The 57,671-nt window shown below is 54.7% G+C and carries 49 protein-coding genes and 3 pseudogenes (2 of these 52 running past the window's edge); 31 read left to right on the top strand and 21 right to left on the bottom strand.

The genetic code is table 11. The features are described 5' to 3' along the window. On the bottom strand, positions 1–300 hold the 5' end (the start) of the coding sequence (locus GFER_RS01960) for a nickel-dependent lactate racemase family protein (protein WP_139172001.1). The gene continues 981 nt to the left of window position 1, outside the view; only the first 300 of its 1,281 coding nucleotides appear in the window; its start codon is at positions 298–300; its stop codon lies off the left edge, out of view. Between the two features lie 380 nt (positions 301–680). Between GFER_RS01960 and GFER_RS01955 the strand changes: the two genes are divergently transcribed. The 5 genes and pseudogenes from GFER_RS01955 to pseC form a co-directional block, all read left to right on the top strand. Continuing rightward, positions 681–977 (top strand): nucleotidyltransferase family protein, encoded by a 297-nt coding sequence (locus tag GFER_RS01955; RefSeq protein ID WP_040095561.1) that lies wholly within the window; start codon positions 681–683, stop codon positions 975–977. Positions 978–1,009: 32 nt separating this feature from the next. Continuing rightward, positions 1,010–1,312, top strand: a complete 303-nt coding sequence (locus GFER_RS01950) for a HepT-like ribonuclease domain-containing protein (protein WP_200889280.1) — start codon at positions 1,010–1,012, stop codon at positions 1,310–1,312. A 379-nt stretch (positions 1,313–1,691) separates the two neighbouring features. Next, positions 1,692–4,187 (top strand): 6-hydroxymethylpterin diphosphokinase MptE-like protein, encoded by a 2,496-nt coding sequence (locus tag GFER_RS01945; protein WP_040095560.1) that lies wholly within the window; start codon positions 1,692–1,694, stop codon positions 4,185–4,187. Beyond that, positions 4,181–5,209 (top strand): UDP-N-acetylglucosamine 4,6-dehydratase (inverting), encoded by a 1,029-nt coding sequence (gene pseB, locus GFER_RS01940; protein ID WP_040095558.1) that lies wholly within the window; start codon positions 4,181–4,183, stop codon positions 5,207–5,209. Before GFER_RS01945 ends, pseB begins: the two co-directional genes overlap by 7 nt. Continuing rightward, positions 5,206–6,045 (top strand): annotated as a pseudogene (pseC, locus tag GFER_RS01935) (UDP-4-amino-4,6-dideoxy-N-acetyl-beta-L-altrosamine transaminase); the annotation flags it as partial. The gene pseB and the pseudogene pseC, both read left to right, overlap by 4 nt. A 169-nt stretch (positions 6,046–6,214) precedes the next feature. Here pseC and GFER_RS01930 read toward each other — a convergent pair. From GFER_RS01930 to GFER_RS17395, 6 genes and pseudogenes are all read right to left on the bottom strand, one after another. Then, positions 6,215–6,406: pseudogene (locus GFER_RS01930) on the bottom strand (ATP-binding protein); the annotation flags it as partial. 19 nt (positions 6,407–6,425) lie between these two features. After that, positions 6,426–7,210 (bottom strand): annotated as a pseudogene (istB, locus tag GFER_RS01925) (IS21-like element helper ATPase IstB). Further along, on the bottom strand, positions 7,207–8,694 hold the full coding sequence (gene istA / locus GFER_RS01920; protein ID WP_200889279.1) for an IS21 family transposase: 1,488 nt from the start codon (positions 8,692–8,694) through the stop codon (positions 7,207–7,209). The pseudogene istB and the gene istA overlap by 4 nt, the downstream one beginning before the upstream one ends. 194 nt (positions 8,695–8,888) lie before the next feature. Continuing rightward, a complete protein-coding gene (locus GFER_RS01915) occupies positions 8,889–9,128 on the bottom strand; it encodes an Arm DNA-binding domain-containing protein (RefSeq protein WP_082047763.1) in 240 nt (79 codons plus the stop codon). Between the two features lie 67 nt (positions 9,129–9,195). Then, complete coding sequence (locus GFER_RS01910; protein ID WP_040095552.1) at positions 9,196–9,546, bottom strand: helix-turn-helix domain-containing protein; 351 nt, start codon at positions 9,544–9,546, stop codon at positions 9,196–9,198. A gap of 160 nt (positions 9,547–9,706) precedes the next feature. Continuing rightward, positions 9,707–10,630, bottom strand: a complete 924-nt coding sequence (locus GFER_RS17395; protein WP_074669539.1) for an HD domain-containing protein — start codon at positions 10,628–10,630, stop codon at positions 9,707–9,709. A gap of 281 nt (positions 10,631–10,911) precedes the next feature. On the opposite strand from GFER_RS17395, the gene GFER_RS01900 reads away from it, so the two are divergent. Further along, entirely contained in the window at positions 10,912–11,175 is a 264-nt protein-coding gene (locus GFER_RS01900; protein ID WP_052445862.1) for a helix-turn-helix domain-containing protein, read from the top strand. 128 nt (positions 11,176–11,303) lie between these two features. Here the strand turns inward: GFER_RS01900 and GFER_RS01895 are convergent, their stop codons facing one another. Beyond that, complete coding sequence (locus tag GFER_RS01895; RefSeq protein WP_040095550.1) at positions 11,304–12,137, bottom strand: site-specific integrase; 834 nt, start codon at positions 12,135–12,137, stop codon at positions 11,304–11,306. A 1,155-nt stretch (positions 12,138–13,292) separates the two neighbouring features. Here GFER_RS01895 and GFER_RS01885 point away from each other — a divergent pair. From GFER_RS01885 to GFER_RS01865, 6 genes are all read left to right on the top strand, one after another. Then, positions 13,293–14,945, top strand: coding sequence for a class I SAM-dependent DNA methyltransferase (locus GFER_RS01885; RefSeq protein WP_040095546.1), 1,653 nt, complete (start codon positions 13,293–13,295; stop codon positions 14,943–14,945). Then, complete coding sequence (locus tag GFER_RS01880) at positions 14,935–16,269, top strand: restriction endonuclease subunit S (RefSeq protein ID WP_052445861.1); 1,335 nt, start codon at positions 14,935–14,937, stop codon at positions 16,267–16,269. The genes GFER_RS01885 and GFER_RS01880 overlap by 11 nt, the downstream gene beginning before the upstream one ends. Before the next feature lie 52 nt (positions 16,270–16,321). Beyond that, positions 16,322–18,457 carry a GmrSD restriction endonuclease domain-containing protein gene (locus tag GFER_RS01875; protein ID WP_040095544.1) on the top strand — a complete coding sequence of 712 codons (2,136 nt, stop codon included), beginning with the start codon at positions 16,322–16,324 and terminating at the stop codon, positions 18,455–18,457. A gap of 7 nt (positions 18,458–18,464) precedes the next feature. Continuing rightward, on the top strand, positions 18,465–21,605 hold the full coding sequence (locus tag GFER_RS01870) for a type I restriction endonuclease subunit R (protein ID WP_040097205.1): 3,141 nt from the start codon (positions 18,465–18,467) through the stop codon (positions 21,603–21,605). 22 nt (positions 21,606–21,627) lie between these two features. Beyond that, positions 21,628–22,287, top strand: coding sequence for a hypothetical protein (locus GFER_RS18530; RefSeq protein WP_139172101.1), 660 nt, complete (start codon positions 21,628–21,630; stop codon positions 22,285–22,287). Between the two features lie 526 nt (positions 22,288–22,813). Continuing rightward, the gene (locus tag GFER_RS01865) at positions 22,814–23,785 is read left to right on the top strand and encodes a DUF3644 domain-containing protein (protein ID WP_200889278.1); all 972 of its coding nucleotides are present in this window, start codon (positions 22,814–22,816) and stop codon (positions 23,783–23,785) included. A 289-nt stretch (positions 23,786–24,074) separates the two neighbouring features. Here the strand turns inward: GFER_RS01865 and GFER_RS01860 are convergent, their stop codons facing one another. The 3 genes from GFER_RS01860 to GFER_RS01850 are packed head-to-tail and all read right to left on the bottom strand — an operon-like array spanning position 24,075 to position 25,323. Continuing rightward, positions 24,075–24,326 (bottom strand): CDGSH iron-sulfur domain-containing protein, encoded by a 252-nt coding sequence (locus tag GFER_RS01860; protein ID WP_040095540.1) that lies wholly within the window; start codon positions 24,324–24,326, stop codon positions 24,075–24,077. Between the two features lie 59 nt (positions 24,327–24,385). Then, complete coding sequence (locus GFER_RS01855) at positions 24,386–24,838, bottom strand: YaiI/YqxD family protein (RefSeq protein ID WP_040097202.1); 453 nt, start codon at positions 24,836–24,838, stop codon at positions 24,386–24,388. A 2-nt stretch (positions 24,839–24,840) separates the two neighbouring features. Then, positions 24,841–25,323 carry a YchJ family protein gene (locus GFER_RS01850; protein WP_040095538.1) on the bottom strand — a complete coding sequence of 161 codons (483 nt, stop codon included), beginning with the start codon at positions 25,321–25,323 and terminating at the stop codon, positions 24,841–24,843. A gap of 294 nt (positions 25,324–25,617) precedes the next feature. On the opposite strand from GFER_RS01850, the gene GFER_RS01845 reads away from it, so the two are divergent. Genes GFER_RS01845 through GFER_RS01835 form a run of 3 tightly spaced genes read left to right on the top strand, consistent with a single transcriptional unit; the run spans position 25,618 to position 27,438 of the window. After that, positions 25,618–26,166: a DUF3617 domain-containing protein gene (locus GFER_RS01845; RefSeq protein WP_052445860.1), complete on the top strand. Its 549-nt coding sequence runs from the start codon at positions 25,618–25,620 to the stop codon at positions 26,164–26,166. A gap of 11 nt (positions 26,167–26,177) precedes the next feature. Continuing rightward, positions 26,178–26,996 (top strand): exodeoxyribonuclease III, encoded by an 819-nt coding sequence (gene xthA, locus GFER_RS01840; RefSeq protein WP_040095535.1) that lies wholly within the window; start codon positions 26,178–26,180, stop codon positions 26,994–26,996. A 13-nt stretch (positions 26,997–27,009) separates the two neighbouring features. Beyond that, entirely contained in the window at positions 27,010–27,438 is a 429-nt protein-coding gene (locus GFER_RS01835) for a thiol-disulfide oxidoreductase DCC family protein (RefSeq protein WP_040095533.1), read from the top strand. A 98-nt stretch (positions 27,439–27,536) separates the two neighbouring features. Here GFER_RS01835 and GFER_RS01830 read toward each other — a convergent pair whose 3' ends face one another. The 6 genes from GFER_RS01830 to msrB form a co-directional block, all read right to left on the bottom strand. Beyond that, positions 27,537–29,666, bottom strand: a complete 2,130-nt coding sequence (locus GFER_RS01830) for a VTT domain-containing protein (RefSeq protein WP_139172103.1) — start codon at positions 29,664–29,666, stop codon at positions 27,537–27,539. A 56-nt stretch (positions 29,667–29,722) separates the two neighbouring features. Continuing rightward, positions 29,723–31,822, bottom strand: coding sequence for a glycogen debranching protein GlgX (glgX, locus tag GFER_RS01825; RefSeq protein ID WP_040095530.1), 2,100 nt, complete (start codon positions 31,820–31,822; stop codon positions 29,723–29,725). 36 nt (positions 31,823–31,858) lie between these two features. Next, entirely contained in the window at positions 31,859–32,731 is an 873-nt protein-coding gene (locus GFER_RS01820) for a ChaN family lipoprotein (RefSeq protein ID WP_052445858.1), read from the bottom strand. After that, positions 32,728–34,824 carry a M1 family metallopeptidase gene (locus GFER_RS01815; protein ID WP_139172105.1) on the bottom strand — a complete coding sequence of 699 codons (2,097 nt, stop codon included), beginning with the start codon at positions 34,822–34,824 and terminating at the stop codon, positions 32,728–32,730. Before GFER_RS01815 ends, GFER_RS01820 begins: the two co-directional genes overlap by 4 nt. A gap of 186 nt (positions 34,825–35,010) precedes the next feature. Continuing rightward, positions 35,011–35,556: a peptide-methionine (S)-S-oxide reductase MsrA gene (gene msrA, locus GFER_RS01810; RefSeq protein ID WP_040095528.1), complete on the bottom strand. Its 546-nt coding sequence runs from the start codon at positions 35,554–35,556 to the stop codon at positions 35,011–35,013. Positions 35,557–35,603: 47 nt separating this feature from the next. Then, positions 35,604–36,125, bottom strand: a complete 522-nt coding sequence (gene msrB, locus GFER_RS01805) for a peptide-methionine (R)-S-oxide reductase MsrB (RefSeq protein ID WP_052445857.1) — start codon at positions 36,123–36,125, stop codon at positions 35,604–35,606. On the opposite strand from msrB, the gene GFER_RS01800 reads away from it, so the two are divergent. After that, complete coding sequence (locus GFER_RS01800; protein ID WP_161807372.1) at positions 36,112–37,680, top strand: TolC family protein; 1,569 nt, start codon at positions 36,112–36,114, stop codon at positions 37,678–37,680. The two genes, msrB and GFER_RS01800, sit on opposite strands and share 14 nt — an antisense overlap. After that, positions 37,677–38,996 (top strand): multicopper oxidase family protein, encoded by a 1,320-nt coding sequence (locus GFER_RS01795; RefSeq protein WP_139172107.1) that lies wholly within the window; start codon positions 37,677–37,679, stop codon positions 38,994–38,996. The genes GFER_RS01800 and GFER_RS01795 overlap by 4 nt, the downstream gene beginning before the upstream one ends. A 27-nt stretch (positions 38,997–39,023) precedes the next feature. Here the strand turns inward: GFER_RS01795 and GFER_RS01790 are convergent, their stop codons facing one another. Then, entirely contained in the window at positions 39,024–39,464 is a 441-nt protein-coding gene (locus GFER_RS01790) for a tRNA sulfurtransferase (protein WP_268746195.1), read from the bottom strand. A 99-nt stretch (positions 39,465–39,563) separates the two neighbouring features. Next, positions 39,564–40,022 (bottom strand): hypothetical protein, encoded by a 459-nt coding sequence (locus GFER_RS01785; protein WP_040095524.1) that lies wholly within the window; start codon positions 40,020–40,022, stop codon positions 39,564–39,566. A 94-nt stretch (positions 40,023–40,116) separates the two neighbouring features. Between GFER_RS01785 and GFER_RS19865 the strand changes: the two genes are divergently transcribed. From GFER_RS19865 to GFER_RS18520, 6 genes are all read left to right on the top strand, one after another. Continuing rightward, on the top strand, positions 40,117–40,581 hold the full coding sequence (locus GFER_RS19865) for an AAA-type ATPase lid domain-containing protein (RefSeq protein WP_040095521.1): 465 nt from the start codon (positions 40,117–40,119) through the stop codon (positions 40,579–40,581). Further along, on the top strand, positions 40,532–40,888 hold the full coding sequence (locus GFER_RS18525; RefSeq protein ID WP_139172109.1) for a hypothetical protein: 357 nt from the start codon (positions 40,532–40,534) through the stop codon (positions 40,886–40,888). The genes GFER_RS19865 and GFER_RS18525 overlap by 50 nt, the downstream gene beginning before the upstream one ends. A gap of 73 nt (positions 40,889–40,961) precedes the next feature. Further along, the gene (locus GFER_RS01775) at positions 40,962–42,239 is read left to right on the top strand and encodes a TolC family protein (RefSeq protein ID WP_040095520.1); all 1,278 of its coding nucleotides are present in this window, start codon (positions 40,962–40,964) and stop codon (positions 42,237–42,239) included. Between the two features lie 120 nt (positions 42,240–42,359). Beyond that, entirely contained in the window at positions 42,360–43,799 is a 1,440-nt protein-coding gene (locus GFER_RS01770) for an efflux RND transporter periplasmic adaptor subunit (RefSeq protein WP_052445854.1), read from the top strand. 87 nt (positions 43,800–43,886) lie between these two features. Continuing rightward, positions 43,887–47,144, top strand: coding sequence for an efflux RND transporter permease subunit (locus GFER_RS01765; protein ID WP_040095518.1), 3,258 nt, complete (start codon positions 43,887–43,889; stop codon positions 47,142–47,144). 48 nt (positions 47,145–47,192) lie between these two features. Continuing rightward, entirely contained in the window at positions 47,193–47,741 is a 549-nt protein-coding gene (locus GFER_RS18520; RefSeq protein WP_139172111.1) for a hypothetical protein, read from the top strand. A gap of 81 nt (positions 47,742–47,822) precedes the next feature. Here the strand turns inward: GFER_RS18520 and GFER_RS01755 are convergent, their stop codons facing one another. After that, positions 47,823–48,311 carry an LEA/WHy family protein gene (locus GFER_RS01755; RefSeq protein ID WP_040095516.1) on the bottom strand — a complete coding sequence of 163 codons (489 nt, stop codon included), beginning with the start codon at positions 48,309–48,311 and terminating at the stop codon, positions 47,823–47,825. A gap of 198 nt (positions 48,312–48,509) precedes the next feature. On the opposite strand from GFER_RS01755, the gene GFER_RS01750 reads away from it, so the two are divergent. From GFER_RS01750 to GFER_RS01735, 4 genes are read left to right on the top strand one after another with little or no spacing between them, the layout of a single operon-like run. After that, positions 48,510–50,357 (top strand): TolC family protein, encoded by a 1,848-nt coding sequence (locus tag GFER_RS01750; RefSeq protein WP_052445851.1) that lies wholly within the window; start codon positions 48,510–48,512, stop codon positions 50,355–50,357. Beyond that, positions 50,344–51,900, top strand: a complete 1,557-nt coding sequence (locus GFER_RS01745; RefSeq protein WP_052445850.1) for an efflux RND transporter periplasmic adaptor subunit — start codon at positions 50,344–50,346, stop codon at positions 51,898–51,900. The genes GFER_RS01750 and GFER_RS01745 overlap by 14 nt, the downstream gene beginning before the upstream one ends. Beyond that, positions 51,897–52,598 (top strand): ABC transporter ATP-binding protein, encoded by a 702-nt coding sequence (locus GFER_RS01740; protein WP_040095513.1) that lies wholly within the window; start codon positions 51,897–51,899, stop codon positions 52,596–52,598. Before GFER_RS01745 ends, GFER_RS01740 begins: the two co-directional genes overlap by 4 nt. A 2-nt stretch (positions 52,599–52,600) precedes the next feature. Beyond that, the gene (locus tag GFER_RS01735) at positions 52,601–53,869 is read left to right on the top strand and encodes an ABC transporter permease (protein ID WP_040095511.1); all 1,269 of its coding nucleotides are present in this window, start codon (positions 52,601–52,603) and stop codon (positions 53,867–53,869) included. 329 nt (positions 53,870–54,198) lie between these two features. Here the strand turns inward: GFER_RS01735 and GFER_RS01730 are convergent, their stop codons facing one another. Then, positions 54,199–54,465: a CHC2 zinc finger domain-containing protein gene (locus tag GFER_RS01730; protein ID WP_040095509.1), complete on the bottom strand. Its 267-nt coding sequence runs from the start codon at positions 54,463–54,465 to the stop codon at positions 54,199–54,201. A 210-nt stretch (positions 54,466–54,675) separates the two neighbouring features. Between GFER_RS01730 and GFER_RS01725 the strand changes: the two genes are divergently transcribed. From GFER_RS01725 to GFER_RS01710, 4 genes are all read left to right on the top strand, one after another. Then, positions 54,676–55,374 carry an SDR family oxidoreductase gene (locus GFER_RS01725; RefSeq protein WP_040095506.1) on the top strand — a complete coding sequence of 233 codons (699 nt, stop codon included), beginning with the start codon at positions 54,676–54,678 and terminating at the stop codon, positions 55,372–55,374. Positions 55,375–55,433: 59 nt separating this feature from the next. After that, complete coding sequence (locus GFER_RS01720; RefSeq protein ID WP_040095504.1) at positions 55,434–56,852, top strand: aldehyde dehydrogenase family protein; 1,419 nt, start codon at positions 55,434–55,436, stop codon at positions 56,850–56,852. 112 nt (positions 56,853–56,964) lie between these two features. After that, entirely contained in the window at positions 56,965–57,366 is a 402-nt protein-coding gene (locus GFER_RS01715; protein WP_040095501.1) for a phage holin family protein, read from the top strand. A 92-nt stretch (positions 57,367–57,458) separates the two neighbouring features. Further along, positions 57,459–57,671, top strand: the beginning of a protein-coding gene (locus GFER_RS01710; RefSeq protein WP_040095498.1) for a M23 family metallopeptidase. It continues 1,116 nt past the right edge of the window; 213 of the gene's 1,329 nt are visible here — the first part of the coding sequence; its start codon is at positions 57,459–57,461; its stop codon lies off the right edge, out of view.

The following is a 57,671-nucleotide window of genomic DNA, read 5'->3' as shown; positions in this document are numbered from 1 at the left end:
AGCGATGACCACTGTGATGTCGTCGTCCTTGATACCGCAGGCGTTGAGATGATCGACCAGCACCGGTAGATAGTGCTCACTGCCGGTGTAGCGGGTAATGTCCGAGGTGACGATGACCACCTGTTCACCCGGCCTGACGATCTTGTTCAGCGTCGGGCTGCTGATGGGTTCAGCCAGCGCGGCGCGCACCAATTCATCCGGCGCAGCCTTGGGCGCAATCGCCTGCGGGCGCAGAACGCGGGCCTCGGGCAGATCGAGAGACAGAAGCTCATGACCGTATTTGAGTTGCACAGCGGACATTGGCTACCTCAGGGGTTAACTTTCCCATAATAGGGAAAAACCACGTGGAACATCAAGATAATATATCATTTTTTGGACTCTGTCAGTCCGGGGACGTTGTTTACCTGTCAATTAAAGCGTCGACCTGCGAACTGTTGTTTGTACCAGGCCGGGGACGTTGTTTACCTGTCAATTAAAGCGTCGATCTGCGAACCGTTGCTTGTATTGATGTTGTCAGGGATACGAACAAAAGGTAATATTCGAGAGTGTCGATGACAGTTACTCATCAATTTATGGCCGATTGGACGATTCGATGAATGCCGCCCGTGCTGAGATAATCACCAGGACAGAATTAAACTCATAGAGTCAGACAAACGAACGTAAATTTGAGAGGCAATCCCATGCCCACATGCAACGACATCACCTATAAACTACACAACCATCTCACTGAGTTGCGTCAACAATTCGGCGTTGAAAAAATCGGCATTTTTGGCTCCTATGCACGCAATGAGCAACGGCCCGAGAGCGATATAGATCTTCTCGTCGAGTTTGGCCAACCCGTCGGGTTTGTCCGGTTTATGCAACTGGAGGCCCATCTGCAGGATCTGCTCGGCAAAAAAGTCGACCTGGTGACCCCCAAAGCACTCAAGCCGCACATGGGTAAACGCATCCTCGACGAGGTGCGGTATGTCCAATAGGGGCGCCGAGGATTACCTCGCGGATATTCTGGATGCCGTGGGAGATATTGACTCATTCGTGCGGGGGAATGGACTTCTCGGCCTTTGCCGCCGACAAAAAGACCGTCAACGCGGTGATTCGCAGCCTTGAGGTGATTGGCGAGGCCGCCAAGAAAATCCCACCGGAGATACGTCAACACGACCCGCATCTGCCCTGGCGGGAAATTGCAGGCATGCGCGACAAGCTTATTCACGAGTATTTCGGTGTTGACCTGGAGATCGTCTGGAGCACAATTCAGACCGATTTGGATGGCTTAGCTGAGGCGGCAAGGAAAATTTTGGAAAAAGGGAGATAGCTCGCCGAAAAGAAATCAGAAAAGCCACTGCGACAGTAGCGGAGCGCAGGGAACCCGGCGACGCGACAGCGGCGGCGGGGGTGTCCTTTTTGTCCGGCTTTTTGGACACGCAAAAAGCCGGGCGCCGCGCGGGGCCGCAACCTCCGCGATTTTTTCTGTCATCAGCACTCAATAGACATTTTACCCCCCGCCAAAATGAAGTTTCCCGGCGGGGCTAAACCCGCCGCCTTTGACTTTTCCCTCCCCTGATCCCACCAAAATTTCTCCTCTATTGTTTTTTGGCTCTACGCTTGCAAAAACTCCATGAAAAGAAATTCACTGTGTCAAAAACTTGGCTCGTGGTTGGGTCTTTACGGTTTTCTTCTTGAAAGGGAACGGAATGTCGACATCTGGGACGCAGGGGTTGGGCCCTTTTCTCACCAACCGATTTGGTGATCGGTATCTGTATGAGGTCAACCGTAGTGTTTTCGATCAGGTTGGGTCGGCTGCGGTCTACCAGAAATACTTTGGCGAGGACTTTTTCAAACCCAATCATCTCTACATCGTGGTGGGTACGGATTCCGGAGTTTTATTGCGCCACGTTAAAAAGCGCCCCCTTGCCGACGGTGCCCGCTACCTGTTCGTGGAACTCCCCAGCGTAGTCGAGGCCTTGCGGGCCGAGGGGGATCTGGAAGATCTGCCCCGGCACATTCAAGTCGTTTCCTTGGAAAATCTCTGGGCGCAAGCGGAAGCGTTTCAACTCCAGAATTATCTCTTCTTAAGTGCGGTTAAATTGCGTGATTCCATGGCTGCCATGGACGCCAACCTGACGGAATATCGTGACCTGTCCGACCACTTGCGTGAGCAGTTTCAAGCGATGGAATGGGCAACGCGTGGCGGTTTGGGCTGTCGGGATTTTGTCGTACGGCAGTTGGAGAACCTGGGGGAAAATCGCATCCCAGCCATTCATCTCAAAGGCAAGTTCACAGGGAAAACGGCTGTCATTTTGGGTGGCGGACCTTCCCTGGACGAGATTCTTCCGTGGGTCAAGGAGCATCAGGACGAGATTGCCATCCTCGCGGTTTCACGGGTGAGCCGAAGGCTCCAGGAATTTGGCCTGGTTCCTCACTTTGTTTTTTCCGTTGACCCGCACGACGTCAGCTTTGATGTCAGTCGCGAGATGTTGCATTTCTGGGAGAAAACACTTTTCGTCAACTCTTACCATGTTTCTCCCAAGCTGCTTGGTCAATGGCGCGGCCGTTCCGTTTATGTGGGTGACCTTTTTCCTTGGGCCGGAGGGGCAAATCCCCCAAACCTTCACGCGCCTGGTCCTACCGTTACCAATACCGCATTGTCCGTTGCAATAGATATGGGATTTTCTCAGATTGTGCTTGCAGGCGTTGATCTGTGTTACAGTAAAAGCGGCATAACACATGCCAAGGGAAGCTTTGAAAGCGAGATTGGGCCACGACTGAATAATATTTTGACAGTAGAAACAAACGGTGGTTGGCGAGCTGAAACAGGTCCGGATTATCACAAAGCAATTGAGGTACTTGACCAGCAAGCAGCTATTGCGTTGAACGCAGGATGCCAGGTGATAAACTCGGCTCTTGGCGCTGCAAAAATGTCGAATGTCAAATTTGCGCCTGTTGAAGAAATTACGCTTAATCCATTCGAGCGTCCAATCTTTTCGGAGTTATTAGAAATTCTTCCGGTCGATAGTTCGCAGGAGCGCCTTGTTCATTACCACCTCGTGCGTAAAGAGCTTGAGCGGACAAAATTGCAGTTGGAAATAATTAAAGAGCTTTCCGGCGAGGCGTTATACTGCAACAAAGGGCTATTCGGTAAGATTGGAAAAAAGGCGAATTACCAGTATAAACGCAGAATGGATGAAATTGAAAGCCGTCTTAATTCCGAATTCGAAGATTTAATTCTTTTAGTCAAGAAATTCGGGATACTTGAATTTTTGAACGTAACACGGCTAAGTGACGAAAAGGATTGGACGGATAAAGAGATTGAGGAAACAGCAGATATTTATTATGGCGCCTATAAAAATAGTGCCACTCGGCTTATTGGATTAATTAATGTTGCCCTTGAGCGCATCGACACTCGCCAGACGGAAGAGAATTCTAATCCTTCCCTTGAAGTGATGAGCGAAATTTGGCGGCGTGACAGTCAGCCCGGGCGGGTAAATATTTGGTTAGATCGCTACGCGGATCAAGCAGAAGTCATCGCATTTTATCAGAAATTAATAGATGCATTGATTTTTGAATTTGACTCTATGCTGAATAAAACAGATTTAGATTCTAAGATAAAATTGCGAGAAGCATTAAGCCTCGCTCCTGTCCGTGGGAAAGTCCTTCGCCTTTTCCGGTCCAAAAACACAGAGGGCCTTAGGGGGGTAATCGAATCCCTTGAAGGGCATAGCGACCAAGAGGTGGCTGGTTCCTTGTGTGCCTTGGCAAAAGGATACTTGGATGAGATTGAGCAAGATCTCTCTTCCGCTTTGGCGCATTATCAAGAATTGATCGGCGAACATTTCACGCCGATTACCGAAGATGCTTTAAAGCGAATTGCCTCTATCAGCTTAAAAAATGGACAAATCGACTTCGCTAAACTGGCCTTGGAATGTCTGGCCAGCGCAGTTTTTATTTATAAATCGCAGTATGCCGACTTATTGAAGACCCTTGGCGAGCATCAGGCTGCCGCCGATCTTTACGTTGATTACCTTGAAAGGGCTCCTTCGGATCTTTCCGTTTTGCTTAAGCTTGGCCAACTTTATCGAACCATGGGTGCGGAAGATGCCGCTCGCCAAGTTTTTGAAATGGTGTTGGGGCAGGACCCGGTTAATGCTGCAGCCGCGAAGTTTTTAACGGAAGGGACCAGTCAATGTTGAATGGCGCTTCAATTTTGGTCACCGGCGGCACCGGCTCTTTCGGCCGGAAATTCACGGAAACCATCCTGACAAAATACCCGGGGGTGCGACGCCTGGTCATCTTCTCCCGCGACGAGATGAAGCAATTCGAGATGGAGCAGGATTTCCCGCGCAAAAAGTACCCGCAGATCCGCTATTTCATCGGCGACGTGCGCGACGCCCAGCGCCTCCGGCGGGCCATGGAGGGGATTGATGTCGTGATACATGCCGCCGCTCTAAAGCAGGTGCCGGCTGCGGAATACAACCCTTTCGAGTGCATCAAGACCAATGTGCTCGGTGCGCAGAACGTCATCGAGGCTTGTTTCGATTCCAGCGTGAAGAAGGTCGTGGCCTTGTCTACGGACAAAGCGGCCGCGCCCATCAACCTGTACGGTGCCACCAAGCTCTGCTCCGACAAACTGTTCGTCGCGGCGAATCACATGCGCGGCGCACGTGGCATTAAGCTCTCCGTTGTGCGCTACGGCAACGTCATGGGCAGTCGCGGCAGTGTGATTCCCTTCTTCCTCAAAAAACGCCGCGAAGGGGTGCTTCCCATCACCGACGAGCGCATGACCCGCTTCAACATCACATTGGATGAAGGGGTGGCTCTGGTGTTGCGCGCCCTCGACATTATGTGGGGCGGAGAAATCTTTGTGCCTAAGATACCCAGCTACCGCATTACCGATTTGGCGAAGGCTGTGGACGGTGATTGCCGCACGGAAATCGTGGGTATTCGACCAGGGGAGAAGTTGCATGAAGAGATGATTACCGAGACGGATGCCTTCAGCACGATTGAATTTGAAAAATATTATGTGATCTTGCCATCTATGAAAATCTGGGATTTCGAACAGTTTATGCAAACTTTCAATGGTCGGCGTTGCGGCGATGGGTTTTCATACAACAGTGGTACCAATACGGAATGGTTAAGTGTGGAACAGCTGCGGGATTTGATTCAAGTTCACGCTAATCCTGAAATACATCGCAGGAAAGATGACTTCCAGTGAGCTCCTCTGTTATTCCCTATGGGCGCCAGAGTATCAGCCAAGCCGATATCCAGGCCGTCGTCGATGTGCTCAACTCCGATTGGCTCACCCAGGGGCCGGCTGTGGAACGTTTTGAAAAGACCGTTGCCGACTACTGCGGTGCCGCCCGTGCAGTGGCGGTAAACAGTGCCACGTCCGCCCTCCACATCGCCTGCCTCGCCGCAGGTCTTGGTTGCGGCGATATCCTCTGGACGTCTCCCAACACCTTTGTCGCTTCCGCCAACTGCGGTCTTTACTGCGGGGCCACGGTCGACTTTGTCGACATTGACCCTCGCACCTACAACATGAGCGTTGAGCGACTTGAAGAAAAGCTGGAGCGGGCTGAGCGGGAAGGGAAGTTACCGAAGGTGGTGATCCCGGTTCACTTTGCAGGGCAGTCCTGCGATATGGAGGCGATCGCCCGGCTTGCAGACCGCTACGGCTTCCTCGTCATCGAGGATGCCTCCCACGCTATCGGTGGGTGCTACAAAGATGGGCCGGTTGGTTGCTGTCGTTACTCCGCCATGACGGTCTTCAGCTTTCACCCCGTCAAGATCATCACCACCGGTGAAGGGGGGATGGTGCTGACCAGCAGTCCCGAACTGCACGAAAAATTGGTGAGGCTTCGTAGTCACGGAATCACTCGCGACCCGGCTCTCATGGCGGGCGAATCCCATGGCCCTTGGTACTACGAACAGATCGAGTTGGGCTTAAACTACCGGATGACTGACATCCAGGCGGCTCTGGGGACGAGTCAGATGAAGCGGCTCGATGAGTTCGTGGCGCAGCGAAACCATTTGGCGAAGCGTTATGATGAGGGGTCGAAATGACAACCGAAAATTGACCACCTGTGATCACCGAAATTTGACCACCCCCGTTGGTTGAAAATTACTTCTTTTTCTCGGGTTGTGGGTGGTTGNTCGAAATGACAACCGAAAATTGACCACCTGTGATCACCGAAATTTGACCACCCCCGTTGGTTGAAAATTACTTCTTTTTCTCGGGTTGTGGGTGGTTGTTGTCTCTTGCTTTCAGGGACTGCTTGAGGCGGTAGCTGTCCCAGGTGCATTCGATGATATGGGCGCGGTGGGTCAGCCGGTCGAGAAGCGCGGCGGTCATGTTCGGATCGCCGAAAATCTGCGTCCAGTCGGCAAAGCCCAGATTGGTGGTGATGATCACNCCCCCCGTTGGTTGAAAATTACTTCTTTTTCTCGGGTTGTGGGTGGTTGTTGTCTCTTGCTTTCAGGGACTGCTTGAGGCGGTAGCTGTCCCAGGTGCATTCGATGATATGGCGCGGTGGGTCAGCCGGTCGAGAAGCGCGGCGGTCATGTTCGGATCGCCGAAAATCTGCGTCCAGTCGGCAAAGCCCAGATTGGTGGTGATGATCACCGAACCACGCTCGTGGCGCTCGGCCAGGATCTGGAAGAGCAACTCGGCGCCTTCTTTGGAGAAGGGCACGTAGCCAAGCTCATCGAGAATGAGTAGATCAAGGCGAGCGTATTTGCCGAGAAGCCGGCTTAAGTCCTTTTCGGTGCGTGCCTCGATCAGCTCGTTTGCCAGGGCATAGCCGGTCACAAAGCGCACTCGCTTGCTCTGGCGGCAGGCTTCGATCCCCAGGGCGGTGGCAAGATGGGTTTTGCCGGTACCGCTTTTGCCCAGCAGGATGACGTTGCGCTGGTTATCGAGATAATCACCCGTTGCCAACTCACGCACCAGGCGCCGGTCTAGACTCGGAGCGGCTTCGAATTCGAAACTTTCCAAAGGTTTGAGCAGCGGGAACTTTGCCTCTTTGAGTCGGCGTTTCTCGCGGTTCTCGGTGCGGATGCGCAGCTCAAGCTCGGTCATCTCCAGCAAAAACTGGCTGTAGTCGATCCCCTCGTCTCGGGCCTGACGTAGGTGCTGCTCAATATGGCGAGCCATATTGGTCAGGTTCAGGGCTTTGAGATTGTGCTGCACCAGCAGTGCATCGGCGGCACGACTCATGATTCACCTCCGAGACCGGCATAAACTGAGACATCTGCCTCGGGCAGGCGCGCATAGCGCTCAAGGGCAACGATCTTTGGCTGCGGGGTGTAGTGATGCAGCAGGTGCCGCACGCCATCGCTGGCGCTGATACCGGCTTCAACGGCGGTGGCGATAGCGGCCTCGACGTGCTCGGCCTTATGGTTGCGGAACAGCAGCAGCACTTCGATGAAAGCCTTGATCCCCCGGCTTTCTCCGTGGGCCTGACAGAAGCGCTCCAGAAGCTGGTGCATCGGCTGTGGCCAGTGCTTTTTCCAGTTGCGGATCGGCCGGGCGCTGTGGAAAGCCAGCGGCCGCTGCTTGAGCAACTCCAGGTAGTGATCGGGGTCGAGTTGCCACTGATTGTTGGCGAACAGTCGGCGGTGACAGGCGACGCGCCGGCTCTGGGCGAAGATCTCGACCTGTTCGACGTGGCAGATCACCCGCAGGCTCTGGCCGACCAGGCGGGTGGGCACTGAGTAGCGGTTTTTGTCCACCATGACGGTGGCGTATTTATCCGCCCGGGCGGACAGAAGCTGCGTATTGACAAAGGCCACCTCGGGCAAAGGCAGCAGGCAGGCGCGCTCTTGCTCGAAGAGCGCCTCCACCGGCTGGTCCTTGCCGCGGATCGTATGCTGGCCGTAGGCGATGCACTGCCGCAGCAGGCGCTCGTTGATCTCTTCAAGGCAATCGGCCTCGGGTAGCGGCACAAGGAAGTTGCGCCGGGAAAAGCCGACCAACCCTTCGACGCCGCCTTTTTCGTGACCGGCGCCGGGGTTGCAGAAGCGCGCCTCAAAGTTGTAGTAGGCGCGAAAGCGGCTAAACGACTCCTGCTCCAGGCGCGCCTTGCCCTGCAGGACCTTGCGCACCGCGCTGGTGAGATTGTCAAAGATCAGCCGGGAAAAGACGCCGCCATAAAAAGCGAAGGCGTGCATCAGGGCATCGAAGAAAGCCTGCTGCCGCTCGCAAGGGTAGAGGCGCACAAACGGTTTTCCCGAGCCCTTGGAGCGCATACAGAAGGATTTGACCTTGACCGGCTGGCCCTGCAGCACCACCGTGGCCGTACCCCAATCCACCTCGGCTTCCTGGCCCAGTTCCGGCTCCAGAGGCAAAAAAGCCTGCTGATGGCCGAGGCCAAGGCCGGCTTTAGCGTCACGCACGTATTTGCGCACATTCGACTCGCTGCCGCTGTAACCGTGCTCATCGACTAACCTGTCGAAAATGCGCCTGGCGGTGTGGCGTTGCTTGCGCGGGCTTGCCTGATCCTCGCGCAGCCAGCCATCGATGATGTCGAGATAGGCCCCGAGTACCGGGTAAGGCTGATGTTGACGCTGCGAATAGCCGTCGTAAGGCTGTTTCAGTGCTTTGCGAATTGTGTTGCGCGAATGGCCGGTAGTGCGGGCAATCTCGCTGATCGTTTGCCCGTAGACCCGGTAGGCCGTGCGAATGTGTTCATATTGATCCATCCTAAGCATCCTCTCTCCTTCGGTAGCAGTGGTCTGTTGCCATCGTACCGAAGGGATGCCGGGGGTGGTCAATTTTGGGTAATCACAGGGCCCCTTAACTGGTCAAATTTAGATTATCAAAACCANCAGTGGTCTGTTGCCATCGTACCGAAGGGATGCCGGGGGTGGTCAATTTTGGGTAATCACAGGGCCCCTTAACTGGTCAAATTTAGATTATCAAAACCATCCATCTGGCGATTCAGCCAAGTGCGCAGTTTTTGCTCGTTCTCCTGCGTGTCATCAAGACCTGTGGATTTTTCAATCCGCTGCCTGTAGTAATAAAACAGCACGTAGAGCTTTTTCGAGCCGCGTTTGCGGATGATGGCGCCCTGTTTTTTGCTTTGATTGTCAAAGATCGCAATTTCGCGAGACAGATTTCTCATCGTAACCTCCATGAGCCACCTGTTCCGCTGTCAAAGTCCGCTTGAATTATATCACGAATCGCCATAATATTCAGGCCTGCTAATAATCAAGCTTGATGAAAGGTTTAATTTTTTGGGCAACCTGTGTCGGACGGGGAGTCAGCCCGGGCTTTTTGACACAAGATTCTTGGTGAAAAATATTCAAAAGATCTTTTCCCCAAATAAAACGATAACACCGACCAATCCGGAAAAAATGCTTCCCGGCCACCAGAGCGCCTTTCTTGATTTGCGTATAAATCGAGGATTTCGACAATTTCATGCGCTTGGAAAACTCTTCAAGGGTTATAACCTCGAAGTCAGACTCGATAATTGACATGTTTTTGCTGTCATTGGTGCCGACATCATTGCCTTGAATTGGGATTGTCTTGGTTGACGTTTTGAAATTTTCCATGGGTTTCTCCTTTGTGAGTTTCTTTTGTAAGGAGATTCCACAGGGGGTGAACAAATTTCGTGATTTTTATATAAATTTTTTTTGGCCGATTACCTCAGGCCTCAATAGTCGTATATCTGCGGGATCTAATTTTCTGGACAATGCTCTTGACAGCCCCATTTTATCTGATGTGCGGCAGGTCCGGTCTCCAGTGAGGGCGACCGTTGTAATAGGAAAATGTAATTCGTTCAGGTTTACGACTGAATGCCGCTCTCTGTGCTTCTTTTCCGACGCTGTATCGGTCAGCCATGCTGACCAATTCTGCTTCAGGAAAAGCGGGTATGCCACGATCCTTTGCGTATTTTCCTAACCACACCCAGATGTGACGCAATGCATCGGCACCTGACTCCCAGCGTTTATCAAGTTCAGCCAAATAGGGTGCTAAAATTTCTAATGTCAAATGATTGTGGTCGATAATTTTCGCACGAGGATGGAAACTGTGATCAGGGAGAATTGTTTTAATCTTCCCGATATCATGAAATAGCGCGGCCACCATTGCAATCTCTTTTGCGCTGTCGTCGATAATAGATGACCCTTCAATGCTGTCCCAGCATTCAAGCGAGTGAAACAACAGTCCGCTGCGGTAGGAATGATGATAATTTTTGCTCGCCGGTATAATTGTAAATTTTTCAAAGATTTCTGCATTATTTAGGATGGAAAAAGAAAAATCTTGCAAAGCTGTAATTTTCAAGCGATTAATTCTTGAAAATAACCCGTGTTTTTTTTCGCAGAGGTCAGCATGATTATGTTCTATAATTTTGTCATTGATTGACGTTATGATTTCGGCACGACGGATATCAGCGATCCATGCATTGTTGAAGGAACGCAATTGTCCTTCAACTAAAATTTCACATTTATTGGGGATTGATTCTGGCCCACGATAGGTTTTTTCCCACCCGTGTGCACGTATTTTGCCTGAAGAATCAAACAGGCAAAATCGCAGATAAAGTTTCCCATTGTATGCTTTCCGCCAGGATCCTGAGTATGCGCGATAGACTCCCGCAAAATCTTTGGCGCACATGTCTTTTAGTTCTTGCAGTAGCATTTACACCCCCGTGAGCCCCGGATTTAGCCTACAATCAAGCTATAAACAGAACTTGTATGTCGTATATATACGACATTAAATTAAAAAAGTCAACAAATAATTAATGTACAAATCTATGAGGGACGCAGATGGGGGAACAGCTTTTAAAAGAGGGAGCGATCATGGTGAACTATGACTCGGGATGGTGTGGCTTAGCCTTGATACCAAGCATCAGCGTTCACTTGACAAATAATTTATAGGAGAAGATTATTGATCTCAAACATTACGTACAGGGTGGCTAAATGATCAAATTTAAGCTGGGCCAGCTGATCAAGAAATTTGAGATCGAAAACTGCAGGTCTCTTTCCCTGGAAGAGATTACAAAAAAAACGGGTATCCATCGCTCTACGTTATCTAAAATTATTAACAATAGAGAATGCAATATTACGCTATACAACATTGATTGCTTGTGTGAATTTTTTGATTGTGCAATTGAAGAATTGATTGAAAGGGAGCCGGGTTTGTCCGAAATGATGAAAGAGAAATTAAAAAAGCGGCTGGAGTGAGATGAATATCTATATTTAATTAAAGTTATGGTCCAAAAAAAAGCGGAGGCGCGGCTTAACGCCGCGCCTCCGCTAGTTACCCCATGTGTTTGAAAATGTGATATTTTTTAGAACCTAACAAGCTCACTCTAGAGATCGCAATAGTGACGAAGCTTGCTCTGGTCATAATGACCAACTTCCTGAACCACTTGATTGCGAGTCTCTTCATCTGCAGAGCCTACTGATCCATTTAAACGCTCTTGCACGACTACATGGCGACCCAGATGGCTATTCGCCTTATTCTCCTTGGTGCCGCCTGCTACTCTGATTGCATTGCGGTAGGCATCGTATCCCTGTTTTAAAGATTTGTCTGCTGGAATCAGGCCTCTTCCACCTTGTGTCTCCTTGATTTCGAGCGCGCGCTGCAGAGCCGCTTCTCGCTCGGGCGTATCAATTGGCGGAAAGTAGATATTTCCGTTTTTCCCGTGGACCTCCATGCAACTCTGGCCTTTGTGCTCTATGATCTTAAGCGGTTTGATTGCTTCACTCAGCCGTAGACCAAAGGCCTGCTGAAGTTGCCAAGCGGCCCCAAGCCAGGCTGCCTTTTCATTCAAGATTTCCTGAATCTCCGCCATTTTCTCTAGATCTGCGGTTTTCGGGCATAAACGACTTCCCTCACGGCTTGCTCCAAGGTCCTTGTTGCTTCGGACGATGTTCTCCTTACCGATCGCCTCTGCGATATCGCGCGCAACTACCGCATAGCCTGCTAGCGTGGTTGGGGAAAAAACTTGCCGCATTTCGGCGAAAAAACCGTCCATGTGTTTTGTTTTAAGGTTGTGAATGCTTTCGAGACCATACTCTTCCTGGATCCAACCCATCAACCGCTCCAAATTCCCCTGATTCTTTTCAATTGTTAAATGGGAGAGGTCATGGGTTTTTCCAATGCGAGCTTTTGCCTGATGTGCTAAAGATTTTTTGCTCATCTTTTTACCTCCATTATCGTTGGCTGTCGGTTATCTCGAAACCGGGGAAAGTTGAGTGTCGTCATCGGCGATTGACTGCCCTACGACAGGGCAAAGGATCTCTCCTTTGGCTGTTTCGTAGTACGCTTCGGAATTTTCTGGTTGAATGACTGAAAAGCCATGCAACCAGTCTGCTTTGGCAATGCAGAAAAAAGCGCAGATGTACCACCACAGTCACCTGTGGGGGAGATTGCCATTTATATGAACAAACCGCAGCAAAGCCCGGTAGGCGGGTTCGGCGGTTTGGAATTGCGGGAAGTCAGGGATTTTTCGGCTTGGAATTGCTACCCCAGGGTGGGCTAGCATTTTGGGAAGTCGTCAAGAATCTTGCTTGCCTAGCGGCAAGGATTTGATTTTATACAGCTTTTTCAATGCGTCTCTTGCTTTATCATTTCGCCCGATCCCAGAAAACCGCCACTTGGCGGTTTTTGTTCTCAGGCTCATTCACTAGCGCAAGAGACGCATTGAACTGCTTGGCGTTCGCGATAGAGGGAAGGATTTCGTAGCCTTGCGGCAACGAAATCCCCTAACGGCCGCGAACTTTTAACTGCTTTTGTTCGCTTCTTATGGCTGTAAACAGCGAACAAAAAGCGATTTACATCTCGGGGGCACTTGCCTGCTCAGGCCATTCACACAACCAAGCCGACGGAGCGCCACAAACAGCAAACATGCTGTCGTTTTCAACGGCCACCCGACATCGTGCTGGATAGCTGTTGCAGTTGCTCTTAAGAGAGTTAACCAAATTGGTTCCGGAGGCCGGATGATTTGAGAAAAATCTAGCATCACCCTGAAGGTCTGTCAAGAAAAAACGTCGCTAAATCACAGACATACAAAATTTATACAAAATTTTGCTCTGGTTGAAAGGCTATGAGCGATAAGGTGGATGCTTATCGTGTCGGTCTCTGCGGACGGGGAGCAGATGCACTTTTTCCTTTTGACACTTTTTAGGCATCAGGGAAATTTAAGGGAGTCTCTCAGAAAAAACGAACCTCGTTTTCAGGTTTTTCCTGATAGGCAGGGGCTCTCGATTTTGTTAAGTTATCTCGTTGATGTTGCACAGAATGGGGTAGGGGTGGATCGGCCTTCAATAATAATTCAACGATGTGTGGAGTATTGATGTCAGAGCAAAAATTCCTGCAAGATCTCGAAAAGAAACTCTGGAACGCCGCCGACAAGCTGCGTTCCACCCTCGACGCGGCCCAATACAAGCACGCTGTGCTGGGTCTGTTGTTCGTCAAATACGTTTCCGATGCCTTTGACCTGCGTCGTAAGGAGTTGCTTGCGCAGTTTCGGGATAAAAATCACGATTACTACCTCAAGCCCGCCGATTACGCCTCCAATGAAGAGTACCAGGCTGAAATCGCTGCCGAGCTTGAAATCCGCGATTACTACACCGAGAAAAACGTCTTCTGGGTTCCGGCGCTGGGCCGTTGGGAGAATTTGCAGAACAACGCCAAGCTGCCGCCGGGCACCAAGATCGAAATCAAGAACGGCAAAACCGAAACCTACGAGATGCGTAGCATCGGCCGGTTGATTGACGATGCCCTAGAGGCCATCGAAAAGGATAACCCAAAACTCAAGGGAGTTCTCAACAAGCAGTACGGGCGCTTGCAGATCGACCAGGCCAAGCTCGGTGAGCTGATCGATCTCATCGCCACCATTCCTTTTGTGCACGCATCGCTGCAATCCAAAGACATCCTCGGTCATGTCTATGAATATTTTCTCGGCCAGTTCGCCCTGGCCGAAGGCAAGAAGGGCGGCCAGTTCTACACCCCCAAATCCATCGTCACTCTGATGGTCGAGATGCTTCAACCCTATACCGGGCGGGTTTATGACCCGGCCATGGGTTCGGGCGGCTTTTTCGTGCAAAGCGAAAAATTCATCAAGGAACACGGCGGCAAGCTCGGCAACGTCTCCATCTACGGCCAGGAGTACAACCACACCACCTGGCAGTTGGCGGCCATGAACATGGTCATTCGCGGACTTGATTTCAACTTCGGCAAAGAGCCCGCCAATACCTTTACCAACGACCAGCACCCCGACCTGCGCGCCGACACCATCATGGCCAATCCCCCGTTCAACATGAAGGAGTGGGATACCAGCGTCAAAGACGACGATCCGCGCTGGCAGTACGGTCGGCCACCCTCCGGCAACGCCAACTTTGCATGGATGCAGCACATGCTTCATCACCTGGCGCCCAACGGCTCCATGGGCCTGCTGCTTGCCAACGGGTCCATGAGTTCCAACACCAACACCGAGGGGGATATCCGCCGCGCGCTGGTCGAAAACGATCTGGTTGAGTGCATGGTCGCTCTGCCGGGGCAGCTCTTCACCAACACGCAAATACCCGCCTGCATCTGGTTACTTACCCGCAACAAGAAGGCGCGGGGCGATAAGGCCGATCGTTCCGGCAAGGTACTATTCATCGACGCCCGCAAACTCGGCTATATGAAGGATCGTGTGCTACGGGATTTCAAACCTGAGGATATCGCCAAGATTGCCGATACCTTTCATGCCTGGCAAAAAGGACAGGGGTATACCGACGAGGCGGGCTTTTGCTATGCCACCACGCTGGCGGAGACCAAAAAGCATGACTTCGTGTTGACACCGGGGAGGTATGTGGGGGCGGCAGATGAGTTGGAGGATGGGGAACCCTTCGCCGAGAAGATGGCGCGATTGACGGCGCAGTTGCAGGAACAGTTTGCCAAGAGTGCGGAGTTGGAAGAGCAGATTAAGCGGAATTTGGCGGGGCTTGGGTATGAGTGCTGAGTGGCCTAAAGTTCAACTTCAAGATATAGCTGAATTAAAAGGTGGTTATGCCTTTAAAAGTGAGGATTACACTGATGCGGGTCGCTTTGTCCTTCGAACTGTAAATATTGATTCAAGTGGGCGGATTAATCGGGAAGGCACAACTTTTGTTTCTGAAGAGACGGCAAAAGAGTACGAAAGATTTGCGTTGCAGCCATGGGATACGCTCTTCGTCATGGTGGGGGCAACACTAGGAAAAACAGGCATTGTAAAAGAGTGCGATTTGCCTGCGCTACTCAATCAAAATATGTGGGTGGTTAGGGCGAAAGATGGAAGAGTAAATCAACGCTATCTTTATTATGCTTTTACATTTAAATCAAAAGACCTCTTAGCGTGGGCATCGGGTGCGGCTAGAGAATTCGTCCGTAGAGATGATTTTCGGACAATGGAATTGGCCCTGCCTCCAAGAGAGGTTCAAGATCAAGTTGCAGATTACATTGGGGCAATAGACGACAAAATTGAACTCAACCGCCAAATTAACCAAACCCTTGAACAGATCGCCCAAACCATTTTCAAAAGCTGGTTTGTCGATTTCGAGCCGGTCAAAGGTAAGATCGAAGCCAAAGCCGCAGGCCGCGATCCCGAGCGCGCAGCCATTTGCGCCATCAGCGGAAAATCCGAGGTCGACCAGCTTTCCACCGAACAGCGCCAACAGCTTGCCGCTACCGCCGCCCTGTTTCCTGGTGCGTTGGTGGAGTCGGAGTTGGGGTTGATTCCGGAGGGGTGGAGGGTGGAAGCGCTGCCTGACGCTATAGAGGTGAATCCTTCGCGGACGTTGAAAAGAGGCGTCATGGCACCTTATCTGGATATGGCTAATGTGCCGACAAATTCGGCCAGAGTCTGTGAGGTTGTCCAACGAGAATTCAGTTCAGGTTCAAAGTTCATGAATGGCGACTCATTGCTCGCACGTATTACTCCATGCCTTGAGAACGGGAAAACTGCCTATGTCGATTTTCTTACAGAGCAGCAGGTTGGCTGGGGGTCTACTGAGTTCATCGTTTTGCGGCCAAGAGCTCCTTTGCCGCAGGCATTTGGTTACTTGTTGTGTCGGCATCCCGAATTCAGAGCCTTTGCTATCGCGAATATGTCAGGCACATCAGGCCGACAGCGGGTTCCAAACGACTGTTTTGTAAATTATCAGATTGCGGTTCCGGGGCATGACGTTACGGCATCTTTTGGCGAAATTGTTGGTGGCATATTTTCCGTTATCAAGGCACGAGATGAAGAATCGCGTACCCTAGCCACCCTCCGAGACACCCTGCTCTGGCGAACTTTCAATTGCTGAAACTCAACCTGATCAAATAGCAAATGTCATCTAACAACAAGGGCCAAGTTTCATGAAAATTAGAACTATTCTCGAAAAAATCGACGAAAAACAACTTTTCATCCCCGCTTTTCAGCGCGAATACGTCTGGAAACGTGACGATGCAAAGCAGCTTATCGACTCGCTGATCAAGGAGTATCCCACTGGAACCATGCTTACTTGGGAGACAGCGAATCCGCCGGAACTGAAAGGCCCGCACAAGTATGATGAGAAGCAGGGCGCTGTTCGGCTGTTACTTGACGGCCAGCAGCGGATCACCTCACTGTATATGCTCATTACGGGGGAGTTGCCGAGTTATTACACCATCAGCGAAATCATGAATGACACCCGGGGGCTGTATGTAAACCTCGAAACCCTGGAGCTCGCCTACTACATGAAAACCCGGATGGAGAACAATCCTCTGTGGCAGAACATTACCGACGTGTTCCAGAAGCGAGTCGGCGCCTTCGATCTGCAAACAAAATTTACCGCGATCGGCAAGCAGATTGAAATGAAAGAACTTAAAAAGCTCAATGACAATATCAGTAAAATTACGGGTGTTCTCGAACGGGATTTCCCGGAGCAGATCATTCCGGTCAAAGCCACAATCCGCGAGGCGATCGACATCTTTTACAAGGTGAACGCCAGCGGAGTAGCTTTGACCGACGCAGAGCTGGCCCTGGCGCAGATCTCCGGTTATTGGCCCCAGGCCCGTGACCTCTTCAAGGCAAAACTCGCCAATTTGCAAAAGGAAGGCTTTATTTTCAAGCTTGATTTCATTGTCTATGTCCTGCTGGGTTGTCTGTACCACCAGGGCTCGGATATGAAAAAACTGCACGGCGAAGAGAATAACGAACGGCTGAGAGCCGCCTGGGACCGTCTCGATAAACAGGTGCTTGATTACGTCGCCAATCTGCTGCGCAGTAACGCCTACGTTGATCACACCGACGAGATTAATTCGGTTTATGCCTTGGTCCCGATGATAGTCTATTGCTTCGATAAAGGCGATCAGCACTTGAACGAGACGGAAATCCGCAAGATGGTGAAGTGGTTTTACTATTCTCAGATCCGGGCGCGCTATGTCAGTCAGTTACCGCAAAAACTTGATCGCGACCTGCGAACGGTGGCGGAATCAGCTCATCCTTTTGATGATCTGCTGCAGATAATTTCAGAAGAAAGTCGTTTGGAGATTAGCCCATCAGAGTTTGAGGGTCGGGGAATCTCTCATCCGCTCTTCAGTTTGATGCGCTGGTACCATAAAAGCCGTATGGCAGTTTGCCTGACTACCGGAATTGAGCTCCGCCGCAATATGGGTGCGAAGTACCAGTTGGAAAAGGATCATATTTTCCCGTATTCGGAACTCAAAAAAGTTGGATACGGCAAAGAAAACCGCGTCAAATATGCCTTGGCTCAGGAGTTTACCAACCGGGCAATCCTTACCCAATTTGCCAACCGAGCCAAGTCTGCAACTTCGGCACAAGCCTATCTGGGCCAAGTGAAATCTCACTTCCGCGTGGCTCTTGAACTTCAAAGCATCCCTGAGAACGAGGAACTGTGGAAAATCGAAAACTATGAGCAATTTTTGGCCGAGCGGCGAAAGATGCTGGTCGAGAGATTGAATGCGTTTCTGGAGGGGATAACCGCAACCGAGCAGGTGGCTGTGCCGGTTACTCTTGATGATATGATCGCAGAGGGGGAGAGTGATGAGTTGGAGTTTAAATCATCGCTGCGCTGGGATTATGTTGAATCCAGGGTAAATAAAGATCTGGAAATGGTCATAGTTAAATCGGTAGCTGCCTTTGCCAACAGTCAAGGAGGTACCTTGATGATTGGCGTCAAAGACGATGGTGAAGTACTTGGTCTGGAGCATGATTACATTTCGCTCGATGGGGGGGATCGCGACAAGTTCGAGCGGCACCTGCGCGGCATTCTCAACAACCATATTGGCGCATCCTATGTCGCCGGAAAGGTGCGGGTCAGGTTTCATGTAGACGGTGACGATTTGGAGGTTTGCCAGGTCGATATTCTGCCAGCTCAGAAGCCCATCATCCTTATCCTCAAGGATAAAGGAGGGCAACCGGTTGAAAAGTTTTTTGTGCGTAGCGGCAATTCCTCTCTGCATCTTTCACTGTCTGAAATGAACCCTTACGTTAAAGAGCGGTTTGATTGAGGTCACAATGATCACCGAAGACCACCTCGAACAACTTTGCCTCGACTGGTTCCGCACAGGCGGCTACGCAACCGCCTTCGGCCCCGATCTCGCCCCCGACGGCGGCACCCCCGAGCGCCGCGATTATCAACAAACCATTCTCACCGAGCGCCTGCTTGCCGCCCTGCAAAAAATCAACCCGCACATCCCCTTCGCCATCCTCGAAGACGCCGCCCAGTTAGTCACCAAGCCCGAATCGCCGGTATTGATCCACAACAACCGCGCTTTTCATAAGCTCTTGCTCGAAGGCGTGCCGGTCGAATACCGCGACAACGACGACATCCAAAACGACCATGTGCAGTTGATCGACTTTCAGCATGTCGAACGCAATCAGTTCCTGGTGGTCAATCAGTTCACCGTCAAGGGCTGCAAGCAACTGCGCCGCCCGGATCTCGTGGTGTTTATCAACGGCCTGCCCATCGCGCTCATCGAATTGAAAAACCCCGCCGATGTGCACGCCGATATCTGGAAAGCCTACGATCAGGTCCAGACCTATAAGGACGAGGTCCCCGATCTCTTTGTCTGCAACGAAGCCTTAGTCGTCTCCGACGGCTTGACGGCGCGCATTGGTTCGCTGACGGCGAGCAAGGAGCGCTTTCTGCCTTGGCGCACCCTGCGCAATGAAGACGACAAGCCGCTGCTGGAATACGAGCTGGAAAAAGTTATCAAGGGATTTTTCGACCGCACCTTGCTCCTTGATTACCTGCGCTATTTCATCCTTTTCGAGCAGGATGACGGCCAACTGATCAAGAAAATCGCTGGCTATCATCAGTTTCATGCCGTGCGCGAAGCCGTGCGGGTGACGCTCATCGCCTCGGCGACCGTCACACCGGAACGCGTGTCGATGCCGCGCGCGACCTGGGGCCAGGAGGTGCAGCCCGGATCGCGCAAGGCCGGGGTGGTCTGGCATACCCAGGGATCGGGCAAAAGCATCACCATGTGCTGCTACGCTGGCAAACTTCTGCAACAGCCCGAAATGAACAATCCGACCATTGTCGTCGTCACCGACCGCAATGATCTCGATGGTCAACTCTTCAGCACCTTCTCCAATGCCCAGGAACTGTTGCGGCAGACCCCGGTGCAGGCCGATAGCCGCGAGGATCTGCGTGAACTGCTGGCGGCACGGCAATCGGGCGGCATCATCTTTACCACCGTACAGAAATTCTCGCTGTTGAACGGCGAGGAAAAACACCCGCCGCTGAGCACGCGCAGCAATATCGTGGTGATTAGCGACGAGGCGCATCGCAGCCAGTACGGGTTTAAGGCCAGGCTCGACACCAAAACCGGCGCTTATGTCTACGGCTACGCCAAGCACATGCGCGACGCCATCCCCCAGGCATCGTTTATCGGTTTTACCGGCACGCCCATCTCCCAGGAAGACAAGGACACCCGCGCGGTCTTCGGGGATTATGTAAGTATCTACGATATTCAGGATGCCGTCGATGATGGCGCCACGGTCCCGATTTATTATGAATCGCGCCTGGCCAAGCTTGATATCAACCGCGCGGAAATCGAGGCGCTCAACGACGAAGTCGAAGAGGTCATCGAGGACGAGGAAGACTTGAATCTCCGCGAGCGCACCAAAAGCAAATGGGCGGCGCTGGAAAAACTGGTCGGCGCCGAACCGCGCCTGAAGGAAGTTGCCGAGGATCTGGTGAATCACTTTGAGGCGCGCACGGCGGTCATCGACGGCAAAGGCATGATCGTGTGCATGAGCCGCGAGATCTGCGTGCATCTCTACAACGAGATCGTCAGAATCCGGCCCAAATGGCACAACCCCGATCCGGAAAAGGGCGCGATCAAAATTGTCATGACCGGTTCGGCGGCCGACCGGGCGCTGATGCAGCCGCATATCTACAACAACCAAACCAAAAAACGCCTGGAGCGCCGTTTCAAGGATCCCAGGGATGAGCTGAAACTGGTGATCGTGCGCGATATGTGGCTGACCGGCTTTGATTGCCCGAGCTGCCACACCATGTACGTCGATAAGCCGATGCGCGGTCATAACCTGATGCAGGCGATTGCGCGGGTCAATCGGGTTTTCAAGGACAAGCCCGGCGGGCTGGTGGTCGATTACATCGGCATCGCCAATGAACTCAAGCAGGCCCTCAAGGTTTACATCAACGCGCAAGGCAAGGGCGTGCCGACACTGGCCGCCGAAGAAGCCCTGGCGGTGCTTCTGGAAAAGATCGACGTGGTCAGGGGACTGTTTCACGGCTTCGACTACAGCGACTACCCAACCCGCGCTCATCAGATTCTGGTGCTGGCGGCAAATCATATCCTTGGCCTGCGGGAGGGCAAAAAGCGCTTTCTCGACGCCATGGCCGCCATCACCCGCGCTTTTTCCCTGTGCGGCACCCTGGACGAAGCCGAACCGCTGCGCAAGGAAATCGCCTTCTTTGCCGCCATCCGCGCCGCCATCGTCAAACACACCACGGTGGACAGCAAGCTGACCGAAGAACAAAAAAACAGCGCTCTGAAGCAGATCCTCGACAATGCGGTCATCGCGGAAGGTGTGGCGGATGTCTTTTCCCTGGCCGGGCTGGACAAACCGAATATCGCCTTGCTGTCCGATGAATTTCTGGAAGACGTGCGCAACATGAAAAGCCGCAACCTGGCCCTGGAACTGCTGGAAAAACTGCTGCGCGACACCATCAAGGCGCGCACCCGCAACAACCTGGTTCTGGAGCAGAAATTCAGCGAACGCCTGCTGGCCAGCCTGAACCGTTATCACGCCCGCGCCATCGAAACCGCCCAGGTCATCGAAGAGTTGATTCAAATGGCCAAGGATTTCCAGAAAGCCCTCAAGCGTGATGAGGAACTGGGACTCAACACCGACGAGGTCGCTTTCTACGACGCCTTGGCCAGGAATGAAAGCGCCGTGCGGGAGTTGGGCGACGACATCCTCAAAATAATTGCCGTTGAGATAACCGAAAAGCTGCGCAAAAGCACCTCGGTTGACTGGCAGGTGCGCGAAAACGTGAGGGCCAAGCTTCGCAACCTCGTGCGGCGCACCCTGCGCAAATGGAAATATCCGCCGGATCGTCAGGAGGACGCGGTGAATTTGGTGCTTAAGCAGGCCGAAGTGCTGTGTGCGTGGTGGGTGTAAACCCGTTATTCTGGAGTTTCTTATGAGTGATAGTGGAAATAAATTAATAAGATGGCTGATCCTGCTAACTGAATATGTGAAGAAAATTAATAGAAAGTATGTGTTTAATTATAAAATTAATTGTCCAATGTGCTCAGGCAACGGAATGGTTGTTTATGTGAAGGAGACCACGCACTACCTGAAAAACTGTAAAACTAATGCCCCGCCTTCTTTCTGGGTCAGAAAATTCTGTGATTTGCCAAAATTTAAGGACAAGCTAAAAAATCCGCCATTTAGAGAAATAGAAAATGAATTCTTGAGAAAATTTGATTTAACGAGAATTTACACTAGGGGCAATTGCCCTTACTGTGGCGGGGACGGAGTTGCTTTAGCGAAATTTTATGAGAAAAATTTTCAATGTGATATATGTAATAGCGTCGGTAACGTGTCACAAGTAGAAAAAAAAACAAATAGTATTGGTTCCGAAAAAATTGTTTATAAATGTGAAAAATGTTCTGGCAATGGCTTATATTTTAAAAAATATGTATTATTCAAGACTAAAGTTGATTCAAATTTAGCTCTTCCTGATAATTTTTGGCAAAAAAAAGTAGGTAAAAAAATATTTATGTCAGAAATCAATCAAAGCAATTTTGAATTCTATGAAAAAAGAGAAAAAATAACACATCTTGATAGTGAATTATGAAAATGCAATAATAAAGTAAAAATTTAAAAAGGAGAATCATGGGGAAAAAAAACAAAAAGAAATTTTTGAATGTGTAAAAAAAACAAATAATAAAAGAGTATTCATTGTCAAAATGGATAGCGATCCATTCTATACTGTAATAATCGGAAAAAAGCGTTTCAGTGGAATTTCTGATTATAATGCCGTCGTTTCTCTTTGTGAAAATGGTTATTTTAAAAAAGAAAATGAAAAAAGTTATCTTGTACTAAGTGAGAAATTTAAAGATGCATGTATTACAACGTAGCATTTTTAAGTGATAGAGCCGACAAAACGTTATTAGGCAGGTGCTGATCGTAAACCGGCCCCTTTTTCTCGAATGTTGTGCGAGGAAACATTCGCGGGGGTTTCAATAGAGAAGCTCCTGAGGTCGTGGAAAGGGCTATTAAGTATGTCGTCGAGACAACAATTCGCTTTGAAGAAGCTCTGTGACGTTCAAAGTAGACGTTGATTTACCGAAGGGAGCTTCATGAAGTCACGATCTCGATTAATGCTCGAAAAATCTATCTCGGCAATGCTTTCGGCAATAGAGATATACAATAAGCCAGATTTCAAGTATCGCGAAGAGACCTTCTCAGTATTGTGCATTAACTCTTGGGAATTGCTCTTAAAAGCGAAGATACTTAACTTGGCCAGCAATAAATTGGCCGCGCTCTATGCGATGGAGTACAAAACACTTATAACTGGCAAGAAATCTACCGTAAAAAGACCGAAAAAGAATCGCTCTGGTAATCCGCTTTCTATTAATCTTTTTGAAGCCTACCGAATCGTGACGGAGGAATACGGAGTTAAAATAAACAAAGCTGTGAGCGATAACTTGGTTGCCCTTACTGAGATTAGGGATAACTCGATACATTTCGTAAATGATGATTTGCTGTTGTCACTGAAGATTCAGGAGTTAGGTAGCGCATCTCTTCAAAACTACCTTCATTTAGTATCTTCTTGGTTTGGCGATGTTCTATCAAGATATAATTTTTACCTCATGCCCTTATCGTTCTTCAGGAATTTTAATGAGGCCCCCGGTATTTCACTCAATTCTAGCGAAAGGAAGGTTTTGGATTACATCAAGAAATCAGAAGAAGGATATGATGGCATTGAGGATGTTGGCGATTACAACTTGACCCTGAGGATTGATGTAAAATTTCAAAAGGTCAAGAGCACTTCTGGTCTTCCAGTTCAGATCACCAACGATCCAGGCGCTACTGCAGTATATCTGTCAGAAGAGGACTTTACTGATAAGTATCCTTGGGATTACGATATCCTTAGTACCCGGTTATCGAAGCGGTATTCCGATTTCAAAATGAACGCAAATTATCACAAGATAAGGAAGAAGCTGGAAGGGGATAAAAAGTTCGCATACGAGCGGCTTCTGAATCCGAAAAATCCAAATGGCGGTAAGAAAACGTTTTATAATCCGAACATCCAGAAAGAGTTTGACAAGCATTATACAAAAATAAGTTAACGCCGCAACCCTTGCATGACTTTCACCAGACTTTCACCAAACAGGATGATATTACCTGGATTTAGATGTTAAGAGATGGACTTTGACAGGCGGAACAGATGGCAAAAGTTATTGAAAATATAGACTATTGCCTCTTTTGTTATTTTTTCGACAGCGGGTTCGAATCCCGTTTCCCGCTCCAAAAAAAACAAGGGTTAGGCGATATGCTTAACCCTTTTTTTATGCCCTGTATTAATTTTCCGGCAAAATTGTGACCTATGGCAGCACTCTGGTCGTGCGTCAGCGCACCTTATTCTCTTCCCGCCGGCGATACTCCGCAGCTTCCATCGCAATAAGGTTGGTCCCCGCTCGAGCCACAGCCGCAGAGATAGACTTTCTGGCGTTTCTTGATTTTAAAAGTGATCGGCAACTGGCCGGTACTGCTGTGTGATTCGTCGCAGAATGGAAGGTTTTGCGACTTTCCGCAGGTGCATCGAAAATAGGTGCCCGGGTCAAGGGTCAACGCGATGGGCATCCCGCCGTCGGGCATGTTCTTGGACATATCTCACTCCTCCTAAAAATTGATCCACCATTAAGGTTGTTGCAGGGGCTCTAATTATATCATTCGCGCAGCATGCGTGTGAGTGTGCGATCCAGGGCGGAGGCGAAGCGCTGGCGGTCTGCGGATCCGAACGGGCCAGGGCCACCCTGTACCATTCCTTCATCGCGCAAGCTCTGCATGAGATCGCGCGAGGAGAGTCGCTCGCCAACATTGTCGCCGGTGTAGAGGGTGCCACGCGGATCAATCGCCACAGTCCCCTTGGCGACAACCTTGGCGGCCAGAGGGATGTCGGCAGTGATCACGAGATCGCAAGCTGTGGCATGCTGAGCGATGTACTTGTCCGCTTCGTCAGGATCGCCGGGAACCACGACTGAGGAAATCAGGTGGGTATGGTGCTTGGCAAGACCCTTGTTGGCCACCAGGCAAACCTTGAGCTGTAAGCGCTCTGCGGCCCGAAAGACGATGTCTTTGACCGCGCGCGGGCAGGCATCGGCGTCGATCCATATCGTCACGTTCATTTCGCGCAGCATTTTTTGTATTTGAGTCCGCTGCCGCAGCTACAGGGGTCGTTGCGGCCGACTTTGTTTGAGGTCAGCGGCTGGGGCTTGACCATAATCCCCTCTGTGAACAGCCACTGATTTTCCTTGCGTTTAAACTGTCCGCGTTCATGATGGGTGCGCTTGCCGTCCTTGTCGCGAAAGCGGGTAATGAACTCGACTTCACCGTCTTCGTCACCTGGGCCGCCCTGGACGGTGTTGAGAATTTCCAGACCGTACCAGTCGGAACTTTCCGCCCAGGTCCGGGTCCCTTTATGATCATAGCCCTCGCGGTAGTCAGGGTGGGTGCTCTCAAACAGAAAATCAACTTCGACTTTTACATGGGCCGTGTAGCGTGCCCGCATGACCTGCTCGGCGGTCTCGGCGGTTTTCTTTCCGGTGATGATCGGCTCACAACAGACGGCATACTCTTTTGCGCTCCCGCAGGGACAACTGCTCATAGATATAGCTCCTTTTTTGTTCGGGACCGGTTTATATAATCCTGGATCTGACGGATTCAGGATAATTTATCAATTCAGGCTGCTGAGAAAAGTGGAGGTTACTTTATTTTCAAAAATTGATCCAGCGTCCTGAGCAACAAACTTTTCAAGAAGACCCGACACCTCGTGATCCAGAAAAGAGTGAACGGGCGGTCAGTGACCACACTGAAAAGCTTATTCCTTTCTCAAGGATGTTTTTTTTTTGATTCTCGGGTAAAATGCAACGATGTTAATTTTTCAAGGAGGATATTTATTATGAGATCCAAACTCGCGATCGTGTTTGCTTGCGCGGCAGTTCTGTTTGGCTCCCAGGTTTTTGCGCAAAACCTGAAAATCGATTCCGGGCTGTGGGAGCACACCCTGAGCATGACCAGTCAGAGCGGACAGATGGAAGAGATGATGCGTGAGGCGCGGCGGCAACTGGATTCTTTGCCGCCGGAACAACGGCAGATGATGGAACAGATGATGGCCGCTCAGGGAATCAGTATCGGGGCGGATGAAAGCAGCTTTCGCGTTTGTCTCAGCGAAGAAGAGATTGCCCGTGGCGAATTGCATCTGGCCGAAGAAAACTGTACTCAGGAAGTTCTCGAGCGTTCAGGAAACACCATTCGCGTACGTTTTACCTGTGACGATGAGCCGCCCTCGCACGGTGAAGGCGAGGTGACGATTGTCAGCCGCAAGGAATACATCGGCAACGCGGTTATCAATACGACAATAGAAGGCAGGCCGGAAGTGATCGATATCGACCAGAGGGCACGCTGGATCTCCTCCGATTGCGGAAATCTCCAGCCTGTCGGGCGTTAGAGCGAACGATCATGAAATTTATTTCGTTCAACGTCAACGGACTGCGTTCGCGCCTGCATCAGCTCAAAGCTGTCATCGACAAGCATCAACCCGACATCATCGGTTTGCAGGAAACCAAGGTTCAGGATGCCGATTTCCCAGTTCAGGCCATTGAGGATCTGGGTTATCAGGTTGCCTATCACGGCCAGAAAACCCATTACGGCGTGGCTCTTCTTTCGCTGCAGGCGCCGACCGAGGTGCGCTTCGGCTTTCCCGGTGATGGTGAAGAGGCGCAAAAGCGCTTCATCAGTGCGCGCTTCGCCTTGCCTTCGGGAAAAACCCTGGAGGTGATCAACGGCTATTTTCCTCAGGGAGAGAACCGCGATCATCCAATCAAATTTCCTGCCAAGCGGCGCTTTTATGCTGACCTGCAGCGATATCTGCAGGAAGAAGGCGATCCGGATGCGCCGTTGGTGGTCATGGGCGATTTCAACATCGCACCAGTTGACGGCGACATCGGCATCGGCCCCGAGAACGCCAAGCGCTGGCTTCGCACTGGTAAAACCAGCTTCCTGCCGGAAGAGCGCGAATGGTTTTCCGCCCTGCAGGAATGGGGGCTGCGAGACAGTTTTCGGGAATTGCATCCCGAAATCTCGGATCGGTTCAGCTGGTTTGATTATCGCAGCCGAGGGTTTGAGGATGACCCCAAACGCGGCCTGCGCATCGACCTGGTTCTGGTGAGCAGGCCGTTGCTCAATGCGTGCGGTGCGGCGGGCATTGATTACGATATCCGCGCCATGGACAAACCATCGGATCATTGCCCGGTTTGGGTGGAGATCGACGTGGAGTAGGCGAGGAGCGCCAATGCCGGACAAACCCTTATTTCCGTTGCTGATTTTCTATGACGGTGGCTGTTCGGTCTGTGCACGGGAGGTTGAGCATTATCTGCGCCGGGACCGCGACGATCACCTGATCGGCGTTGACATCAGCGACCCGGACTTTGATCCGGGCCCTTACCACATCTCCCTGAAAGATTTTATGTACGAGCTGCACGCCATCGACGCGCAGGGCCGGGTGTATCGTGGGGTTGAGGCCTTCTGGGCGATCTGGCAGGCTTTCCCCGCCTCGACCCTGTTCGGCCTGCTTGGCACATTCATCACCTTGCCTCTGATCAATCCACTGGCCCGTCTTGGTTACAAGGGCTTTGCCAACATCCGGCCCTACCTTCCCAAGCGAAAGCCTCATTGCAGTTCAGGTTCGTGCCGTATCGGCAAGGATCATGATCAAGTGTAAGGCTATGCTTTGTCGCGCGTAACTTCGCCTGCGGCTCAAACATTTACCGCTGCCTTCAACCACCAGGCCCTGCGGGCCGATTGGGCATAGACGCTGAATCAGCCCTCGTCACGCCTGCCTTTCTCCAAAAAATCCAGACGTTTGAGCCACCGAAATATCACCAGTGCCCCAATGACCACCAACAGTAACGTCGCGCCCAATAGGCTGAAATTCACAAGATCTCTTTGGTGGATAACCGCCCTGATGCGGTCGGCCACCAGAATTAGAGCGATTAAACCAGGCAGAGTGCCTATAAGGGTGCCGAGGAAAAAATGCCTTACCCTCACCCGCGAAGCGCCCGCCACCAGGTTGACCACCGGAAAAGGTGCGATCGGGACCAACCGCACGGCAAGGATTGCCCGCAGGCCACCCTGGGTAAGACGGCGACTGACCCGATTGAGACGCTTGCCCGCCAGACGGCGTGTCAGATCACGCGGCAAAAGCCGCCCAAGCGCCAAGCCGATAAGAGCCCCCAGTAAAAGCCCGACCCAGGAGTAGGCCAAACCGAGCCAAGGTCCGAAAATGGCGACAGTCGCAACGACCAGCAGCATGACCGGCAACAGCCCAAAAGCCGCCAAAAGAAAACCTCCCGCAACCAGCAGCGGCGCCAGATCGTTGGAGCGAATGGTCTCGGCGACTTCTCTCAGGTTTTCCAGGTGAAGCCATTGATCGAGGGGGGTCCAATGCCACAGCATGACCAGAACCGAGATCCCCACGATCAAGGCAGTCACAAGAGAGAGCCTTGATTCAGCGAAGCGGCGATGGTCGGGAGGCAGCATCTCGCCGGCAAGGCGGTTGGGGTCGATGGGCTGTTCGGGATCCAGCAAATCAGCCTCGGGGACCAGGTCGTCGACGTCTTCATCGATTTCGTCCGGAAGCCGCTCAAGGGTACGTTCGCCGCCGCGCAGACTCTCGATGACCGCAAGCAGCGAATTCTTTTGCTGTTCCTGTTCTGCCAGGCGTTGCGCTTCGGTGCCCAGATGTTCACTGAGCAAGCGGCGCCGCAGGGCGCGGATCGCCTCGGTTTGCGCCTCGGTTTGTGCTTCAAAAGCGAGGTCACACTCGGAATCGTATCCCATGGATCGGTTGGCCAAATTGGCAGAACCGATTTGCACAAATCGATCGTCGATAATCATCAGTTTGCTGTGCAAATCTATTTTTTCGCCTTCACTGAACCCTTTGTGGTGAGGATAGAAGGCGCCGAGCCGCTGCTGATTGTCAGCGGCGCGCAGTTTCTTGAGCAGGCGGGCACGCAACACGCTCATGGTCATCTCTTCCAGCCAACCGCCGCCACCACTACGGGATAGAATGATGATTTCAGGTCCATCAGCTTGGCTCAGACGGTCGACAAGCGCGTTCACAATTTCAGCGCTGGTCAGATATTGGTTCTCGATATAGATGAAGCGCTGCGCGTTCGCGATGGCATCGAGATAGAGTTGTTTGATTTGCTGAAGAGCAAGGTTGTTGTTAAAGGCGGGTTGGGTGAGGGCGATAGCCACTTCGACGTCCCGGGCGGCGGCTTCGATACTTTCAGGCCAGAGATCTCCATTTGTTTCACCGGGGAGAGCTTGGGGAGGCCGAGCGCCGCTGTCGCGCCAGCGCTTGCGCACCACGCTACCGATTTCCCGCGCAACGTCTCCCTCAACCAGCATTTCCAGATCATGAAAAGGGTTGTAGGATTCGTTTTGGGGCGTGACGCGGCGCGGATCACCAGGGCGGTGCTCCGAGGTGTCCCAGCGTTTAGTGGTCAGATCAAGTCCGCCGACAAAAGCCAGGGTGTCATCGATGACAACGATTTTCTGATGATGCGAGCCGCCGGTTGGGTGATTGGCATCGAGCTTGAAGTGAACGCGGCGATGAGATGACCAGGCCGGGCGATAAAGTGGAAGAAACTCGCGGTCAAGGGCATAGATCATGGCGAAGTCCCAGGCCAATACATGGACTTCAAGTTCTTTGCTCTGCTTGACCAGCGCATTGAGAAAATCACCCAGGGCTGCGGGAAGGCCGTCTTCGGGTTCATCCTCGGGTGCGAGGCGAGTGCTGCTGTGAATGTCCCAGCCGACAATATAGATGGAACGCTGTGCCTGCATCGCCGCCGCGCGAAAGGCGGAAAAATAATCGGCTCCGTCGATCAGAAAAGCGACGCGCGAGGCACGTGCCGTTTTCAGGCAATTTCGACCGGGGTCCAAGATGTCTCTTGCCTTGGATGTCTGACCCGGTTTGTTCTTTTCGGAGGTCACGGATTTCACTCCTGGCGCAAGACCACAAGTGAGCGAGCCTCGGCTTCGACCTGCTCTCCAGCCTCTATGGATTGCGCCTCATCGACCCAACCTTGCGCCGTATCGAGTTCCATAACCCAGCGTTCACCCCAGGAGACATCGGGCAATGTGAAGGTCAAAGGCTCATAGTGAGCGTTGAAGATAATATAAAAGCTGTCATCGGTAACCGGCTCACCCTTGGGGTTGGGGTTGGGAATGGCTTTGCCGTTGAGATAGACGCCGAGGGATTTGGCAAACCACTCGCCCCAGTGATCTTCCTCCATCTGCTGCCCGTCAAAGGTAAACCAGGCGATATCGGTAATTTCAGGTCCATGAATTTCGCGCCCCTGAAACCAGCGACGGCGACGAAAAACCGGATGATCATGAAAATACCGGATGAGCCGACGCGTGAAGTCGAGAAGTTCCCCGTCGGCATTGTCCCAGTCGAACCAGGAAGTTTCGTTGTCCTGGCAGTAGGCGTTGTTGTTACCTTGCTGAGTGCGGCCGATTTCATCGCCGCCGAGCAGCATCGGAACCCCTTGGGAGAGCAGCAGGGTCGTCAGGAAGTTGCGTTGCTGCCGAGCGCGCAGCGCGAGGATCTCCCCATCCTCGGTGGGGCCTTCGACGCCGCAGTTCCATGAGCCGTCGTGATCGGAGCCATCGCGGTTGTCCTCGCCGTTGGCCTCGTTATGCTTGTGATCGTAGGAGACCAGGTCATTGAGGGTGAACCCATCGTGGGCAGTGATGAAGTTGATACTGGCAAAAGGCAGGCGACTGGTATTTTCGTAGAGATCGGAGCTGCCGGTAAAGCGGGCGGCAAACTCGCCCAGGGTTTCGTCGCGACCGGGCCAGAAGTCGCGCACGCAGTCGCGGTACTTGCCGTTCCATTCGGCCCACACCGGTGGAAAGTTTCCCACCTGATAGCCCCCTTCGCCGACATCCCAGGGCTCGGCAATGAGCTTGACCTGGCTGATCACGGGATCCTGCTGGATGAGATTGAAAAATACAGAAAGGCGATCGACGTCGTGCAACTCGCGCGCCAGGGTCGAAGCCAGATCAAAGCGAAAGCCGTCGACATGCATCTCCAGCACCCAGTAGCGCAGGGAATCCATAAGCAGCTGAAGGACGTGGGGATTGCGCATGTGCAGGCTGTTGCCGGTGCCCGTGTAGTCCATGTAGTAGCGTTTGTCGTCTTCAACCGTGCGATAGTAATAGGCGTTGTCGATGCCCTTGAAGCAGAGCATCGGCCCCATGTGGTTGCCTTCGCCGGTGTGGTTGTAGACCACGTCGAGAATCACCTCGATGCCGGCCTGGTGCAAAGCCTGGACCATCTGTTTAAATTCGGCAACGACCGCAGCGGGCCGCTGATCGGCGGCATACTCATTGTGTGGGGCAAAGTAGCCGATACTGTTGTAGCCCCAGTAATTGCGCAGCCCCTTGTCGACAAGGTGTTTGTCGTGGATGAACTGATGTACCGGCAGCAGCTCTATTGCGGTTACACCGAGATCTCTCAGGTAATTGATTGCCGCTGGATGCGCCAAGCCGGCATAGGTGCCGCGGAGGTCCTCGGGAATATCGGGATGGCGGGCGGTGAAGCCCTTGACGTGGGTTTCGTAGATAATCGTTTCGTGCCAGGGTCGCTGCAGGCGGCGGTCGCCGCTCCAGTCGAAATGCGGCTGGTGAACCACGCTGCGCGGCACGAAAGGCGCACTGTCGCTCTCGCTCAGGGATTCGGGCCCGTCATCGAAGCGATAGGGAAAGACGGCCTCGTCCCATTCGATCTGCCCCTCGATAGCCTTGGCATAGGGGTCGAGAAGCAGTTTGGCGGGGTTGCAGCGATGGCCTTCTTCAGGCTTCCAGGGTCCGTGAACGCGAAATCCGTAGCGCTGCCCAGGCTCGACGCCGGGCAGATAAGCGTGCCAGCAATAGCCGGTGACCTCCTGCATTTCGATGCGGGTTTCGCGATCCCCGTGATCGAATAAGCATAGTTCGACCCGTTCGGCGATTTCTGAAAAAAGTGAAAAGTTGGTGCCGGCGCCGTCATAGGTGGCACCCAGAGGATAGGGGTTTCCGGGCCAGACTTTCATGGGGTTTCCCTTAGCTTTAATATTGCGATATTGGTTTTATTCCCAGACCTGCCAGCCCTCATCGCCGAAATCAAGCCAGAGGTAATCGGCGTCTGAAACGGATGCGTTGCCGCGATCGATGCGTCCGCGCACTTCCGGCAAAACCACCCGGTAGTCGAATTCGGCGAGATTTTCAAGCTGGGCGGGAATACCGTATTTCCACGCATGGCCACTGCCGGCCAGGACGACAAGGGTATGGTCTGGATTCTCCTCGAGAAAATTGACCAGGTTATTGGCCATGGCGGCATCCCACAGCAGTTGAGCCTCGCAGAAATGAGTGAACCTGTCGTTGTCGGCATGCCCATGCAAGCCCAGGGCGCGGCGGATGAACTGCTCGTAGGCAGGATCAACAATGCAGGCAAAGCCTTTGAGGTTCATTCCGCGCAGCTGCTCGGGGTTGAGGCTGGCAAACCCTTCGCGGGCAACCTGCCGGGTTATTTCGCGCGGAATGTTGAGGCCCACCAGCGGTATGCCTTGCTCGCGCGCGTGCATAAAAATCGGTCGGTAGAGGGGCCACAGGCTCCAGTTCTGCTGGTAGACCAACAGAAAGTTAAGCTCTTCCATTTCCTGGGCGACCCATTTGTCCAGGGCGCCTTGATAGTCGCTTTGAAACATTTCAAGGCCGATCGCGAGGGGACCGCCGCGCTCATGCAGGGCGCGGATGATTTCGAGCTGCATCTGGTGGTGGCCTTCATGATCGTGCAGTTCGCCGACGAAAACCACCTGCGCTTGGTCGAGGTCGGTTATGAGGTCGTCGAAGGCGATTTCCTCGCCACTGGAGAGCGCAATGATGTGAGGATGCGTCCAGGCGCTACCTGTGCCGAGCAGGAAAAATGCTGTGAGGGCGAGAAAAGAAATTCGTATTTTCATTGGATTGTCTCCGAAGAGTTAAAGTTTTGGATGAGGGGAGATTCACGCACCTCCCAGGTGCCGCGCACGCGATTTTCTCCTTGATCGAAGACGAGATAACTGTCGCGTCCGTAATGGGGAATTCTGCGTGCCGCATCGCGGGCCGCTTCCGGCGAGGCGGGTATGAAATAGGCCCAGTTGCGGTCGGGGAAGTCCTTGGGGGTCACGGCGGCAAAGAGAGCCGCTTGCGGACTCTCGAAGCGTTCTTCGCCAAAAGTGAAGCCTTGCTCGTCAAAGCTCAGGCCGGTGTCGGCGAGCAGCGCATTGGCAAAACGGCGCGGAAGGCCAAGGAAAAGAACATCATGGGTGCCAAGCTGTTCGGGTCGGATCTGTTTCTCGTCCACCACGCGAATGCCTTCTTGGCGCAGGGCCCGCAAAATCAGGCGCGCGGCGTCGGCGGTCGCAGGCGGCAAATCCGCAGCGACGACTGCGATGAGATTTTCGGAACCGCGGATGCTGTTGACCGAGGGGGGAATTTCTTTGGGGTGCAGCCGGCGAAAAGCATGGGCGTCCGGATCCACCAACAGGCGCCTGGGTGTGTCGGCGGTTCTCAATTCAAAGTGATTTTCACGCTCTTTAAGGGATATCCATCGGACCAGGGGTTCGCCATCGGTTTCCACAATCAAAGGCAGGCGAAGGTCAAAAGGCCGCGTCTTTTGTAGCAGATGTCCGCTGATGTACCACTGCTCGTCGCGGTGCTCGACTTCGACATTCTCCAGGGACAGAATCGGTGCGCCCGGCCGACGCACCCACTGATCGAAGAAGGCCTGCAGGTCGGTGCTGCTCAGACGCGAATAAAGTGCTGCGAAATCATCCCAACTGACCTGATCAAACATGCGCGTTTCGGCCATCTCGCGCAGACCGGCCCAGAAAATCTCCTCACCGACCTTGTGGCGCAGCATGTGAAAAACCATGGCCGCCTTGCCGTAACCCATGGCCTGAGTGGGTCGGTCGGTGCGCCGCAGGAAGCGGGTCAGGGGAAAGTCGCGTTCCGGAGTCACCAGCGAGGCGTAATCGCGCAGAATTCTGAGGCGATAATCGCGTGCACCTTCCGCGGAGCGTCGTTCGAGAAACAGGTAATCGGCGACATAGGTGGTGAGGCCCTCCGACCAGTTGCCCTGGGCATGATCGACGCGCACGCCGGTGCCCCACCAGGAATGGGCTATTTCATGGCCCAGACTGGTTTCGACGATGAACGGCAGGCGGATCACCGTGCTGCCAAGTAAGGTCCAAGAAGGAAAACCGTAGCCGGTTGGGAAGAAGTTTTCCACCACCGCGAACTTGGCGAAAGGATAGGGACCGAAAAGGTCTTCGTAGAGTTCCAGGTATTCGCGGGCGGCGTCGAGGTAGGTCGGCGCGAGTTCCTGAGTTTGAGGGTAGAAATAGGTGCTGACGGGAATATCGCCCACCTGGACCGTTTTGACCTCGTAAGGCCCGGCGGAGACGGTCAGATTGGACAGAGGGATACTCTCCTCCCACACCGAGCGGCTGTATTCAGCGGTCGTGACCTGCTCCTCGAGGCGTCCGGCGCTGACGGCGAGATAGCCCGGCGGCGCCGTGACGCTCAGGCGCCAGGCGGCGTTGCCTTGGCGCGGATCGGGATACCAACCGCTGCCGCCGGCAAGAAAAGTTCCCTGTGGCGAAATCGCCGCCGCGACTCCGAAACTTGGATCTTCGGTCATGATGGGATCCTGCGGCGGGGTGTCGGTAAAACGCCCCTCATAATAGATTTCAAGAGTGACTGGCTGTCCCCGGAACTCTGCAGGAAGGCGTACGTTGATGATTCCGTTGTTAAATGTGTGACCAAGGGTGCGCTCGTTAAGGCGGATATCGGTGATGCTTGCCTGAGGTGATAAAAAAAGCCGCACCGAAGGGGGTGCGTCAGGTAAACTCAGGCGATCCACCGCCTCAAGGCGGCCCTCCGCGGGAAAGAGTTGCACCTCCAGATCGTGATGAACGATCTGTGGCTGGGTTGCCGAGGCGGAAAGGCATAGGGCCAAACCGCCGCCAAGAAAAAACACCAGGAAAAAAGTCAGGAGCTTGAATGATTTCATGGCTTTTATTATAACCGATGGGCCATATTTTCAAGGAAATTTGTAACCGTTCAGCAGGCACCCCAGGGTGCGGCGGCATCGCGTGCGGCAAAAACTCGCCTGCGGCTCAAACATTTGCCGCAGCACTCAACCGCCGCACCCTGGGGTGCCTTCGGACGTCGCAGCTGAATGCTTACGGAAATGTTTCTATTTACCCTCTTCCCACGCCTTGCGCAAAAACCGATCACGGCCTGATCCCTGGCGATAGATCTGATAACGCACGGGATTTGCGTTGCAATAATCCTGGTGGTGTTGCTCGGCAGGGTAAAAGGTGGTAGCGGCGACTATTTCCGTCACGACCGGCGCATTGAATCTGCCGGAATGCGCCAAGCGCCGCCGGGATTCCTCGGCCAGGCGCCGCTGGCTTTCGTCGCGATAGAAAATGGCGCTGCGGTACTGGTTGCCGCGGTCGGCGAACTGACCACCGCCATCCGTGGGGTCGATGTTTTTCCAGAAGATCTCCAATAATTGTTCATAGGAAATTTGCCGTGGATCGTAGCTGATTTCAACCGCCTCGGCATGGCCGGTGGTACCGGAGCAGACCTCCTCATAGCTCGGATCAACTTTCGCGCCGCCCGTATAACCCGAAACCACCGCAAGGACTCCCGGCAGCTTCTTGAACGGAGGCTCCATGCACCAGAAACATCCCCCTGCGAATATGGCTTTTTCGGTTGTTGCGTTGTTGGTTTCCATGATCGTTCTCCGCATTTCCATCGAGGTCAGTGCAGCTAGCGCGAAATTTATTTTTCTTCCCCAGTGAATTCCAGTGCTGCCGAATTGATGCAGTAGCGCTGGCCTGTCGGTGTGGGCCCATCATCAAAAACATGACCCAGGTGACCGCCGCAGCGAGCGCAGAGCACTTCGGTGCGGCGCATAAACAGGCTTCGGTCTTCCTCGGTTCGCACGTTTTCCTCTGCGACCGGAGCACTGAAACTCGGCCAACCGGTGCCCGAATCATATTTTTCTTCTGAACTGAAAAGGTCCAGACCACAGCCGGCACATCGGTAAAATCCCCGAGCATGATTGTCCCAATACTGGCCCGAAAATGCCCGCTCAGTGCCCTTTTTGCGCAGAATGCGGAACTGTTCGGGGGTCAGTTTTTCTTGCCACTCTTCCCGGGTCTTTTCAACTTTTTCAGTCATGACGTATTGCTCCTTTGCGACGGAGTAAACGTTGATTCGTCCCATGGCTGCGACAGCTTTGGCATCGACGATTAGTAGGCCAAGCATTGCCCATCCTAAAATAAGCATGAAATTTTTCATTGAATTGCTCATCTCCTTTAGCTTGCTAGACTTGAAAACTCACCAATCCGGCCAACTGTCTCCCCGGCTGAAGAAGAGAAGGGAAGGATCTGCCATGAGAGTTATGCATCCCTTGGTCTTATGCCTGATTGTAGCATGCATTGGGGGCTGCGCTTTTCTTCCCCGCGACGCCGGATTCAGTGACGTGGAAAGCTTGGTTGCGGAGCGAGTGGGCGAACCGCTGCATTGGGCAGGCGTGAGTCTGGAAGAAGAGGCCATCAGGCTGCGCGTTGAGGCGTTGCTTGGAGAGCCGTTGAGTGCGGCAGGCGCGGTACGCCTGGCATTGCTGAATAATCCATCTTTACAGGCCGAGTTGGAAGAAATGGGTATTGCCCGTGCTGACTTGGTGCGCGCAGGGTTGCTGCGCAATCCGGTTTTTGGCGCGACATTGCGCTTTCCGGAAGGGGGCGGAGGAACCAATCTCGAGTTGTCTCTCGTGCAGGAATTCCTGAATGTTGTGCAATTACCTATGCGGCGCAGGGTTGCGGTTAAAAGCTTTGAGCAGGTGAAGCTGCGCACCGTCGACACCGCTCTTACTCTGGTCGCGGACACCCAGGATGCCTTCTATGTAGCCCAGGCAAGTCTCTGGGTCACCGAAATTCGCAGTTTGATAGTGGATGTTTCTGAAGCTATGGCCGATGTCGCCGAGCGGTTGCACCATGCCGGAAATATAACCGATCTGGACCTTGCGAAAGAGAAAACGCGCTACCAGCAGGTGCGGCTCAAACATATGCAGGCCCAGGCACATCAGGCTCTGGCGCAGGAGCAACTTGCTGTTCTGTTGGGACTTGCGGAATCGAGTTCCATGCGAATATCACCAAGATTGCCCGAGTTGCCGCCAACCGCGATCTCCGAATCCGGTTTGGAAGACCGGGCGCTGGCTCAGCGACTCGATCTGGCGGCGGTGCGCATGGAGCGAGAGATCTTGCTTGAAAGCCTTGGGGGCGCGCGTTTAGCTGCTCTTCAACCTGATTTTGGCCTGGGAGTCGAAGCAGAGCGCGAAACCGACGGAAGCTGGTTGGCAGGCCCAAAAATCCGCATGAATCTGCCGGTATTTGATGGAGGCGGCACAGCGGTCGATGCCAAGGAGGGGCGTTTGCGCGAAGCCCTCCGACGTGAGAGGGCGATGGAAGTTCAGATACGCAGCGAAGTGCGCCAAGCCTGGGTGCGCTTGCAGCATGGCCGCCAAGAGGTTGATCATTACCAGCAGGTTCTCGTGCCACTACATGCGCGCATAATGGAAGAAAGTCAATTGCAGTACAACGCCATGCAGTTGGGTGTTTTTCAACTGCTAAACACCAAGCGAGAGCAACTTGAAGTCGGTGCTCTTCATGTGGATGCCAGGAAGAATTACTGGCTGGCTCGCAGTCGCTTGGCGCGTGTCGTCGGCGGTTTGCTGCCGGAACCGGAACCGTTGCCGGTGGACGACGAACTGGAGGATTTGTTCGGGGCAAACCCTGCGCCGCCTGTAAATACAGGATTTCTGTCAGATTCGCTTGAAAGGTTTAGGCAATGAATGCTCTCACGCGACGCCAGATGCTGGCCCGCAGCGCCGCCGCCCTTGCGGGTGGAGCGCTTCTGCTCGGGGAACGCAGCGAAACTCAAGCCGGAGCCTCTCCCGAGCCACAGGCGCGGGCATCTCGACCGCAAAGCCCTGGAAAAGGGCATCTGCCCGTGGTCACGCCCAATGGAGAAAACTTGCCCTGGCGCCTGGTGGGCGGCGTCAAGGTTTATCATCTCATCGCGGAACCGGTACGCCACGAACTCGCCCCCGGCCTGAGCGTGAACGCCTGGGGCTACAACGGCCGGGTGCATGGCCCGACCATCGAAGCGGTGGAAGGCGACCGGGTGCGCATCTACGTCACCAATCGCCTGCCCGAGCCGACCTCGGTGCATTGGCACGGCATTCTCTTGCCAAACGGCATGGACGGCGTGACTGGGCTCAACCAGCGCCCCATCCCGCCGGGGGAAACCTATCGCTACGAATTTACCCTGCGGCAGCACGGCACCCACATGTATCATCCCCATTTCGACGAGATGACGCAGCAGGCTATGGGCATGATGGGGTTGTTCATCATTCATCCGCGCGATCCACAACCCTATCGGGTCGATCGCGACTTTGCCATTCTGCTCAGCGAGTGGCAGGTCAAGATCGGGACCGCGCGTCCCGATCCGGGAGAAATGGTGGACTTCAATATCCTCACCATGAACGGCCGGGCTTTTCCCGGTACCGAGCCCCTGTGCGTGCGGCAAGGCGAAAAGGTGCGTATCCGCCTCGGCAATCTCAGCGCCATGAGCCACCACCCCATTCATCTGCACGGCTACAAATTCATGGTGACCGCCACCGACGGCGGCAAAATCGCGCCTTCGGCCCAATGGCCCGAAAACACGGTGTTGGTGCCGGTGGGCAGCAGTCGCGACATTGAGTTTGCAGCTGATGAGCCGGGCGACTGGGCTCTGCACTGTCACATGACCCACCATGTGATGAACCAGATGGGCCACGACATTCCCAACATGATCGGTATGGATGCCGACGGACTCGATGAAAAAATCCAGCGCCTGGTGCCCGGTTACATGACCATGGGCCACACCGGCATGGGTGGGATGGGCACCATGGACATGCCGGTGCCGCGCAACAGCATTCCCATGCTCGGCGGTGAGGGCCCCTTCGGCCATATAGACATGGGGGGCATGTTTACCATCGTCAAGGTGCATCCGACCCTGCCCGGGGCCGACGACTGGTATGAGCAACCCCCTGGTACCCTGGCGGACAAAGCTGACGCAGAGGAAATGCGCCGGGACGGGATCGACTTGGGGGGCGATTCAGGCTAACTTTCCCTTGAGAGTGAACAGCAGCGGTCAGGTTTCCTTTTTTTGTCCGAAAAACCTGATCTCTGCCTGCGCGACGGCCTCGTCCACAAAATCGTCGATGTGTTCGATTCCCGCCTCGTAGCGTTCAATTTCGGCGAGGTCGGCGCGGGTTTCGGGGTGGGGGGAGATCATGAAGGAACAGCAGTCGGGGTAGGGCTGGGCCGAGGCCTCGAAGGTGCCGATGCGCCGGGCCAGCACCACCGTTTCTTCCTTGTTGAAACCGATCAGGGGTGAAAGCACCGGCAGGGGCGAGGCGGCCTGGATGCAGCGCAGGTTGTCGAGCGTCTGCGAAGCGACCTGACCGAGAGAGTCGCCGGTGACGACGGCCTTGCCACCTTCCTTTGCGGCGATGCGTGCGATGATGCGCATCATGAAGCGCCGATAGACGATCATGCGGTGCTTGGCTGGCGGACGCCTGCGCGTTGCCAGCTTGATAAAAAAAAATCGCCGAGGGCGCTGAGCGATAAAAAAAGCCCCGGAGATTTACCGGGGCTTTTTCAGAGGGATGGCAGTTTCCGCGTACAACCCTTAGTGTTTATCAGCGTGGCCTTTGGTTCTATTCTCTTTGGTCGACTTGGTTTTGTCCTTCATCATCTTCATCATCGGGCATTTGTCCATCATTTCATCCGTGATCTCGGGGTGCATGTGTTCCATCATGTGGCGCATCATCTCCGGACCCATTTTCGTCATCATGTCGTGCATCGCCCGACGTTGTTCGATGAGTTCATTGATGACGACGGCGATGGCCTCGACTTTTTCTTCGCCGGTGGCGGCGTTCATCGCTTCGACGCGTTCCTGCAGGCGCGCGTCCCGTTCAGCCATTTTCTTCTGCATGGCTTCATGTTTTTCCCCCATTTCCTTGCACTTCTCCATCATGGCCGCGGACTTATCGGCTTTCTTTGTCGCGTCATAGCCTTTTTCGGCGGCAAATCCGCTTGTTGCAAACAGACTGGCGCATAGTAGAACCAAAAAAACACGTGTTTTCATAGACTTCTCCTTTGGGTTGAGGAGGGGCGTTATGCCACTTCCCGGTTTGGAGAGAGTCTAACAGAAGCGTCTCCGAAAACCAGGCAACCGCCTATTGCCGCGCGGAAAAGTTGAAATCGGGGCCTGCGCCATGGACAAGCTACTCACCTACGACTGGCCGGGAAAGGTGCGAGAGTTGGAAAACGTTATGGAGCGGGTGGTGATTCGGTCTCGCGGCGCTAAACTTGAGCAAAATGATTTGCCGTTGAAGATTTGCTGCCGCCACATTCTGGTTTTCCGCATGGGAAAATATGGCCTGAGGCGGTGTAAGATCGCCTGGCGCCACAAGGTCGGAAGCGCTGTGGAAGAATCGTTGCAGCGTCCGATTTTTAGACGAGAAAGGACTGAGTCAATGCCAAAGGAGAATTCTTCGAAGGGTACGACGGAAAAAGAGGTGACCCTGACCGTCCCCGGCATGGGTTCGGACCACTGCGCCGGCATTGTGCGCACCTCGTTGGAGCGTTTGGACGGTGAATACCAACATCAGCAATCATCGCGTGCGTGCACGCATCGGCGATGAGGACGTCGCACCCGACGACCTGCGTAGTGCCGTAGAGAACCCAGGTTTTGCCGCGCAGCCATTGACCGATGATGATGAATGCAAACTGGCCGAAAAGTACCTCTCGCCAAGAATCTTTCAGCGCAAAGCGTCAGTCAAGCCCCGCTCTCAAGTTTCAGAAAAAAAATTGAAGAATATTCTAAAGTTTGTTGTTGGATATTCTACACCAAGTCGCTTTTTTTTCGCCCACAGGGGAACAAGTCCGCGATTTGTCGTTCAATTTATTTTAGGCATGCAATGTGTATTTCATATATTCATCACCGGCTGATTGTTGACAGGTCAACAGAGGAATCTATGCTTTGGCTTATACTTAACAAGTCGACCGCGAGGAGAGAATGTTCATGATGCGCATCCTATGTTTTTTCGTGCTGACCCTGACGATGAGTCTGCCCGGGACTGTTCAGGCACAGGCAGTGGAGGAGGTGCCCCTGTCTCTGGATGGGTTGGTAGCCCAAGCTCTGGAGCGCAATCCTGAAATCAAGGCCAGTGAAGCCCGCTGGCAGGTTTTTGTGGAGCGCGCGCGACAAGCCGGCACCTTCGAAGACCCCATGTTGATGCTCGGCATTCAGAATGCCATGGTGCGTGATCCGCTGGCTTTTGACCGCGACAACATGACCTCAAAGGTCATCGGCATCAGCCAGATGGTGCCCTTCGCGGGCAAGCGCGCATTGGCACGACGCTCCGCTGAGTTGGACGCCGAGGTCAGGCGCTGGAGTTTGGAGGAGCGCAAAATTCAAATTGAGTTCATGGTCAAGGAAAGCTGGAACCAGTTGTATGCCGTGGACCGCTCCCTGGAGATCATCGAGAAAAATATTATGCTCCTCGATGATCTGGCGCACCTGACCGAAACGCTCTACGGCGTTGGCGATGCTCTGCAGCAAGATGTGCTGCGTGTGCAACTGGAGCGCTCGAAAATGGAGGACATGCGCATCAGACTGCGTCAGCAGCGCCGCAGCCTGGCAGCGCGCCTCAACGTGCTGGCCTTTCGCCCCGCCGCCGAGCCCATTCCCACCATTCCCGAGGTGTCTTTGGTGCCCGTGACCATCGACCCCGCGCAGTTGGAAGAGCTGGCCTACCAGCATCGGCCGCTGCTGCGCGGTCTGCAAAGCGAGCAGGAAAAATCGCGCGTCATGCGCGACCTGGCCCTGCGGGATAATTATCCCGACTTCACCTTGTCTCTTGAATACATGCAGCGTGAACCGACGACCATGGGGAGCGAGGGTTACGACATGTACAGTGCCGGCGTCAGTTTTAATCTGCCGGTGCAACGTCAGCGCCGTCAGGCCATGGTTGCCGAGGCCGATTCGGAAAGACGCATGGCCGAGCAGGAAATCGAAATGTTTCGCAACGACCTGCGTTTCGATATCGCCGATGCCCTGGCGCGGCTGGAACGCAACCGACGCATGGCCGATCTCTATCAGGGCGGCATCATCCCTCAGGCCGAAGGCACTCTGGATGCGTCCCTGGCCGCGTACCGCGTCGGCCGCGCCGAATTCATGAACGTACTGGAAAGCCAGATGACCTTGTTCAATTACGAACGGGATTATTTCGAGGCGGTGGCCGAACACCAGATGGTGCGCGCCCAACTCGAAGCGCTGGTGGGCACGCAGCTACGGTGACGTAGGGGCGACGCATGCGTCGCCCAGGGCAAGGCATGCCTTGCCCCTACAAACACACAAACACACCGGTCATAAGAACAATAGATATTTTTCGATCATATCAACAACGGGGATCAACGCATGGCCATGTCATCAAAATCCAAAAAAATCCTGCTGATTCTCGCTCTGATCCTGGCGCTGGTCGCCGGCTATTTCGCCGGAAGCGGGCGCCATACCGGACATGAACCCGGCGCGCCGGGCGAGCCGACGGCGAACGGAGGCAAGGTGCAGTACACCTGCGGTATGCATCCCTTCATCATTCAGGATGAGCCGGGCACCTGTCCCATCTGCGGCATGCGTCTGACCCCCATGCGGCCCAGCGACGAGAAACCGGCGACAGCCGAGCGGCAAATCAAGCACTGGGCGTCACCCATGGACCCGACCTATGTGCGCGACGAACCCGGTCAGGATTACATGGGCCATGATCTGGTGCCCGTTTATGAAGATGGCGCGGTTCCCGGACAGGTCTTGATCGATCCGGTGACCATGCAGAACATGGGCGTACGCATAGCGCCCGTGGAACGCCGCGATCTCAGCCGCACCATCCGCACCGTAGGCACCATCGAATACGATGAGCCGCACCGTTATAGCATTAACAACAAGATTGACGGCTGGGTGGAGCGCCTGCATGTCAACCAGACCGGTCAAACGGTGCGCAAGGGTCAGGCGCTACTCGATATTTACAGCCCCGAACTGGTCTCCGCGCAGGAGGAATTCCTGCTCGCCCTGCGCAATCGCGATCGCCTGGCGCAAAGCTCCTTCCCCGAGGTGGCCGCGGGCGGTGAGCGGCTGCTCGAAGCCGCCCGCACCCGCCTGAAATACTGGGACATCAGCGAGCGCCAGATTGCCGAGCTGGAAAAATCCCGCCAAGCGCGCAAAACCCTGACTCTTTTCAGCCCCCACGCGGGGATCGTCACCGAAAAGCGGGTTTTTGAGGGGATGCGAATCATGGCGGGCGAGGATTTGTTCCAGATTTCTGATTTGAGCCGGGTCTGGATCATTTCCGATATCTATGAATTCGAGGCGCCTTGGGTGCGTGTCGGCCTTCAGGCGCGCGTTGAACTACCCTTTGCCGCCGAAGCGGCACGTGAGGGCGAGATTACCTTTCTCTATCCGTATCTGCGCGCCGAAACGCGAACCCTTCAGGCGCGCATCGAATTCGACAACCCCGATCTGCAACTCAAGCCCGGCATGTATGCCAACGTCTTTATCGCCGCGGATCCGGTCATGGATGTCCTGGCCATACCGAGCGAGGCGGTGCTGCGCTCGGGGAAACGCGAACGGGTTTTCGTCGCCCTTGGTGAAGGCCGCTTCGAGCCGCGCACCGTTACCGTCGGCGTGACGGATGAAGACGGCTATGTTCAGATTAAAAGCGGATTGCGCATGGGCGAGGATGTGGTCGTTTCGGCGCAGTTCATGCTCGATTCCGAGGCCAAGCTGCAAGAGGCCATTCAGAAGATGACGCCGCTGCCCGAAGCCCCGGAACCCGAGCCGGAAATCGACCTGGAAGACCTGTTTTAAAATCGTCCGTAGTCCGTTGCAAGTGACCAACCACGGACAACCAACCACAGACAACTGACCACGGACAACTGACCACGGACAGCCTTTATGATTGAAAAAATTATTGAATGGTCAGCGCGCAACCGGTTCATGGTTGTGCTGGCGACGATCGTGCTTATCATCGGGGGAATTTATTCCCTGCGCAATGTGGCCGTCGACGCCATTCCCGACCTCTCGGATGTCCAGGTTATCATTTTCACCGAGTATCCCGGGCAGGCGCCTCAGGTGGTGGAAGATCAGGTCACCTATCCCCTGACCACGCGCATGCTCTCGGTGCCCGGCGCCAAGGACGTGCGCGGCTACTCGTTCTTCGGTTTTTCCTTCGTCTATATCATTTTCGAAGACGGCACCGACATGTACTGGGCGCGTTCGCGGGTGCTCGAATATCTCAACTATGCCGCCGGTCAGCTTCCGCGGGACGTAACGCCGGTACTGGGGCCCGATGCCACGGGCGTGGGCTGGGTTTACAGCTACGCCCTGACCAGCGACCGGCATGACCTGCAGGAGTTGCGCTCCATTCAGGACTGGTTTCTGCGCTATGAACTGGCCGCGCTGGACGGGGTCTCGGAAGTGGCGAGCCTGGGCGGTTTCGTCAAGCAATACCAGGTGGTGGTCGATCCCAATAAGCTGCTCGCCTACGATCTGCCCATCTCCGATCTGATGATGGCCATTGAACGCTCCAACGTCGATGTGGGGGGCGGCGCCATCGAGATGGCGGAAACCGAGTACATGGTGCGCAGCCGCGGCTATATCCAGTCTGTGGAAGATCTGGAAAATGTGGTGGTCATGGCCACCGCAGACGGCACGCCGATCCTGGTGAGGGATCTGGCCGAGGTGCGTCTGGGCGCCGAGATGCGTCGTGGGATCGCGGAGCTTGACGGCGAGGGCGAGGTGGTCGGCGGCATCATCGTCATGCGCTTCGGGGAAAATGCGCGCGAAGTCATCGCGCGCGTGCAGGACCGCCTTGAGGAGCTCAAGGTCGGGTTGCCCGAGGGGATCGAGATCGTCACGACCTATGATCGTTCCGATCTCATCGATCGCTCCGTCGACAACCTCAAGCGGAAGCTCCTGGAAGAGATGCTGGTGGTGGCGCTGATCATCATCCTGTTTCTCTTTCATCTGCCCAGCGCGGCGGTCATTATTCTGGCGCTGCCGGTGGCCATCCTCATGGCGTTCATCATCATGCATGCCCAGGGGCTCAATGCCAACATCATGAGTCTCGGCGGCATCGCCATCGCCATCGGCACCATGGTCGACTCGGGCATCATCATGGTGGAGAATGCGCACAAAAATCTGGAACGCAATCGACACAGGCCACGCTCGGAAGTCATTATCGCCTCCGCCAAGGAAGTCGGACCCACGATCTTTTTCGCTTTGCTGGTGATCGCGGCCTCCTTTGCACCGGTCTTCACCCTGCAGGAGCAGGCGGGTCGCCTGTTCAAGCCGCTTGCCTTCACGAAAACCTATTCCCTGGCGGCCGCGGCGTTTCTCTCCATCACTCTGGTGCCGGTGCTGATGCTGTGGTTCATTCGTGGGCGTATTCGCCGCGAAGATGAAAATCCCATCAACCGCGCCCTGAACCGCATTTATCATCCCGCCGTCAATCTGGTGCTGCGGTGGCGCAAAACCACCCTGCTGGTGGCGCTGTTGATGGTGATGTCCATTGCCTGGCCGGTTTCGAAAATCGGCACCGAGTTTATGCCGCCCCTCTACGAGGGCGATCTGCTCTATATGCCCACCACTTTGCCGGGTCTCTCGGTGACCAAAGCGCGCGAATTGCTGCAACAGACGGACAAGATCATCGCGAGCTTTCCCGAGGTGGAGAGGGTCTTCGGCAAGATCGGACGGGCTGAAACCGCCACCGATCCGGCGCCGATGATGATGATCGAAACCACCATTCTGCTCAAACCCGAAGATCAGTGGCGCACCACGCATGTGCATCGCTTCTATTCGGATTGGCCGCAGGGGACGGAATGGTTCAAGAAGCCTCTGCGCCTCATCTGGCCCGAGGAAAAGACCATCACTGCCGACCAACTCATCGATGAGCTAAATAATGCCGTGCATTTCCCTGGCCTAACCAATGCCTGGACCATGCCCATTCGCACGCGCATCGATATGCTCTCGACCGGTATCCGCACCCCGGTAGGGATCAAGGTCATGGGTGATGATCTACAAGAGCTGGCGCGCCTCGGCGAAGAGATAGAAGCTCTGGTACGGCCGTTGCCCGGAACCCTGAGCGCCATTGCCGAGCGCACCGTCGGCGGCTATTACCTCGATATCGATATCGACCGGCGCGCGGCGGCGCGCTACGGCATCAACGTCGGCGATATTCAGGATGTGATCCAGTCGGCCATCGGCGGCATGCGTATTTCGGAAACGGTGGAAGGACTTGAGCGCTATCCCATCAGCGTCCGTTATGACCGGGATTTCCGCAGCGATTTCGATTCCCTGCGGCGGGTGCTGGTGCCGGGTCCGGGTGGACGGCACATTCCGTTGGGACAGCTGGCCGAGATCAACATCATCAACGCACCTGACAGCATCAAGAGCGAAAACGCGCGGCGTACCGCCTGGGTTTACGTCGATATCCGCGGGATCGATGTCGGCACCTATGTGGAAAACGCTCGGCGCGCGGTGGCGGAAAACATCACCCTGCCGCCCGGCTACAGCATCGTGTGGAGCGGGCAGTACGAATATATCGAATCGACCCGCGAACGTTTGATGCTTATTTTGCCCCTGACGGTTATGGCCATCTTCGTGCTCATCTACATCAGCACCCGGTCGGTGATCAAAACCCTCATCGTTTTCATGGGGGTTCCCATTTCCCTGGTGGGGGCATTCTGGCTGCTGTACATGCTGGATTACAACATGTCGATTGCGGTGTGGGTGGGCCTGATCGCCATGGCCGGACTTGATGCCGAAACGGGCACGGTTATGCTGCTCTATCTCGATCTGGCACGCGAGAAATGGGCGAAAAAGGGGCGCATGCTGACCCGCGGCGATCTGATCCAGGCGGTGCATTACGGGGCGGTTAAGCGCATCCGACCCAAAATTATGACCGTCGTCACTATTATTGTCGCGCTGCTGCCCATCATGTGGAGCAGCGGCGCGGGTTCCGATGTGATGAAGCGTGTCGCCGCACCCATGGTCGGCGGTGCGGTGTCATCGCTGATCATCGAATTGCTGCTCTATCCGGTGGTATATTATGTATGGAAGGCTCGTGAACTCGATAAGAGCATGGTTGCGACTTCGGAGGAGGATATCGATCTGGACGAAGGTCCTGAGGAAGCAAATGGCCTGGCAACCTAAACTGCGGAGATCATCCGCTTACTCCACAAACAACAAGGAGAACACATCATGAAAACAACCTTAAGTCTTTTACTGACCGCAACGCTGATTTTTTCCCTTCCACTGGGCGCCGAGGCTTTCTTCCACCGCTCGAGTCATGACGGGCATGGTGACCAGCATCAGGAAAAGGCAGAAAAAAAGCACGGGCAGCAGGATCATGGTGCTGCCGCGCATGACACCCACGATGCCCATGCGGGGCACGACGTGCATGGGGAAATGTACGATCTCGGCAGTCAATCCGTTCAGGGGGTCAAAGGTAATGCGCACATCAGCGACGTGCGCGAAGCCATGGCTGCAGTTGGCATGCCGGAGACTCATCACTTCATGATCCATTTCATGGATGAAGAAAGCGGCGAGCCCATCGAAGAAGGCACGGTCGCGGTGCGCATCGTCAATCCCGCCGGCGAACAGAGTGCGCCCGTGCGCCTCATCGGCATGGATGGCCATTTCGGTGCCGACATCGTTCTTGATCAGAAAGGCACCTATAAATTTATCGTGGGCAGCGCCCTGCCCGATGAGGTGCGCCGCCAGTTTGAATTCAGCTACGATAACGAATAACAACTTCTGCTAAAAAACGATGCAAAAGGGCCGCTTCCATGTCAGGAACGGCCCTTTTTCCATATCTTTATGAGGGCTTTCTCAGCGCATTTGTCCACCCGTTGCTCCGCGCAGAACCTCGGCGGAGATCACCCCTTCCTCGCGCAGGGGAAAGGTCAGGTTGCGCACTCCTATGCCGCCGACCTTGACCGTGCCGTCGAGCAGGTAGGAGAGTGCCTCCTCGCGCTGCAGGCTGCCGATGAGTTGCAGCAGGCTGAGATAGGCGCCGGAAATACGCAGGGAGATGTCGGCGCTTTTTCCGCCGGCGACGCGCACGGGGGAAAGACTTTTGCCAGAAGATACGCGAACGCCGTTGAGAGCCAGGGCATAGTCGACTTCCTGAATGTTGAGAGCGACGCGATTGGGATTGAACAGACGCAGGTCCGCGCGCATGTTGACATGGGTCAGGGTCAGTTCCTGCACCTGTAAACCGACCAGGCTCACCTGGGGTGGTTCAGGGCGCAAGCCAGCGCAGCCGCTGAACAGCACCAGGGTGAAAAACACAATGAAAATCCGCGAGAGTGTAAGCATTGAATGGCTCCATGTGAGAATAGGTCGTTACATTCTATCAGCAAAAGTCATTCGGGGTACAAAAGTCATTCAGGGTACAAAAGCCCAATGTGGAAAGATTATGGAAATAACCGGAAACAGTTGTCAAACAAGCCTGCCGGCGTATATCATTTTTTTATGTGGATGACGATAAACCGAACCAGGGCGGGCGCACTTTGGGTGTCGCTTTTTTTTCTGTTCGCGACGGGCTGTGCCGGTCCCGCCGGGCATTTTTCCAAGGCCGAACGGGTAGCTGGGCAGATTATCACCGACAAGCAGCAGCAGGCGCTAGGCCGGATCGAACCGTTTTCCGTCGTTCCCGCGGAGCAGACGCTGCGCTATCGTCTGCTCGGCGAACAGGGTCTGGCGACTTCCCATCCTGCATCAGGGGGCAGTCATAAGCTGGATTCCATTTCCCACTGGCCCCGTACGGGCTATTCTGAACTCCTGGAAAAAGACCAGGGTGACGCACATATCGTCATCGATGCACAAGAACCTCTGAGTCTTTCCCTCTTCGATGCACTGCAGGTGGCCGCCGCCAACAGCCGTGAATACCAGGACGCCAAGGAGCGGGTGTTCCGCGCGGCCTTGGCCCTTGACCTGGAGCGCAACACCTTTCGCAACATCCTTTTTGCACGAGGCGAGAGTCAGATCAGCACCGACCGCAGCGGCGAGAAAACACGCTCAGGGGTGGAAAACAGCGCCAGCGGCGGGGTCAGTCGGGCCTTGCAGAGCGGTACCCAACTGACCACCCAGATCGCCTTTGATCTGGTGCGGATGCTCAATGCCGGGGGTTCTTCGTCCATGGGATTACAGGCCGATGCCTCCATCGCCATTCCCCTGTGGCGCGGCTCAGGCCGGCATATCGTTGGTGAGCCCCTGTTGCAGGCCGAACGTGATGTCGTCTATGCCATCTGGGAGTTCGAACGCTTCAAGCATACTTTCGTCGTCGGTGTAGCCAGCGGCTATCTCGGGGTCTTGAGCCAACTCGACCAGGTGGAAAATGCCGAAGACAATTATCGGCGCCTGGTTTCATCCACGCGCCGTGCCAGACGTCTAGCCGATGCCGGACGCCTGCCGGAAATTCAGGTCGATCAAGCCGTGCAGGATGAGTTGCGCGCCCGCGACCGCTGGATCAGCGCGCGCCAGGCCTATGCCCGCACCCTGGATAATTTCCGCATCAGTCTGGGGTTGCCGCCTGATGCTCGCGTCACCCCCGACCGGGATGAACTGCAAAGACTCGCCGACCTTGCGCGCGCGCGACTCGATGCCGAGGGACCGGCCGCCTCGGCTTCAGCCGGCAAGGTTCCACCGGCCGACGCCCCGATTATTCTAAACGAGCCGAGCATGGACGATGCCGGTCCCTATGAATTGCCGGAGCAATTGGCTCTGCGACTGGCTTTCGATTATCGGCTCGATTTGCGAATTGCCCAGGAGCGCACCTTTGACGCACAACGCGGCGTGGTGGTGGCTGCCGATGCTCTCAAGGGCGAGTTGACTCTGCTCGGCCGCGGTTTTACAGGTGAACGGCGCAGCCTGGGATCTGCGGCCTTGCCCGATGCGCGTCTGCGCCCGGAAAGCGGCTTTTACTCAGCTCTTCTGAGTCTTGATCTGCCCATCGAGCGCATCGCCGAACGCAACGCATTCCGCAACAGCTATTTGAATCTGGAACAACGGGTGCGCGCCTTGCAGGAACAGGAAGATCGGGTCAAGGGCGACGTTCGCAACCGCCTGCGCGATCTGGTGGAATTTCGCGAAGGGCTCCACATCCAGGCCCAAGCTGTCCGCGTGGCGCAACGCCGCGTCGAGAGTACCAGTCTTTTTCTGCAGGCGGGGCGGGCCGAAATCCGCGACCTTCTTGAAGCACAGGAGGCCTTGGTCGGCGCCCAGAACGCCTTGACCTCCGCCCTGGTCAACTACCGGGTGGCTGAACTGGAATTGCAGCGCGATATGGGCGTGCTCAAAGTCGACGAAAAAGGTCTGTGGACCGAATTCGACACCATGGAGATTCGACATGAAGGAAGCTAAACAGGCGCTTACGCCCCGTTGGGGCGCTAAAAAATTTTTGTTGCTGATTGGCAGTATCGTTGTCGTTGTCGCAGTCGCGCTGACTTTTTACGTGTCCGGCGGCGCCAAGGAACGGCAAAACACCCAGGGGACGTCAACCTTCAAGGTTGAGCAGGGCCCCCTGGCCATCAGCGTCGCGCAATCCGGCACCATTCAATCTCTGGATCAGGTGGTGATTAAGAACGAGGTCGAGGGACGTACCACCATTTTGTATCTAGTGCGCGAGGGAACCCGGGTCAATAAGGGCGATCTATTGATCGAACTCGACGCCAGCCGCTTGAACGACGACATGGTCGATCAGCAGATTCGCATGATCAACGCGGAAGCCGCCTATATCCGCGCGCGCGAAAATCTCGAAGTGGTGCGCAACCAGGCACAGAGCGAAACAGAACGGGCGGAACTCGACGCGCAGTTCGCCGCCGAAGACCTGAAGAAATACGTCGACGGCGACTTTCCCAAGGATTTGATGTCCGCCGAGGCGCGCATCACCATCAACCGCGAAGAGCTGCGCCGCGCCGAGGAAAAACTGGAATGGTCGCGGGTGCTGTTTGAAGAAAAATACATCTCACAGACGGAATTGCAGGCCGACGAACTGGCGGCCCAGCGAGCCCAGCTTGATCTGGATCTGGCCCTGGCCGAACTCAAACTGCTGCAGGATTTTACCTACCGGCGCAAACTCGACGAATTGCGTAGCCAGGAGAATCAGACCGCCATGGCTCTGGAGCGGGTACGGCGCAAGGCCACGGCCGACGTCATTCAGACCGAAGCCGAATTGCGTGCTCGGGAATCCGAATTCCAGCGCGAGCAGGGGCGGGTTGTCAAGCTTGAGCAGCAGATCGCTAAAACGCGGATCTATGCACCCAATGATGGTTTGGTGGTCTACGCTACCTCGACCCAGGCCAATTTTCGCGGCAATGCCGAACCCCTGGCCGAAGGGCAGGAAATCCGTGAACGGCAGGAGTTGATTTATCTGCCTGCGCCGGGTTCAGTCAAGGCCGAAATCAAGGTGCATGAATCCAACCTGGAAAAGGTACGGGTCGGCATGCCGGTACGCATTACGGTCAACGCCCTGCCGGGACGGGTCTTTCAGGGACGGGTCACCAACATTGCCCCGCTGCCCGACGCCGTAAGCGTCTGGCTTAATCCCGACCTCAAGGTTTACAATACCGACATTCACATCGAAGGCGATGCTGAAGGCCTGCGTACCGGGATGAGTTGTCGAGCGGAGATTATGGTGGCCGAATATCCCGAGGCGCTTTATGTGCCGGTACAGGCGGTGACACGCATCGACGGAATGCCCACGGTTTACGTGCGCCAGGGCGCAAACTTCGGGCCACGGCAGGTGGAAGTCGGCCTGGACAACAACCGCATGGTGCATGTTCTGGGCGGCCTTGAAGTCGGCGAAGCCGTGCTTCTGACTCCGCCGCTGGAGAGTACGCGCGGTCGCGTCACAGGCCAGAACGGCGCACGCGCGGCGCACCCCCAAAGGGGAGGGCGCGGATGAGTTCTGCCGACACCAGTGTCATCCGCCTGGATGAGGTCTGGAAGACCTATCGCGTCGGCAGTGAAGACGTGCATGCCCTGGCCGGAGTCTCCATCGACTTTTTGCGGGGCAGTTTTTGGGCGATCATGGGGCCCAGCGGCTCGGGCAAGAGCACCCTGCTCAACCTGCTCGGCTGCCTTGATCGACCGACACAGGGTGCCTGCTACATCCAGGAGCAGCAGACCGCCGGAGTCGATGACGATGCCCTGAGTGAGATTCGCCTGCGCCATCTTGGTTTTATTTTTCAGAGCTTCAACCTCATCGCCCAGCTCAGTGTGCGTGAGAATATCGAACTACCGTTGTTTTATCTCGGCTGGGAGGCCGAGCGCAGCCGCCGGCGGGCCGAAGAACTGGCGGCCCTGGTGGGGCTGGAAGAGCGCCTTGAGCATCGCCCCAACGAGCTCTCCGGCGGTCAGCAGCAGCGGGTCGCCATCGCCCGGGCTCTGGCCAACGATCCGCAAATCATTCTTGCCGATGAGCCGACGGGTAACCTCGATACCGCCACGGGCACGCAGATCATGGAGATGCTTAAAACCCTCAACCACCAAGGCAAGACCGTGATCATGGTCACCCATGAACCGGAAATCGCTGCCTATGCCGACCATCGCCTGCATATTCGCGACGGCCTTATCGACCGCATCGAGTCTGCGGACAACTGAACATGCGTGAACTCAAGATCGTCCGTAATATTCGCCTGGGTATCAAGAATCTGGTGCTCAACGGCCTGCGTAGCCTGCTCACCATGCTCGGCATGGTGTTCGGCGTCGGCAGCGTCATCGCCATGCTTTCGGTCGGCGAGGGAGCCAGCCAGGAGGCGTTGGAGCAGATCCGCCGTCTGGGCAGCGAAAACATCCTCATCTCGTCCATCAAGCCGGTAGAGGAGGAGAGCAGTCCTCAGGTACGTATTCTCATGAGCATGTACGGCCTGACCTATCAGGACGAGCAGCGCATTCGCGAGACGTTCGATGCTGTTCGCACCACCGTGCCGGTCAAGGCGGTGCGCAAGGAGGCACGACTGGGCGCGCGGGCTATGGAAACACGCCTTATGGGTGTGACGCCGGAGTGGTTCGACCTTGTACAGCGACCCTTGTTGGCCGGTCGTTTTCTCAGTTATCAGGATGAAGAAAATCATGCCGCGGTCGTAGTGGTTACCGAGGCCGTCGCGCGCAACCTCTTGCCTTTGGAGCACCCCCTGGGTTCGTTCCTGCAAATTGGCGGCGAGGTATTCGAGGTAGTCGGCATTGTGGAGTCACTGGGCGAGCAAACCGCGGGAGTGCAAGCGCCTGATCGCCAGGAGGATGTCTACCTGCCCCTGAGCACCACCCGTGAACGCTACGGCGACATGACGGTGCGGCGCAGCGCGGGGAGCTTCATGCGCGAACGGGTCGAGCTGCATCAGATCATTGTACGGGTTGACGATATCGAGAATGTCGAAGCCACCGCCCAGGCCATCGAGGAGATGCTGGGACGGTTTCATAGACAGAAGGACTACCGCATTGACGTGCCCCTGGCCCTGCTGCGCCAGGCCGAGGCCACCAAGCGCACTTTCAATATCGTGCTCGGCTCCATCGCCGGCATCAGCCTGCTGGTGGGAGGCATCGGCATCATGAATATCATGCTTGCCTCGGTGACCGAGCGGACACGTGAAATCGGTATCCGCCGCGCCATCGGCGCTAAACGCCGCCAGATCGTCGGCCAGTTTCTCATCGAAACAGTGGTACTTTCCTGCGCCGGGGGGATGATCGGCATCGGGGTGGGAGTTCTGATTCCGCACCTGATTACCTATTTCGCCGGTCTGACCACGGTCGTTACCGCGGGCAGCCTGATCCTTTCGGTGGTCATTAGCCTCTCGGTGGGGATTATCTTCGGGCTCTACCCGGCGGTACGAGCCGCGCGCCTGGATCCCATCGATGCCCTGCGGCATGAATAGTCGCAGAGTAACTGTTCAGCATGCACCGCAGGGTACGGCGGCATCGTGTGCGGCAAAAACTCACCTGCGGCTCAAACATTTGCCGCAGCACTCAACCGCCGCACCCTGCGGTCCTGTTTTGGACGTTGCAGAATAGTTACGTCGCAGATTCAAAAGATGCAACTGTTCACCACCGCCCGGAAGGGGCTCGCGGTACCCATGTCCGCGGCTGCATGAGCCTGTCCCTGAGACTTGACAAAAAAGACCTTTTAGGTAATAATCTCTCTAAACCAACCTTTATTTCGGGGTGCCCTTATCCCTCCTGGGGGCACCCCATTTTTTTGCCTTTTTCAGTCAATTTCTTGTGACAACCATTCCAAAGCGCTTTCCAGATCGCACTTTCGCGCCAACTTGACCAATCCGACCACATCTCCCTGAACACCGCAACGAAAGCACTGAAAGTGTCCGTCCTTGATTACCATGGGAGCTTCGGCGTCATGGCAGCTCGGACAGAAAAAATGCTTTCCCTCAGCCCTTAGTCCGAGGTCTCTGGCAACCCGCGCGATTGTTTGGGGGTCTTTGATTTGCTCATCCATTTGACGGCGCTTTTCGTCCATGACGCACCTTTTCAAAAATAGGCAAACGTTCAGCTTGCACCGCAGGGCTCAGCCGCCTTGTTCTGCGGCGCCGCGATGACCCTGCGGCTGAATTGTTAAAAAAACAATCACTTCTTATATTTATCAAAGATTTTCGTAGCGACAAGGGTCGAAAGTTGGAAAATATCAGGTAAAGTGTCCAAGATGAAATCAACGACAAGGGAGGAGACCATGGCAAACACGATCCTGGTTACGGGCGCCAATCGGGGTATTGGTCTGGAGCTTTCGCGCCAGTACAGTGCAGCCGGCTGGCGAGTTTTGGCCTGTTGCCGCAATCCCGAGGAGGCCGTGGAGCTGAAAAAATTGGCCGAACACAGCGGCAATAAGATTCTTGTTCTCACCCTCGATGTCGGCCGTGTGGAAGATATTTCCCGCCTGGCCGACGATCTGCGCAAAGAAAAAATCGATATTCTGTTCAACAATGCCGGAATCAACGGTCCAAAGCAGCAAGAATTCGGCCTTATCGATGCCGAAGGATGGATGGCCGCCATGCGGGTCAACGTTCTGGCACCCTATTATATGGCGGTGGCTTTTCTCGACCAACTGGCCGCCGGAAAACGGCGTTTGTTGGCCATCATGGGAACCCAGCTCGGCAGCATCGCCGATAATACCTCGGGCGGCAAATACGTCTACCGTTCATCCAAGGCTGCGGTGCATATGGTCGGCAAGTCCCTCTCAATCGACCTCAAGCCTCGTGGCATTACCACTTTACTGCTGCACCCGGGATGGGTGCGCACCGATATGGGCGGAGCGCAGGCAGCGCTGAGTGTCGAGGAAAGCGTCCAGGGGCTGCGACAGGTGCTGGAGCAGGCAAATGCCGACGACAACGGCAAACTCATTGCCTATGACGGCCGCATCATCCCCTGGTAGATCGTCACCATACGGGGCTTCCGAATGACCAAGAGATCGTCAATCTGACGGAGGACAGCATGCAGGTACACGAAAAATTGTATATCGGCGGAGAATGGGTTCCTGCCTCGGCACGCGCGGGAATCGAAGTTATTCATTCCACCACGGAAGAGACCATCGGCGTCATCCCCTCCGGCGGCAGTGAAGAGGTGGGCATTGCAGTGCAGGCCGCACGCAAAGCCTTGCCCGGTTGGGCTGCGCTGAGTCCGCGGGAACGCGGAGAATATCTGTCGCGTCTGCACGCCGGATTGATCGCGAGCAGCGACGTCATCGCGCACACCATCAGCGCCGAGGTCGGCATGCCCTTTAAACTCTCCCAGCGTATTCAGGCCGGGCTGCCACCGATGATTCTGGAGAGTTACATCAAGCTACTTGATGACTATGCCTTTAGCGAAGAAATCGGCAATTCCCTGGTACTCAAGGAACCACGCGGCGTGGTGGGGTGCATTACCCCGTGGAACTATCCTCTCCATCAGGTCATGGCTAAGATCGCGCCGGCCTTGGCCGCGGGCTGTACGGTGGTGATCAAGCCGAGCGAGCAAGCGCCCCTGTCCGCCTTTAAACTGGCGGAAATCGCTCAGGAAGCAGGGCTGCCGCCGGGGGTTTTCAATCTGGTTAGTGGCTATGGTCCGGAAGCGGGTGAAGCCCTGGTGCGCCATCCCGATGTGCGCATGATTTCTTTTACCGGCTCGACGCGCGCCGGAAGACGCATCAGCGAACTGGCCGCCGCGACGGTCAAGCGCCTGACCCTGGAGATGGGCGGCAAATCGCCCGCGGTGATTCTCGCGGACGCCGATCTGGGAAAAGCGGTCAAAGCGACGGTGGCTTCCTGCTTTCTCAACTCGGGTCAAACCTGCAGTGCTCTGACCCGCATGTTGGTGCCGGAACGCCTTTATGAAAAAGCCGCCGCGATGGCTGTGGAAATCGCCGGCACCTTTGTTCCTGGGGATCCCTTTGCCCCCGACACGCGCTTGGGTCCCCTGGTTTCCGCTGCCCAGCGCGAGCGGGTGCGCGATTCCATCCGCCGTGGTGTTGCCGAGGGGGCCAGGTTGCTGTGTGGCGGAGCCGAGGCGCCTGAGGGCTTGGAACGTGGTTTTTTTGTGCAGCCCACCGTTTTTGGCGAGGTAACGCCAGAGATGAGTATCGCCCGTGAAGAGATTTTCGGCCCGGTGTTGTCAATTCTTGCTTACCGCGATGATGAGCAGGCCGTCGCCATCGCCAATGGCACCGATTACGGCCTGTCGGCTGCGGTGTGGTCGGCGGATACCGATCGTGCTCTGGAGGTGGCGCGACGCATCGAGGCGGGGCAGATCGATATCAACGGCGGCCGTTTCAATCCGCTTGCGCCCTTCGGCGGCTTTAAGCATTCGGGGATCGGTCGCGAGTTCGGCACCTATGGACTGGATGAATTTCTGGAAATCAAGTCTCTGCAACGTTAAGGAAAACAAAAACCAACCTGATTTGCAACTGTTCGGCCTGCGCCGCAGGGCGCGATTGGCAGTGCAGCTAAATAGCACCCTGATTTAAAAGTACTCTGTGGGAGGGTTCTCTGTGCCTGGTCTTATTTTGCGTTGGCTTATTCTGACCGCCGCCATTCTGGCGGCGGCCTACCTGCTCGGCGGCATTCATGTCGCCGGTTTTGGCTCCGCTCTTCTCGCGGCAGCGATTCTCGGCTTTCTCAATGCCTTTTTTCGCCCCATTCTTTTTCTTCTCACCCTGCCCATCAACATCCTGACACTGGGATTGTTCACCTTCGTCATCAACGCATTGATGCTGATGATGGTCTCGGGGGTTATCGGCGGCTTTCAGGTTGCCGGTTTCGGCTCGGCCCTCCTTGGCTCTCTGGTCATCAGTCTGGTCAGTTGGTTGCTGAGTTCTTTCGTCAGCGACCGCGGGCGCATCGAGTCAGTGGACATCGAATTACGCCGTCGCCGCGACGGTCGTTGGGAGTGAGGACGCTCAGAGCGGTTTGAGTTGACCTTGGTCAGGGCCTTTGGGTAACATCAGATTTTACTTTATTCCCCTCTTCACCTAAAGGTTCAAAAATGAAAACGCGTTCACGAAAAAAGGCTTTCGTCCGTAAAGTCGGATTGCTGTTGATGTTGCTGGCGGTTGTGGGGCTGATTGTCGGCGCCTTCAGTTACTTCCGTGACACGGATGGCCCCGAAATCACCCTCCTGGCTGACTCCGAGCGGGTATCGAACAAGCCGTTGACCTTCGAGCTGAGCGATGAGGGCTCAGGTCTCAAAAATGTGACG

It is taken from the genome of Geoalkalibacter ferrihydriticus DSM 17813, from assembly GCF_000820505.1.
In the GTDB taxonomy this organism is placed as follows: Bacteria; Desulfobacterota; Desulfuromonadia; order Desulfuromonadales; family Geoalkalibacteraceae; genus Geoalkalibacter; species Geoalkalibacter ferrihydriticus.
This window is presented reverse-complemented; position numbering and strand designations above follow the sequence as displayed.

Coding starts and splice junctions, on each gene's coding strand:
- GFER_RS01745 (WP_052445850.1), top strand. CDS start 50,344: ATGAAGGAAGCTAAACAGGCGCTTACGCCCCGTTGGGGCGCTAAAAAA.
- GFER_RS01795 (WP_139172107.1), top strand. CDS start 37,677: ATGAATGCTCTCACGCGACGCCAGATGCTGGCCCGCAGCGCCGCCGCC.
- GFER_RS01845 (WP_052445860.1), top strand. CDS start 25,618: ATGAGATCCAAACTCGCGATCGTGTTTGCTTGCGCGGCAGTTCTGTTT.
- GFER_RS01820 (WP_052445858.1), bottom strand. CDS start 32,731: ATGAAAATACGAATTTCTTTTCTCGCCCTCACAGCATTTTTCCTGCTC.
- GFER_RS01740 (WP_040095513.1), top strand. CDS start 51,897: ATGAGTTCTGCCGACACCAGTGTCATCCGCCTGGATGAGGTCTGGAAG.
- GFER_RS01815 (WP_139172105.1), bottom strand. CDS start 34,824: ATGAAATCATTCAAGCTCCTGACTTTTTTCCTGGTGTTTTTTCTTGGC.
- glgX (WP_040095530.1), bottom strand. CDS start 31,822: ATGAAAGTCTGGCCCGGAAACCCCTATCCTCTGGGTGCCACCTATGAC.
- GFER_RS18520 (WP_139172111.1), top strand. CDS start 47,193: ATGAAAACAACCTTAAGTCTTTTACTGACCGCAACGCTGATTTTTTCC.
- GFER_RS01875 (WP_040095544.1), top strand. CDS start 16,322: ATGAAAATTAGAACTATTCTCGAAAAAATCGACGAAAAACAACTTTTC.
- GFER_RS01885 (WP_040095546.1), top strand. CDS start 13,293: ATGTCAGAGCAAAAATTCCTGCAAGATCTCGAAAAGAAACTCTGGAAC.
- GFER_RS01910 (WP_040095552.1), bottom strand. CDS start 9,546: ATGGAAAATTTCAAAACGTCAACCAAGACAATCCCAATTCAAGGCAAT.
- GFER_RS01720 (WP_040095504.1), top strand. CDS start 55,434: ATGCAGGTACACGAAAAATTGTATATCGGCGGAGAATGGGTTCCTGCC.
- pseB (WP_040095558.1), top strand. CDS start 4,181: ATGTTGAATGGCGCTTCAATTTTGGTCACCGGCGGCACCGGCTCTTTC.
- GFER_RS01945 (WP_040095560.1), top strand. CDS start 1,692: ATGTCGACATCTGGGACGCAGGGGTTGGGCCCTTTTCTCACCAACCGA.
- GFER_RS01870 (WP_040097205.1), top strand. CDS start 18,465: ATGATCACCGAAGACCACCTCGAACAACTTTGCCTCGACTGGTTCCGC.
- GFER_RS01735 (WP_040095511.1), top strand. CDS start 52,601: ATGCGTGAACTCAAGATCGTCCGTAATATTCGCCTGGGTATCAAGAAT.
- xthA (WP_040095535.1), top strand. CDS start 26,178: ATGAAATTTATTTCGTTCAACGTCAACGGACTGCGTTCGCGCCTGCAT.
- istA (WP_200889279.1), bottom strand. CDS start 8,694: ATGGATCAATATGAACACATTCGCACGGCCTACCGGGTCTACGGGCAA.
- GFER_RS01860 (WP_040095540.1), bottom strand. CDS start 24,326: ATGTCCAAGAACATGCCCGACGGCGGGATGCCCATCGCGTTGACCCTT.
- GFER_RS01850 (WP_040095538.1), bottom strand. CDS start 25,323: ATGAGCAGTTGTCCCTGCGGGAGCGCAAAAGAGTATGCCGTCTGTTGT.
- GFER_RS01800 (WP_161807372.1), top strand. CDS start 36,112: ATGAAATTTTTCATTGAATTGCTCATCTCCTTTAGCTTGCTAGACTTG.
- GFER_RS01915 (WP_082047763.1), bottom strand. CDS start 9,128: ATGGAGGTTACGATGAGAAATCTGTCTCGCGAAATTGCGATCTTTGAC.
- msrB (WP_052445857.1), bottom strand. CDS start 36,125: ATGAAAAATTTCATGCTTATTTTAGGATGGGCAATGCTTGGCCTACTA.
- GFER_RS01835 (WP_040095533.1), top strand. CDS start 27,010: ATGCCGGACAAACCCTTATTTCCGTTGCTGATTTTCTATGACGGTGGC.
- GFER_RS01725 (WP_040095506.1), top strand. CDS start 54,676: ATGGCAAACACGATCCTGGTTACGGGCGCCAATCGGGGTATTGGTCTG.
- GFER_RS01880 (WP_052445861.1), top strand. CDS start 14,935: ATGAGTGCTGAGTGGCCTAAAGTTCAACTTCAAGATATAGCTGAATTA.
- GFER_RS01955 (WP_040095561.1), top strand. CDS start 681: ATGCCCACATGCAACGACATCACCTATAAACTACACAACCATCTCACT.
- GFER_RS01895 (WP_040095550.1), bottom strand. CDS start 12,137: ATGAGCAAAAAATCTTTAGCACATCAGGCAAAAGCTCGCATTGGAAAA.
- msrA (WP_040095528.1), bottom strand. CDS start 35,556: ATGGAAACCAACAACGCAACAACCGAAAAAGCCATATTCGCAGGGGGA.
- GFER_RS01950 (WP_200889280.1), top strand. CDS start 1,010: ATGCCGTGGGAGATATTGACTCATTCGTGCGGGGGAATGGACTTCTCG.
- GFER_RS01785 (WP_040095524.1), bottom strand. CDS start 40,022: ATGAAAACACGTGTTTTTTTGGTTCTACTATGCGCCAGTCTGTTTGCA.
- GFER_RS01770 (WP_052445854.1), top strand. CDS start 42,360: ATGGCCATGTCATCAAAATCCAAAAAAATCCTGCTGATTCTCGCTCTG.
- GFER_RS01900 (WP_052445862.1), top strand. CDS start 10,912: ATGATCAAATTTAAGCTGGGCCAGCTGATCAAGAAATTTGAGATCGAA.
- GFER_RS17395 (WP_074669539.1), bottom strand. CDS start 10,630: ATGCTACTGCAAGAACTAAAAGACATGTGCGCCAAAGATTTTGCGGGA.
- GFER_RS01765 (WP_040095518.1), top strand. CDS start 43,887: ATGATTGAAAAAATTATTGAATGGTCAGCGCGCAACCGGTTCATGGTT.
- GFER_RS18530 (WP_139172101.1), top strand. CDS start 21,628: ATGAGTGATAGTGGAAATAAATTAATAAGATGGCTGATCCTGCTAACT.
- GFER_RS01730 (WP_040095509.1), bottom strand. CDS start 54,465: ATGGACGAAAAGCGCCGTCAAATGGATGAGCAAATCAAAGACCCCCAA.
- GFER_RS01865 (WP_200889278.1), top strand. CDS start 22,814: ATGCTCGAAAAATCTATCTCGGCAATGCTTTCGGCAATAGAGATATAC.
- GFER_RS01755 (WP_040095516.1), bottom strand. CDS start 48,311: ATGCTTACACTCTCGCGGATTTTCATTGTGTTTTTCACCCTGGTGCTG.
- GFER_RS01775 (WP_040095520.1), top strand. CDS start 40,962: ATGATGCGCATCCTATGTTTTTTCGTGCTGACCCTGACGATGAGTCTG.